Source organism: Aurantimonas sp. C2-5-R2 (assembly GCF_036549495.1).
Lineage (GTDB): Bacteria > Pseudomonadota > Alphaproteobacteria > Rhizobiales > Rhizobiaceae > Aurantimonas > Aurantimonas coralicida_A.
Genome location: NZ_JAZHLJ010000018.1, coordinates 1 through 56,963 on the forward strand (window position 1 = coordinate 1; position 56,963 = coordinate 56,963).

At 62.4% G+C, this 56,963-nt stretch carries 59 protein-coding genes (1 of these 59 running past the window's edge); 11 read left to right on the top strand and 48 right to left on the bottom strand.

Translation table 11 applies throughout. From position 1 onward, the window contains the following. Window positions 1–57: 57 nt before the first annotated feature. The gene (locus tag VQ044_RS10400; protein ID WP_327650918.1) at window positions 58–462 is read right to left on the bottom strand and encodes a hypothetical protein; all 405 of its coding nucleotides are present in this window, start codon (window positions 460–462) and stop codon (window positions 58–60) included. Between the two features lie 508 nt (window positions 463–970). On the opposite strand from VQ044_RS10400, the gene VQ044_RS10405 reads away from it, so the two are divergent. From VQ044_RS10405 to VQ044_RS10420, 4 genes are all read left to right on the top strand, one after another. Further along, window positions 971–2,794 (top strand): ABC-F family ATP-binding cassette domain-containing protein, encoded by a 1,824-nt coding sequence (locus tag VQ044_RS10405; RefSeq protein ID WP_327647098.1) that lies wholly within the window; start codon window positions 971–973, stop codon window positions 2,792–2,794. Window positions 2,795–2,982: 188 nt separating this feature from the next. Continuing rightward, on the top strand, window positions 2,983–4,230 hold the full coding sequence (locus VQ044_RS10410) for a D-alanyl-D-alanine carboxypeptidase family protein (RefSeq protein ID WP_327647099.1): 1,248 nt from the start codon (window positions 2,983–2,985) through the stop codon (window positions 4,228–4,230). 228 nt (window positions 4,231–4,458) lie between these two features. Beyond that, window positions 4,459–5,796: a DEAD/DEAH box helicase gene (locus VQ044_RS10415; RefSeq protein ID WP_327647100.1), complete on the top strand. Its 1,338-nt coding sequence runs from the start codon at window positions 4,459–4,461 to the stop codon at window positions 5,794–5,796. Window positions 5,797–5,941: 145 nt separating this feature from the next. Beyond that, the gene (locus VQ044_RS10420) at window positions 5,942–6,253 is read left to right on the top strand and encodes a polyhydroxyalkanoic acid system family protein (protein WP_327623874.1); all 312 of its coding nucleotides are present in this window, start codon (window positions 5,942–5,944) and stop codon (window positions 6,251–6,253) included. A gap of 47 nt (window positions 6,254–6,300) precedes the next feature. On the opposite strand, the gene VQ044_RS10425 is transcribed toward VQ044_RS10420, so the two are convergent. Continuing rightward, complete coding sequence (locus tag VQ044_RS10425) at window positions 6,301–6,771, bottom strand: hypothetical protein (protein ID WP_327623875.1); 471 nt, start codon at window positions 6,769–6,771, stop codon at window positions 6,301–6,303. Between the two features lie 315 nt (window positions 6,772–7,086). Between VQ044_RS10425 and VQ044_RS10430 the strand changes: the two genes are divergently transcribed. Continuing rightward, window positions 7,087–7,428 (top strand): hypothetical protein, encoded by a 342-nt coding sequence (locus VQ044_RS10430; RefSeq protein WP_327623876.1) that lies wholly within the window; start codon window positions 7,087–7,089, stop codon window positions 7,426–7,428. A gap of 108 nt (window positions 7,429–7,536) precedes the next feature. On the opposite strand, the gene VQ044_RS10435 is transcribed toward VQ044_RS10430, so the two are convergent. The 38 genes from VQ044_RS10435 to motA form a co-directional block, all read right to left on the bottom strand. Continuing rightward, window positions 7,537–8,007 (bottom strand): hypothetical protein, encoded by a 471-nt coding sequence (locus VQ044_RS10435; RefSeq protein WP_327623877.1) that lies wholly within the window; start codon window positions 8,005–8,007, stop codon window positions 7,537–7,539. Then, the gene (locus VQ044_RS10440) at window positions 8,004–8,357 is read right to left on the bottom strand and encodes a hypothetical protein (RefSeq protein WP_327623878.1); all 354 of its coding nucleotides are present in this window, start codon (window positions 8,355–8,357) and stop codon (window positions 8,004–8,006) included. Before VQ044_RS10440 ends, VQ044_RS10435 begins: the two co-directional genes overlap by 4 nt. Window positions 8,358–8,367: 10 nt before the next feature. Then, complete coding sequence (locus tag VQ044_RS10445; protein ID WP_327647103.1) at window positions 8,368–8,892, bottom strand: rod-binding protein; 525 nt, start codon at window positions 8,890–8,892, stop codon at window positions 8,368–8,370. 35 nt (window positions 8,893–8,927) lie between these two features. Further along, a complete protein-coding gene (locus VQ044_RS10450) occupies window positions 8,928–9,335 on the bottom strand; it encodes a hypothetical protein (protein WP_327647105.1) in 408 nt (135 codons plus the stop codon). Then, entirely contained in the window at window positions 9,332–10,087 is a 756-nt protein-coding gene (locus VQ044_RS10455) for a flagellar biosynthetic protein FliR (protein ID WP_327647107.1), read from the bottom strand. The genes VQ044_RS10450 and VQ044_RS10455 overlap by 4 nt, the downstream gene beginning before the upstream one ends. Beyond that, a complete protein-coding gene (flhA, locus tag VQ044_RS10460; protein WP_327623882.1) occupies window positions 10,084–12,171 on the bottom strand; it encodes a flagellar biosynthesis protein FlhA in 2,088 nt (695 codons plus the stop codon). The genes VQ044_RS10455 and flhA overlap by 4 nt, the downstream gene beginning before the upstream one ends. Before the next feature lie 152 nt (window positions 12,172–12,323). Further along, window positions 12,324–12,593 carry a flagellar biosynthesis protein FliQ gene (gene fliQ, locus VQ044_RS10465; RefSeq protein WP_327623883.1) on the bottom strand — a complete coding sequence of 90 codons (270 nt, stop codon included), beginning with the start codon at window positions 12,591–12,593 and terminating at the stop codon, window positions 12,324–12,326. A 5-nt stretch (window positions 12,594–12,598) separates the two neighbouring features. After that, window positions 12,599–13,003 carry a flagellar hook assembly protein FlgD gene (flgD, locus tag VQ044_RS10470; protein WP_327623884.1) on the bottom strand — a complete coding sequence of 135 codons (405 nt, stop codon included), beginning with the start codon at window positions 13,001–13,003 and terminating at the stop codon, window positions 12,599–12,601. Continuing rightward, complete coding sequence (flbT, locus tag VQ044_RS10475) at window positions 13,003–13,458, bottom strand: flagellar biosynthesis repressor FlbT (protein ID WP_327623885.1); 456 nt, start codon at window positions 13,456–13,458, stop codon at window positions 13,003–13,005. The genes flgD and flbT overlap by 1 nt, the downstream gene beginning before the upstream one ends. Before the next feature lie 2 nt (window positions 13,459–13,460). Continuing rightward, a complete protein-coding gene (gene flaF, locus VQ044_RS10480) occupies window positions 13,461–13,808 on the bottom strand; it encodes a flagellar biosynthesis regulator FlaF (protein ID WP_327623886.1) in 348 nt (115 codons plus the stop codon). 152 nt (window positions 13,809–13,960) lie between these two features. Continuing rightward, window positions 13,961–15,046 carry a flagellar hook-associated family protein gene (locus tag VQ044_RS10485; protein ID WP_327623887.1) on the bottom strand — a complete coding sequence of 362 codons (1,086 nt, stop codon included), beginning with the start codon at window positions 15,044–15,046 and terminating at the stop codon, window positions 13,961–13,963. Between the two features lie 11 nt (window positions 15,047–15,057). Next, window positions 15,058–16,557 (bottom strand): flagellar hook-associated protein FlgK, encoded by a 1,500-nt coding sequence (gene flgK / locus VQ044_RS10490; protein WP_327647108.1) that lies wholly within the window; start codon window positions 16,555–16,557, stop codon window positions 15,058–15,060. 40 nt (window positions 16,558–16,597) lie between these two features. Then, window positions 16,598–17,857 carry a flagellar hook protein FlgE gene (locus tag VQ044_RS10495; protein WP_327623889.1) on the bottom strand — a complete coding sequence of 420 codons (1,260 nt, stop codon included), beginning with the start codon at window positions 17,855–17,857 and terminating at the stop codon, window positions 16,598–16,600. 165 nt (window positions 17,858–18,022) lie between these two features. Continuing rightward, entirely contained in the window at window positions 18,023–18,694 is a 672-nt protein-coding gene (locus VQ044_RS10500) for a response regulator transcription factor (protein WP_327623890.1), read from the bottom strand. Window positions 18,695–18,997: 303 nt separating this feature from the next. Further along, window positions 18,998–20,401 (bottom strand): flagellar hook-length control protein FliK, encoded by a 1,404-nt coding sequence (gene fliK, locus VQ044_RS10505; RefSeq protein WP_327647109.1) that lies wholly within the window; start codon window positions 20,399–20,401, stop codon window positions 18,998–19,000. A 152-nt stretch (window positions 20,402–20,553) separates the two neighbouring features. Continuing rightward, window positions 20,554–21,828: a hypothetical protein gene (locus VQ044_RS10510; RefSeq protein ID WP_327647111.1), complete on the bottom strand. Its 1,275-nt coding sequence runs from the start codon at window positions 21,826–21,828 to the stop codon at window positions 20,554–20,556. 44 nt (window positions 21,829–21,872) lie between these two features. Further along, complete coding sequence (locus tag VQ044_RS10515; RefSeq protein ID WP_327647113.1) at window positions 21,873–23,078, bottom strand: MotB family protein; 1,206 nt, start codon at window positions 23,076–23,078, stop codon at window positions 21,873–21,875. Next, complete coding sequence (locus VQ044_RS10520) at window positions 23,075–23,914, bottom strand: hypothetical protein (protein WP_327650919.1); 840 nt, start codon at window positions 23,912–23,914, stop codon at window positions 23,075–23,077. The genes VQ044_RS10515 and VQ044_RS10520 overlap by 4 nt, the downstream gene beginning before the upstream one ends. 3 nt (window positions 23,915–23,917) lie before the next feature. After that, the gene (gene fliF / locus VQ044_RS10525) at window positions 23,918–25,591 is read right to left on the bottom strand and encodes a flagellar basal-body MS-ring/collar protein FliF (protein ID WP_327647116.1); all 1,674 of its coding nucleotides are present in this window, start codon (window positions 25,589–25,591) and stop codon (window positions 23,918–23,920) included. A 211-nt stretch (window positions 25,592–25,802) separates the two neighbouring features. Next, window positions 25,803–27,071 (bottom strand): flagellin N-terminal helical domain-containing protein, encoded by a 1,269-nt coding sequence (locus VQ044_RS10530; RefSeq protein WP_327647118.1) that lies wholly within the window; start codon window positions 27,069–27,071, stop codon window positions 25,803–25,805. Window positions 27,072–27,443: 372 nt separating this feature from the next. Further along, window positions 27,444–28,718, bottom strand: coding sequence for a flagellin N-terminal helical domain-containing protein (locus tag VQ044_RS10535; RefSeq protein WP_327647119.1), 1,275 nt, complete (start codon window positions 28,716–28,718; stop codon window positions 27,444–27,446). Between the two features lie 150 nt (window positions 28,719–28,868). Continuing rightward, a complete protein-coding gene (gene fliP / locus VQ044_RS10540) occupies window positions 28,869–29,633 on the bottom strand; it encodes a flagellar type III secretion system pore protein FliP (RefSeq protein ID WP_327623898.1) in 765 nt (254 codons plus the stop codon). Beyond that, on the bottom strand, window positions 29,630–30,130 hold the full coding sequence (locus VQ044_RS10545; protein WP_327623899.1) for a flagellar basal body-associated FliL family protein: 501 nt from the start codon (window positions 30,128–30,130) through the stop codon (window positions 29,630–29,632). The genes fliP and VQ044_RS10545 overlap by 4 nt, the downstream gene beginning before the upstream one ends. Window positions 30,131–30,331: 201 nt before the next feature. Further along, window positions 30,332–31,036, bottom strand: a complete 705-nt coding sequence (flgH, locus tag VQ044_RS10550; protein ID WP_327647121.1) for a flagellar basal body L-ring protein FlgH — start codon at window positions 31,034–31,036, stop codon at window positions 30,332–30,334. After that, complete coding sequence (locus tag VQ044_RS10555) at window positions 31,033–31,626, bottom strand: MotE family protein (RefSeq protein ID WP_327623901.1); 594 nt, start codon at window positions 31,624–31,626, stop codon at window positions 31,033–31,035. The genes flgH and VQ044_RS10555 overlap by 4 nt, the downstream gene beginning before the upstream one ends. After that, window positions 31,626–32,807, bottom strand: a complete 1,182-nt coding sequence (gene flgI / locus VQ044_RS10560) for a flagellar basal body P-ring protein FlgI (RefSeq protein WP_327647124.1) — start codon at window positions 32,805–32,807, stop codon at window positions 31,626–31,628. The genes VQ044_RS10555 and flgI overlap by 1 nt, the downstream gene beginning before the upstream one ends. Then, window positions 32,804–33,289 (bottom strand): flagellar basal body P-ring formation chaperone FlgA, encoded by a 486-nt coding sequence (gene flgA / locus VQ044_RS10565; RefSeq protein ID WP_327647125.1) that lies wholly within the window; start codon window positions 33,287–33,289, stop codon window positions 32,804–32,806. Before flgA ends, flgI begins: the two co-directional genes overlap by 4 nt. A 12-nt stretch (window positions 33,290–33,301) precedes the next feature. Continuing rightward, window positions 33,302–34,090 (bottom strand): flagellar basal-body rod protein FlgG, encoded by a 789-nt coding sequence (gene flgG / locus VQ044_RS10570; RefSeq protein WP_327623904.1) that lies wholly within the window; start codon window positions 34,088–34,090, stop codon window positions 33,302–33,304. A gap of 95 nt (window positions 34,091–34,185) precedes the next feature. Next, window positions 34,186–34,497: a flagellar hook-basal body complex protein FliE gene (locus VQ044_RS10575; RefSeq protein WP_327623905.1), complete on the bottom strand. Its 312-nt coding sequence runs from the start codon at window positions 34,495–34,497 to the stop codon at window positions 34,186–34,188. Between the two features lie 2 nt (window positions 34,498–34,499). Beyond that, on the bottom strand, window positions 34,500–34,916 hold the full coding sequence (flgC, locus tag VQ044_RS10580; RefSeq protein ID WP_327623906.1) for a flagellar basal body rod protein FlgC: 417 nt from the start codon (window positions 34,914–34,916) through the stop codon (window positions 34,500–34,502). A gap of 5 nt (window positions 34,917–34,921) precedes the next feature. Next, a complete protein-coding gene (gene flgB, locus VQ044_RS10585; RefSeq protein WP_327623907.1) occupies window positions 34,922–35,302 on the bottom strand; it encodes a flagellar basal body rod protein FlgB in 381 nt (126 codons plus the stop codon). A 209-nt stretch (window positions 35,303–35,511) separates the two neighbouring features. Continuing rightward, window positions 35,512–35,955, bottom strand: coding sequence for a hypothetical protein (locus tag VQ044_RS10590; protein WP_327647127.1), 444 nt, complete (start codon window positions 35,953–35,955; stop codon window positions 35,512–35,514). 2 nt (window positions 35,956–35,957) lie between these two features. Next, on the bottom strand, window positions 35,958–37,046 hold the full coding sequence (gene flhB / locus VQ044_RS10595; protein ID WP_327623909.1) for a flagellar biosynthesis protein FlhB: 1,089 nt from the start codon (window positions 37,044–37,046) through the stop codon (window positions 35,958–35,960). Window positions 37,047–37,148: 102 nt separating this feature from the next. Next, window positions 37,149–38,186 carry a FliG C-terminal domain-containing protein gene (locus tag VQ044_RS10600; RefSeq protein ID WP_327647129.1) on the bottom strand — a complete coding sequence of 346 codons (1,038 nt, stop codon included), beginning with the start codon at window positions 38,184–38,186 and terminating at the stop codon, window positions 37,149–37,151. A 12-nt stretch (window positions 38,187–38,198) separates the two neighbouring features. Beyond that, window positions 38,199–38,549 (bottom strand): flagellar motor switch protein FliN, encoded by a 351-nt coding sequence (gene fliN, locus VQ044_RS10605; protein WP_327623911.1) that lies wholly within the window; start codon window positions 38,547–38,549, stop codon window positions 38,199–38,201. Window positions 38,550–38,622: 73 nt separating this feature from the next. Continuing rightward, window positions 38,623–39,009, bottom strand: a complete 387-nt coding sequence (locus VQ044_RS10610; protein ID WP_327623912.1) for a DUF6468 domain-containing protein — start codon at window positions 39,007–39,009, stop codon at window positions 38,623–38,625. Beyond that, a complete protein-coding gene (locus VQ044_RS10615) occupies window positions 38,990–39,928 on the bottom strand; it encodes a FliM/FliN family flagellar motor switch protein (protein WP_327623913.1) in 939 nt (312 codons plus the stop codon). Before VQ044_RS10615 ends, VQ044_RS10610 begins: the two co-directional genes overlap by 20 nt. Window positions 39,929–39,931: 3 nt before the next feature. After that, window positions 39,932–40,795, bottom strand: coding sequence for a flagellar motor stator protein MotA (motA, locus tag VQ044_RS10620; protein ID WP_327623914.1), 864 nt, complete (start codon window positions 40,793–40,795; stop codon window positions 39,932–39,934). Window positions 40,796–40,971: 176 nt separating this feature from the next. Between motA and VQ044_RS10625 the strand changes: the two genes are divergently transcribed. From VQ044_RS10625 to VQ044_RS10650, 6 genes are all read left to right on the top strand, one after another. Continuing rightward, on the top strand, window positions 40,972–41,754 hold the full coding sequence (locus VQ044_RS10625) for a DUF1217 domain-containing protein (RefSeq protein WP_327623915.1): 783 nt from the start codon (window positions 40,972–40,974) through the stop codon (window positions 41,752–41,754). Window positions 41,755–41,756: 2 nt separating this feature from the next. Continuing rightward, entirely contained in the window at window positions 41,757–42,482 is a 726-nt protein-coding gene (flgF, locus tag VQ044_RS10630) for a flagellar basal-body rod protein FlgF (protein ID WP_327623916.1), read from the top strand. Then, a complete protein-coding gene (gene fliI, locus VQ044_RS10635) occupies window positions 42,479–43,828 on the top strand; it encodes a flagellar protein export ATPase FliI (protein ID WP_327623917.1) in 1,350 nt (449 codons plus the stop codon). Before flgF ends, fliI begins: the two co-directional genes overlap by 4 nt. 72 nt (window positions 43,829–43,900) lie before the next feature. Then, window positions 43,901–44,413: a GbsR/MarR family transcriptional regulator gene (locus VQ044_RS10640; RefSeq protein ID WP_327647131.1), complete on the top strand. Its 513-nt coding sequence runs from the start codon at window positions 43,901–43,903 to the stop codon at window positions 44,411–44,413. Then, complete coding sequence (locus VQ044_RS10645) at window positions 44,410–45,960, top strand: efflux RND transporter periplasmic adaptor subunit (RefSeq protein ID WP_327647132.1); 1,551 nt, start codon at window positions 44,410–44,412, stop codon at window positions 45,958–45,960. Before VQ044_RS10640 ends, VQ044_RS10645 begins: the two co-directional genes overlap by 4 nt. Further along, entirely contained in the window at window positions 45,960–49,172 is a 3,213-nt protein-coding gene (locus tag VQ044_RS10650) for an efflux RND transporter permease subunit (RefSeq protein ID WP_327623920.1), read from the top strand. The genes VQ044_RS10645 and VQ044_RS10650 overlap by 1 nt, the downstream gene beginning before the upstream one ends. Here VQ044_RS10650 and VQ044_RS10655 read toward each other — a convergent pair whose 3' ends face one another. The 8 genes from VQ044_RS10655 to VQ044_RS10690 form a co-directional block, all read right to left on the bottom strand. Then, window positions 49,173–50,495 carry a TRAP transporter large permease gene (locus tag VQ044_RS10655; protein ID WP_327623921.1) on the bottom strand — a complete coding sequence of 441 codons (1,323 nt, stop codon included), beginning with the start codon at window positions 50,493–50,495 and terminating at the stop codon, window positions 49,173–49,175. Window positions 50,496–50,499: 4 nt separating this feature from the next. Next, window positions 50,500–51,051 (bottom strand): TRAP transporter small permease, encoded by a 552-nt coding sequence (locus VQ044_RS10660; RefSeq protein ID WP_327647134.1) that lies wholly within the window; start codon window positions 51,049–51,051, stop codon window positions 50,500–50,502. A gap of 84 nt (window positions 51,052–51,135) precedes the next feature. Then, window positions 51,136–52,233 carry a TRAP transporter substrate-binding protein gene (locus VQ044_RS10665; protein WP_327647135.1) on the bottom strand — a complete coding sequence of 366 codons (1,098 nt, stop codon included), beginning with the start codon at window positions 52,231–52,233 and terminating at the stop codon, window positions 51,136–51,138. A gap of 206 nt (window positions 52,234–52,439) precedes the next feature. Then, a complete protein-coding gene (locus tag VQ044_RS10670) occupies window positions 52,440–53,438 on the bottom strand; it encodes an ABC transporter substrate-binding protein (RefSeq protein ID WP_327647137.1) in 999 nt (332 codons plus the stop codon). Between the two features lie 32 nt (window positions 53,439–53,470). Continuing rightward, window positions 53,471–54,394: an ABC transporter permease gene (locus VQ044_RS10675; RefSeq protein WP_442872900.1), complete on the bottom strand. Its 924-nt coding sequence runs from the start codon at window positions 54,392–54,394 to the stop codon at window positions 53,471–53,473. Window positions 54,395–54,441: 47 nt separating this feature from the next. Next, window positions 54,442–55,386: an ABC transporter permease gene (locus VQ044_RS10680; RefSeq protein WP_327647140.1), complete on the bottom strand. Its 945-nt coding sequence runs from the start codon at window positions 55,384–55,386 to the stop codon at window positions 54,442–54,444. Further along, window positions 55,383–56,159 carry a cell wall hydrolase gene (locus tag VQ044_RS10685; RefSeq protein ID WP_327647142.1) on the bottom strand — a complete coding sequence of 259 codons (777 nt, stop codon included), beginning with the start codon at window positions 56,157–56,159 and terminating at the stop codon, window positions 55,383–55,385. Before VQ044_RS10685 ends, VQ044_RS10680 begins: the two co-directional genes overlap by 4 nt. Further along, window positions 56,146–56,963, bottom strand: partial view of an ABC transporter ATP-binding protein gene (locus VQ044_RS10690; protein WP_327647143.1) — the 3' portion only. The gene runs 1 nt beyond the window's last position; 818 of the gene's 819 nt are visible here — the last part of the coding sequence; its start codon straddles the right edge of the window (only 2 of its three bases are visible, at window positions 56,962–56,963); it ends in the stop codon at window positions 56,146–56,148. The genes VQ044_RS10685 and VQ044_RS10690 overlap by 14 nt, the downstream gene beginning before the upstream one ends.

Below are 56,963 nucleotides of genomic sequence, written 5' to 3' on the forward strand. Positions count from 1 at the left end.
CCTCAGTGGAATCGGCACCCCGAGCCTAACGGCTCGAGGCGGGCAACGCCGCCCACTTCAGAGTTTCAACAGAGACCGGGACATTCCCCGATCCAGTCCACCGCCCTGCAAGGAATATCCGCCGGACATCAGCGATTGGAGCCGCCGCGTCGCCCGATCGCCCATGCTTTTTTCGGCCGCACAGCCGGGCTTCGAGACCTCCGGCGCGTCGATGCTCGTCATCCGCCATTTCGTGCCAGCCTCCCAGCCCGTGTCGCCATCGACGACACAGGTCACGCGGACCGAACCAGAGCAAAGCGGAATATGACGTGCGGCAGAGCGCGGCCCGGTCGATTGCGACTGTGTGGGAAGCAAGCGGTCGAGATGGTCGAGCCATCCCTGCTCCCTGGCAACACCGACACCCACCATGACCGCGAAAACCGTGGCAACCGACACGGCATCCCGGATCATGCGATACGGCAACCACGTACGCCGTTTCCGCCGGAACCGGTTGGGCTGGCGAGCGAAACGTTTGCGCGGCGATGACGAGGTCCAGGGACTCAGAGGCCGTTTCGAAACCCTGCCAAGACCAGCCTCCATGGTTCACCCGGGACGCCCAAACCCGCGGAAATCGGGTATCATGTCATTGCGGAGCGACCATCCGAGGGGCCTTTGAACCCGCCGCAGTGAGTTTCGAAACGGACTCTCANCATGGTTCACCCGGGACGCCCAAACCCGCGGAAATCGGGTATCATGTCATTGCGGAGCGACCATCCGAGGGGCCTTTGAACCCGCCGCAGTGAGTTTCGAAACGGACTCTCATCCCTTGAGACTAGCCCTCGCCCGTAAACGAAAATTTACCGTGATCGCGAATCTTTCAAGCAACTTATACTGAAGTGTTGCACCGGTCTTGGAAGGCCGTGCCAAGGGGAGCAGCGATCCCGGCCGCGCCGCTCTTCCCCCTTCCCGCCATCCCGGCTAGAACGCCGCCATGGCACCCCCTCCCCTTTTGCGCCTCGACGGCGTTCGCCTCACCTTCGGCGGCACGCCGCTTCTGACCGGCGTCGAACTCAACGTCCTGCCCGGCGAGCGCACCGCGCTGGTCGGGCGTAACGGCTCCGGCAAATCGACGCTGTTGAAGATCGCCGCCGGACAGGTCGAGCCGGATTCCGGCGAGGTCTTCCTGAAGCCCGGCACGACCCTGCGCTATCTGCCGCAGGAGCCCGACTTCGGCAGCTTCACGAGCGTCGGCGCCTATGTCACCTCGGGTCTCGGCCCGGCCGACGACCCGCACCGGGTGACGCGGTGCCTCGACGCGCTGGGGCTGACCGAGGAGATGAAGCCGGAGAACCTGTCCGGCGGCGAGGCCCGACGCGCGGCACTCGCCCGAACGCTGGCGCCTGAGCCGGACATCGTCCTCCTCGACGAGCCGACCAATCATCTCGACCTGCCGACCATCGAATGGCTGGAGGACGAGGTGCGTCAGATGAAGAGCGCCGTCGTCGTGATCAGCCACGACCGACGGTTCCTGGAACGCGTCACCCGGGCCACCGTCTGGATCGACCGCGGCGCTGCCAAACGCTTGGACGAGGGCTTTTCCGGCTTCGAGGCGTGGCGCGACAAGGTGCTGGAAGAGGAAGAACGCGATCTGCAGAAGCTCGACCGCAAGATCGTGCGCGAGGAGCACTGGCTGCGCTACGGCGTCACCGCGCGGCGCACCCGCAACATGCGCCGGCTTGGCGCCCTTCACGATCTGCGCCAGCAGCGCCGCGATACCCGCCGCGCCGTCGGCCAGGTGTCGATGGAGGCCAGCGCGACCCGCGAGAGCGGCAAGCTCGTCATCGAGGCCGTCGGTATCTCGAAGGCTTACGATGGACGCACGCTGATCGACGATTTCTCCACCCGAATCGCCAGGGGCGACCGGGTCGGTTTCGTCGGTCCGAACGGTATCGGCAAAACCACCTTGTTGAAGATGCTGATCGGCGAGCTCAAACCCGATTCCGGCAAGGTCAAGCTCGGCACCAATCTCGATCTCGCCTTCCTCGATCAGAAGCGCGCGGCACTCGACGACAATCTGTCGGTGCAGAATGCGATCACCGACGGGCGCGGCGACCAGGTGATGGTCAATGGCGAGCCGCGCCACGTCGTGGGCTATCTCAAGGACTTCCTGTTCACCCCGGAGCAGATCCGCACCCCCACAGGCAAGCTCTCCGGCGGCGAACGGGCACGCCTGCTGTTGGCCAAGACTCTGGCGACGCCGGCTAACTTTTTGGTTCTCGACGAGCCGACCAACGACCTCGACATGGAGACGCTGGACCTTTTGGAGGAGTTGATCGCCAACTATCCTGGCACCGTCCTTCTCGTCTCCCACGACCGCGATTTTCTCGATCGCACGGTGACCAGCGTGATTTCGCCGGACGGCGATGGCCGTTGGCTGGAATATGCCGGCGGCTATACGGACATGCTCACCCAGAAGCGCGAGGCTCGAAAGACCGAAGCCACCGGCGGCACCGCGGCGGCCAAACCCCTACGCCGTTCCGGTGGCTCGGGTGCCCAGCAGAGCGCGACGAAGTCCGGCCCCAAGCTCTCCTTCAAGCAGAAATTCGCACTCGAGAACCTGCCGAAGGAAATCGCCAGACTGGAAGCGGCGATCACCAAGGCCGAGACCGAAATGGCGGACCCGGCACTCTTTGCCAAGAACGCCAAGCGCTTTGCCGAACTGGCGAGCGCGGTCGACACGAACCGGGCCGCGCTGTCGAAGGCCGAGGACGATTGGCTGCAACTGGAAATGCAGCGGGCTGAGATCGAGGGGTGAAGCTGTTTCCAGATCTGCGCCTGGCACTGATCGTCTCGCAATCGACATACGTACGGTCGCATCCGGACGCAGGGATGGCCGCGGGATAGCTTTCACGCTCTTCTTAATCGAAACTGCGTATGATCGGGTGCATCCTTCATCTCACGACGCCGGTGCGCGGTCGCAGACGAAGTGAAACGGAGACGCCAATGATCGAAGCCCCGAAGAGACCGGTGTCGACGCCGGGTGCGCTAGCGATAGCAACCGGCCGGACCCGAACGGAGCGGATAGCGCATCGGGCCAGATATTTCCCGGCGCTGCTCGTCATGCTTGCCTTCGCCCTCGTCACCCTACTGCCCCTGCCCGCCTTCGCCTTCGAAACCACCGCCCCGACGGCCCTCCTCGTCGATTTTTCCACCGACCGGGTGCTCTACGAGAAAAACGTCGACGAGAGGATCGCGCCGGCGAGCCTCGCCAAGCTGATGACGCTGGCCGTGATCTTCGACGCATTGCGCCAAGGCACCGTGGAGCGCAACGACCGCTTCACCGTCTCGGAAAAAGCATGGCGGGAGGGCGGCGCGGAATCCGGTGGCTCGACGATGTTCTTGCCGCTCAAATCCGAGGTCAGCCTCGACGACCTGATCAAAGGCATCATCATCCAGTCGGGCAACGATGCCACGATCGTCGCGGCGGAAGGCATCGCGGGCTCGGTCGAGGCCTTCGCCGCGACGATGAACGCCGAAGCCAAAAGGATCGGCCTGACGAACTCCCACTTCACCAATCCGCACGGCCTGCCCGACCCGGAGCAATATGTGACGGCGCGCGATCTGGTGCTTCTGGCCGCCTATCTGATCCGTGAGTTTCCAGACGAATATCCGCTCTTCGCCGAGGAGAGTTTCACCTTCAACGGCATCAAGCAGCAGAATCGCAACCCTTTGCTGCGCGTTGGCGCCGACGGGCTAAAGACAGGCCACACGGCCAAGGCCGGCTTTGGCCTCGTCGCTTCGGCCGAACGCGATGGCCGGCGCGTCGTGCTGGCGATGAGCGGAATGCGATCGGCCGACGAGCGCGCGAGCGAGACGCGGCGGCTGATGGAATACGGATTGCAGGATTTCGAGGAGGTAGTGCTGATCAAGGCGGGCGAGCCGGTCGGAGAAATGCCGGTCAGCGACGGTGTTGTCGACAGGGTGTCCCTCGTCGCCGATTCCGAACTCCGCTTGCTGGTGCCACGGGGCAGTCTCGCCGACATGACGCGGACGATCATCGACAATGGTCCGGTCGTGGCGCCGGTCGCGGAAGGCCAGCGGCTCGGCTGGATCCGGTTCTCGCGCGGCGACGAAACCGTACGAGACGTGCCGCTGCACGCCGCCAAACCGGTCGCGCGGAAGAGCTTTTTGCGGCGGATCGGCGAGACGATCGCCGGCCATTTGACATGGCGCAGTGCGAAAGAGCCTTGACGCGCCGCACATTAAAGCCGATATGCGTTGGCATCACGCCGTGATCGCGCAGCGCCTGCTTGTTTCCCGAAACCTCCCAGGTTTTGAGATTTTTGCCAGCGCCAATCGAATCGGCCCACGGCTTCGGTCGAGGGTTTCGCATTTCGACACGGCCCGTCGATCCGTCCGCATGCGCGAAGACGATCGACTTTTTCGCGGACGCATCGTCCGCATCCCGTAAGGCATCCATTGACCCATACCGATTTCAAGGCGTTCGGCCTCGCCGACACGCTTCTCGACGCGCTTGCGCGTCTCGACATCACGCAACCCACACCGATCCAATCGCAGGCGATCCCCGCCGTGATGCAGGGTCGCGACGTCCTCGGCGTCGCTCAGACCGGAACCGGCAAGACTGCGGCGTTCTCGCTGCCAGTCATCCATGCGCTTCTGGAAAAGGGCGGGCGCCCTGCTCCCAAGACGCCGAAGATGCTCATCCTGACGCCGACCCGTGAGCTCGCCTCGCAGATCGCCGGCAACGTCAAGGCCTACACGGCCGGCACGAAGCTATCGCACCACGTCATCTTCGGCGGCGTGTCGATTCGTCCGCAGATCGAGGCCATGCGCCGCGGCGTCGATATCGTCATCGCGACGCCAGGCCGTTTGCTCGACCTCGTCAACCAGCGCGCCATCATCCTGGGCGAGGTCCGCCACGTCGTTCTCGACGAGGCCGACCGGATGCTCGACATGGGCTTCGTGCGCGACGTCATGAAGATCGTCGGGCAATTGCCGAAGGAGCGCCAGTCGCTGCTGTTCTCGGCGACCATGCCGCGCTCGATCGAGGACCTCGCGGCCAAGATCCTGACCAAGCCGGTCCGGGTGGAGGTGACGCCCGAAGTCATTACCGTCGAAAAGATCGATCAGAGCGTCTATCTCGTGCCGCAGAAGGCCAAGAAGCTCTGGCTGATCGAAAAGCTCGCCCAGCCCGAATTCGCCAAGGTGGTGATCTTCACCCGTACCAAGCACGGCGCCAACCGGCTGTCCGCCGATCTGGAAAAGGCCGGCATCGAGTCCGGCGCGATCCACGGCAACAAGAGCCAGGCGGCGCGGCAGAAGGCGCTCGCCGCCTTCCAGTCCGGAAATATCAACGTGCTGGTCGCCACGGACATCGTCGCCCGCGGCATCCATGTGGACGACATCAGCCACGTGGTGAATTTCGACCTGCCGGAAGAGCCGGAGAGCTACGTCCATCGCATCGGCCGCACCGCGCGGGCCGGCAAATCCGGCATCGCCGTGGCGCTGGTCGATCCCTCCGAACGCTCGAAGCTGCGCCAGATCGAAAAGCTCACGGGCCTGACATTCGATTTGCAGAAGACCGATTACGCGGCTCATGTCGATCTGAACGCTCCCGAGGAGAAGCGCCCGCCGCGTGGCGCCAAACCCCAGGGTCGACGCCCTGGCGGTGGTGGCCAACGCTTCGGCGAGGGTCGCGGCGCGCGTCCGGCGGCCGGCAACAAGGCCAAGCCCAGTGGCGGCAACAGGCGCCGGCGGTCCGGCGGCGGTCAGACCCGTTCGGCGACGGTCGGCTGAGTCAGCGGCGCGCTTCTTGCAAATGCGAAGGGGCGGCCGCGAGGTCGCCCTTTTTTCGTCGTCAGCGACATCCATCGGCGAACCGTGAGTTGCGGAGCCAAAGCGCCGTCGCCATATGCCGGGCTGTTGCAACAAGGAGCCCCTGATGGCCGAAACGATCAAGGTCGACATTCCCCACAAGCTGAGCCGCGAGGCGGCCCGCACGCGGATCGAGGAGAGTTTCGGCAAGCTGCGCCAAGACATGCTCGGCGGCATGGTCAAGTTCGAAGATGTCTGGACGGGCGAGCATCTCGACTTCCGGGCACGGGTAATGGGCCAGTCGGTAACCGGACGCCTCGACGTTCTCGACGATGCGGTCCACGTCGAGGTGGATCTGCCAGTGTTCCTTGCAGCGATCGCCGAGAAGCTCAAAGGCCGCCTCCGCAAAGAGGGTCAGGTGCTGCTGGAGAAAAAGTAGCGCAACGGGTCAGCCGACAGCAGGCTGGATGCTGCGAGGCATACCCCTCAGTTGCGAACGCCGGTCAAGGTCGCGTTCTGGGCGCGCACGGTCCCGCCGTTCTCTCCCGGCTCGATCGCGAGAATCTCCCCGAGCCCAGGAACCAATGATCCGACCCTCACGCGCCAGAGCTCTCCGGGCGAGGCCAGATGCGCTTCCGAACCGAAAACCATGACGATCTGGAAATCCCGCGGCGTCAGCGCGACAGCCCGAACCAACTTGGGCACCGGTATTGCCCCCTCGACCAAGTCACCTGGCTTGTCCGTCGACCCGGTGATCATCTGGTCGAGCAGCGGGCGGGTGAAATAACTGGGGTCCAGCGCGGATATGATGGTGACGGCTGAGAAGAAGCTAATCGATAGAATTCCCAGCCCTACCAAGCCCAGATTCACGATCCGGTCAGAGCGCGGGGGAGGCGGATACAAGTCGGCCGGTGGCCACGCTTTGACGGTCGGTTGATGGGGAATGGATGTGGACAAGAGAACCTCGAACCCTTGATATTCGACGAAAGCCGGTCGAAGGCCTCCACCAGGGAACATCGCATTCACAGGTTAAGGTTTTATAGATCACGACCAAACGGGATCGATTTTAGTCAGCCGGCGCGGAATGCGAGCGGACACCGGCTCAGCGCTTTATCCTCATTCCGCCCTAGCGCTTGAAGAGGGATCGAGCGCGGCGCCGATGTTCCACCCCTGTGATGACGTCGATCTCGGACAAATCCCACGAAGGGCAGAGCCACCCGACCCGGCAGGCGTTGAGGATTTGTTCGCCATCGCCGCGATAGGATGCGTGCCATGACGATGCATTCGACCCCACCGCGCTCCGATAGCCGCATGGTGCCCCGTCGGCGCACCCGTATCCAGCCGGTCAAGATCGTGTCCCTGGATCGGACATTCCTGGAGGACGGCACGGCGATCGACCGTTCCTCGAAGGGCGCGCGTATCGGACGATATGCCGCCCGCCGCTTGCCGAGCCAGATCGCGCTCTATGACGAGGTGGATTGTACGTTTCAGCCGGCCACACTGGTGTGGACCCGCGGACTCCAGATCGGCTTGCGTTTTACCGGTCCCGTTGTCGCCGCGAACCGGGCGGAAATCCTGCGCCTGACCGGCCGCTACTACGCGATCACCGAGTAGCGGGGAATGAGGTAAACGGGGACCGATTTTCCGTCGGCATTTCGCACCGACTGACCACGATCCAGGGCCCCTCGTCTGCGTCCAGAGATGGCGGCGCGGCGGGCGACTCTATTGGGACTCAGGCCGTCCGTTGCGGATGTCCTTCTTGGCGATGTAGTCGAACTGCTCCACCAGAAGTTCGTGCACGAGCACCTGCCCATAGCGGGCATTGACCGCGTCGCGGATCGAAGTGGTCAATGAGGTGAGATCGAAGCGCTGCGGCTCCTCGAAGTTGAAGCCGTCCGTCGAGTAAAGCCGTCGAAATGCTTCGTCGAGGATAAACGGGTCGGGCGGAACCTGAAGCTTTTGGGCCACCTTGCCGTCGATGGTGAAGACGAATTGCGCGAGAATATAGCCCTGGATCGCGTTGTCCGCGATCATCGGAATGGTGATATTGCCGGTCTTGCGGTAGTCGAGCCCTTCGAAATAGGTCGACTCGGTGCCTTCGGTGGCGGCATCAGCGTTCATCGAGGCCATGACATAGCTGGATCCGAGGGCGACAATGCAGACCCAGAGACCGACAGCCACCAGTTTGATCACGACCGAACGGCCTTGCGCCCGAGCTGCAAGCTATAGGTGCCGTCGGATTCGGCGTCGGTAATCGAACGGGCGATCAGCGCCGAAATCTCGTGACTGGCGCGGACATGCAGTTCAAGCGCGCGGCGGTTCTGCTCGATAACCTTGGCAAGGCCCGTCAAACGCTCTCGCGCGTCCGGGTCTTCCTGCAAGGCCTCGGCTCGGCGCGCCAGACGGCTGAGCTCGAGCAGGCTCTGGTTCTTGCGGGCGGTGATCTCCATGAGATCGAGCGCCTTGCCGGCGCTGAGCGCGTCGGTCTCGGTGGCAAGGGCGGTTTCGAGCCGATCAACGGCCTTTGCGAGCATGGTATCCAAGTCGACGTTCCTATTCTGCACTGTCTTTGCGGATGGCCCCGGCCCGCGCGATGTCGTTTTGCCGAAGCATGCGGTTCAGGCTGTCGCTGGCGGCCTCGCGGCCATCGACCGCGCCGAAGCCACCACCGGGCTCGTTGGCGATCGAAGCGGCGATACCGATGCCGCCGCCCTTGGCGAGTTCGTTGCCGATCTCCTCGGCCATCATCGAACGCCAGATCGCGCCGGCGGTGCCGGATCCGAAATAGCTGGAGGCTTCGGATGGCAACATCGATTCGACGAAGCTGCGCAGGACGAAGCCCTCGAACTGCTCGAGAGGCGGCACAGCCCGCGCTTCATGGGCGACAAGCGGGATGATCGGTGCCGGCGGCGATTCCGACGTGACATCGGGGGCCGCCGCGTCGAGAATCGTCGCGAAATCGGTCGAGGCCGCATCCTTGACCATACGAGAATCAGTAACGCGCGGCGCGATCTGCGTCGGCTCGGTCTTCGCGGCGGATAGGATGGGGGAAACGGTCATCGGCGACAGTCGGCTCATGAATCGGCAGGTTCGCCTCTTGTATCGCGCCGGCCTTATTCGAAGCTTGTCCGCTTCCGAGCCAGAAATCCGTCGACGCCGACTTCCAGATCTTTCGCCTCGTCCTCGACGACCGTCGATCGACGCGTTTCGTCGCGCAACTTCTCGACGCCCTTCTCGGATCGACGGGTCGACTGGATTTTCTTCTCGGTCTCGGTCTGGCGCTCGAGATTGACCCGGCGGGCCGCCTCGTTGCGCCGCAGATTGCGGACCTTGGCCTCGACGAAGAGGCCGTGCAGCTCCGACGTCGTGCCGAGACTGCCGAGCAGCTCGGAGTCGGATCGGTCGATCTCGTTGCGTTCCTTGCGAAGATGTCCCAGGCGCCATTCCTCGAGCAGACGCTTCTGGCCCTGCACCTTCATCAGTCGCTCCAAGCGGTGGAGTTTGGATCGGTTTTCGCTCATCCGGTCAGTATCCACTGCTCGAAGTCCTGCATGAACAGAACCAGGAAATCGCTGATCACATAGCCGAACAGAACCAACCCGCCGGCGAGCACGAATGGCAGCGAGATGAAGTAGATCGGGATCGTCGGCGTCAGCTTGTTGGCCAGCCCGATCGCAAAATTGACGATGACGCCATACAGGACGAATGGACTCGAAATCCGAAGAGTCAAGAGGAAGGCCTCGTCGAGATTGTCAGTGATGTTGACGAGGGAGCCGCGCACGGAAAAACCCGCGGCGGCGGGCATCGCGCTGTAGGAGGCGACGAGAGCCCTGGCGATTTCGGCATGTAGGTTCAGGACGAAGATCAGCGTGGTGGCAGTCAGCGTCACCAGCGAAGCCACGGCGGGAGCCGGGCTTTGGTCATCGATCGGCACGCCCATCGACTGGCCCATGCCAATGGAATTGGCGATGACATATCCACCAAATTGCAGCGCGATCATGAAGCTGCGCCCCAGTAGTCCGATGAACAAGCCGTTGAGGATTTCGGTCACCATCAGCGACAGCCGGGCATTGTCTCCCGACCCAGCCACAAGCGGCTGCAGAACCGGCAGCAAGGCCGGGGACAGCGCCAGCGATATCGCGAAGGCCAGGAACAGCCGGACCTGCAACGGAACGCGGGAGGACGAAAAACCTGGCATGAGCAGCAGGCAGGTGCCGATCCGACAGAAGATCAGAAACAGCGAGAAGACGATGTCGGAGAGTTCCGCCGTCACGAGATCGAACCGATAGCCCGGATGTCGACGCCGCGGGCGATCTCGAGATGGGAGAGGACCGGCAGATTGACGAAAATCCGCTCGATCATCATGCGGACATAGGGCCGCGCGTCGGGGGCGGAGACAAGCACGAAGATCTCGCCCTGATCCATCTTCTCGCGAATGACCTTTGTGGCTTCCGTGGCAAACTGCTCGACAAGGCGCGGGTCGATATCGAACTCCGTGACTTCGCCCTTCGCGTCACGCTTCAACGCCTGATGGAAGGCAAGATCCCACTGGTTGCCGAGGCGAAGGACACCGAGCTTGCCATCGTGCAAAAGGTCACCGCAAATCTGCTGCGCCATGCGCATGCGGACATGCTCGACGATCTGCTCCGAACGGCGCACATGCGGCGCGATCTCGGCTATCGCTTCCAAGATGAGACTGAGGTTTCGGATCGACACCCGCTCCGCCAGCAGCAGCTTCATGACGGCCTGCAGGCCGGAATACGACATGTGAGTGGGTATGATCTCCTCAATCAAACGCTTGTATTCGGGCTCCAGACGGTCCAGCAGGGAGCGCATGTCCTTATAGGACAGAAGCTGGGCGAGGTTGTTGCGGATCGTCTCCGACAGATGCGTCAACATGATCGACAGCGTGTCGATCGGCTCGAAGCCCTGGCGCCGAACTTCGGCGGAAAAACTCTCCGGGACCCAGGCTGCGCGCATGCCGAATGCCGGCTCCTTGGTCAGATCGTGGGGCACGTCCGGCACCGAAGCGTCGCCGAGGACCACCATATGTTCGCCGAGGCGCAATTGCTGCGATGCGACCGTCGTTCCGTGAACCTTGATCTCGTAGGATTTCGCTTCGATGGCAAGATCGTCGGATAGTTTGATTTCCGGCACGACGAAGCCATAACGCCCGGCAAACCGCCGGCGCATCTTCTGGACGCGATGGGCGAGTTCGTCCCGCTGCAGCATAAGATGCGCCGACGTCTGCTTGCCGAGCACGAGCTCGATCTCGACGATCTTCAGCGATTCCTTCACCGAGGTGCGTTCCGCCTCCCGAGCCACTTCCTGCTCTTGGTTGCGGTCGGCGTCCGCCTTGCGGACCACCTCCCTGCGGCGTTTCGGGACGAGATAGGCGACCGAAGCGAGCAGCCCGGCGAGGATGATGAATGGCAGGAATGGCAGACCCGGCATGAAGCCGAGCAAGGCCATCAACATCGCCGATACAGCGAGCGCCCGGGGATAGAAGCCGAGCTGGCCGATGACGGCGGTCTGGGCCGCGCCGCGCGTCCCTCCCTTGGACACGAGAAGACCGGCGGCGAGCGAAACGATCAGCGCGGGAATCTGCGAGACCAGTCCGTCGCCCACCGACAGCTTGGTAAAGACTTCGGCGGCGCTGGCCGCGTCCATATCGTGCCGGCTGATGCCGATGACGATACCGCCGAAAATATTGACGGCGGTGATGATGAGACCGGCGATGGCATCACCGCGCACGAATTTCGACGCGCCGTCCATGGAGCCGAAGAAGGCGCTCTCCTCCTCGAGCTCCTTGCGGCGCCAATGCGCCTGCTTGTCGTCGATCAGGCCCGACGACAGATCCGCATCGATCGCCATCTGCTTGCCGGGGATCGCGTCGAGGGTAAAGCGCGCACCGACCTCGGCGATACGCGACGCGCCCTTGGTGATGACGAGGAAATTGACAGTGATCAGAATGAGGAAGACGACGATACCGATGAAGAAATCGCCGCCCATCACGAATTGCGAAAATCCGCCGATCACATGGCCGGCCGCGTTCACGCCCTCGTGGCCCTGAGACAGAATGACGCGCGTGGTCGCGATGTTGAGCGACAGGCGCAGCATGGTGGCAAGCAGCAGAACGGTCGGGAAAGCGGAGAATTCAAGGGGTTTATGAATCCACAGCGACACCATCAGGATCAGCACCGACAGGGCGATCGACAGCGCCAGGCCCAGATCGATGAGGAAAGCCGGAATCGGGACGAAGAGGACTGCGAGGACGAAAACGACCGCGATCGCGAAACCGATATCGCGACCGCCCTTGGTTTCGGCGGATACGGGGTCCAGCGTGTCGACGGCCATGATGCTACTCTCTACGGCAAGCGTTCAGCCGGGAGATGCGTGGCGATCGTCACGACCACCTTACACCGTTGCCCGGCTTTCCGTTCGTCGCAGACGAAGATTGCTCAAGGCTGGCGTCCGCCACCGGGGCGCGTGCCCAGCCGGCGAATTGGTCAGTTGAAGCCGTTTTCGATACGGGAATAGGATTCCTGCGTGAATGCGTAGACCTGCGCTCCGGTGAAGGAAGCCGTCAGCGCAATCACGACGAAGATCGCCAGGATCTTGGGAACGAAGGTGAGCGTCACTTCCTGGATCTGGGTCAGCGCCTGGAACAAGGCGATCACCACGCCGACGCCCATGGCGGCGGCCACCGCCGGGCCAGAGGCGGTAACGATAGTCCAGACGGCGGATTGGACGATGTCGAGAGCGTCAGCTTGGTTCATTTGGTCTACTCCACCGTCAGGCCGGGAGCGAGAGGCAATGTCCGGCCATCTTCGAGTAGGGCCTCGACGCCGCCCTCGACGACGCGCACAGCGGCAACCGTGCCCGAGATCGTCCCGTCGGCCGATGTCGCGGTCCGTCCGATCAGCGAATTCGCCTGTGTTAGCGCCGACACCATCATTAGCGAATCCAGCTTCTTGTTGGTCTTGATCGACTGCTCGACACCGGCGAAACTCGCGAACTGCGCGATGTATTCGGTCGAATCCGTGGGATTGAGCGGGTCCTGGTTCGACATCTCGGCAACCAGCAGCTTCAGGAACGCGTCGTAATCCATGCCGTTCTTGCTGGACGCGGCGGTAAGGCTCGCGCTGGCGGATGCAGGTGGGGTCGAGGTGACGGCGCCAATACTCATCAAAAGCCTCCGGCGGCAAGCCGCAGTTCGGGTGTCTTGGTACGGGCTGGCCCAGGCGATGCCGTTATAACCCGCAGGATATCGTCCTCGATCGGGATAAGCGTGCGCAGGCGTTTCAACGCCTCGAACGCCCGTTCCCGTTCGATCAAACCCTCAATTTCGGCGAGACCATCGACAATGTCGCTGTTTTGATAGGTTCCTAGCATGCTCTCCAGGGTCTTGCCGAACAGTTGGCGCGCGGCGGCGGCGCTGTTCGGATCCATCAGCATCATCTGGACGATGAAATAGAGCTGGCGCAGCGGTGTCGTGGCCTGTTCGGCCTGCATTACATGGCTCTCGAGCAGAAAGGTGACGTCGTTGAGAAATTCCAGCGTGGTCTTGCGATCAACCTTCAGAACTGCGCCGTTGACAAAGATGCGTTCGCCAGCCCGCAGCGTGATGCGAAGCGTTGCCATCCTCAGTTCAACCCGTTGCGGATCAGCGTGGTGATCTCAATGATGCCCTTAAAATTCTGGGACTTCCCGATCCGGATGTCTTCGGCTTCGCGCATGATCCACAAACCGACCGAAATCAGTTCGGCTCGGAGTTCGTCCGGCAGGCCGTTCTCGGCACTCGCGAGATCCTCGACGAGGATCGCCCACAGGCTTCGGGTGGTGTAGATCGCCTCGATGGCATCGCGCGAACGCGGGCCGTTGGCCTCGGCGGTCTTGAGCAGCGCGATCGAATGATCGAGTGCCTGGCGCTCACGATCGCGGGCATCGACTTCGACGTCTTGAGCCACTTCCGCGTAAGAGAACTGATACATTCCAACCCCTTGTTGCCCACCCGGATGACGCATTCGCGCCGAACCGGGTCTTGCGATCTGTCTTTTCTTGCGAGCAGCGAGCCGGAACCCCTATCCCGCCGAATTTTCTTGTTGCATCCCGGGTCATCAGATCCGGGCGCCCGCCTCCGTCCCTACAGGTAGTTCAAGATGCTGAGGCGCGAGATCCGCGCGGTCAGCGCATAGGAAGACTCCAGCAAGTTCATTAAATTGGTTACCCGCGTCGAAGCTTCGTATGGGTCAACCTCCTCAATCGAAGTGATCGACATGTTCAGAACGGTGCTGCGGCCTTTCAGCGACTGGTCGGCTCGATCCAGGCGAGCTTGGCTGGCACCGATCTCGCTTTGCATCGTCTTCAACTGTGACAATCCCAGGCTCAGACTTTCGACCGCCCGGCTTGTGACAAGCTGACGTGCCTCCTCGTTCATTCCGAGAGCGCCAAGGTCGCCCAGCATCACGTAAGCTTTGGTAATGTTACGGAACGCGGCGGCATCGGCCGCGTAGCTGACATTGATCTGGCTTTCGCCATTGATGACGTTGTAGACGGGCGTGCCATCCGCGTTTGACCAATTGCCCCATCCCAGACCGGCGGTTGGAGCAAGCGCGAACAGATCCTCGAACTCGGTGTCGATGAAATCGCCCAGATCCGCGGCGCTGATCGTTTCCACCGCCGGATCATTTTGGTTGAACCCAAACTTCGTCAGGAACGCATCGGCCGTCGCCTGCTTTGCGGTCGAGTTGTCCTCATAGGTACGAGTGTCGCCGCCCCCGACCGCCTGAAAGGCAATGGGCGGCTTCTCCGTGGCCGCCCCCGAGAACAGGAAGCGCGATCCGGTCGAACTGTTCAATGCTGCCATCAACTGCTGGAGACCGGCGGCCGCTTGTTGAACCGTGGCTGAAACGCCCGGCGTACTGGTTCCGTTGCCGATCAACGAACTCATGAACGCGTCTGCGGTCGCGGCCATTGACGTCATGGCAGACTGCATGACGTCGAAACGTTGACTGATCAGGCCATTGGCCTCGCGCAAACGGTTCGTGCTCTGAAATTCGGCGCGCAGCGAGATCGCCTGGCTGGTCCGAACCCCAAGCGCCAGCCCGACATCGGCGAAGCGCCCCGTCGTGACCTCCTTCTGTGCGATCTGGAGGTCGGCCTGAATTCTGGAAACAGACGAGCGAGGGGCCGTGGAAAGCGAATAGCTGGATACGAGAAAATTCGACATCGTGTCTCCGATCAGGCAATCGCAAGGAGGGCATCGATCATCTGACCGACGGTGGAGATCAGCTTGCTCGATGCCTGGTAGGACCGTTCGAGATCGAGAAGTCGGGTCATTTCCTCATCGAGGTTGACCCCGGTCCGGTTCGACAGGGTCTCCCGGGTCTGGGCGAGAAGCACCTTGCCGTAATCGACATCCGCAGTCGCTTCGGCACGGCGGCTCTCGAGCCATCCCATGGAGGCGGCGGCGTAGTCGCCTAGCGTTCCGGTACCACCAGCTCCGAGCGTGATGTCGAAGCTTCGCGTCGTTGAAAACTGGGCGACGAGGTCGTTTATCCGGGAGGTGAACCCGCCCGCGCCCTTCGAGTTGTAGACGAACCGCGCTTCGTCGGGTTGGCCCGCGTGGGAAATTCCGCCGTCCCTGAGGCGCATCGGGTCACCGCCGACGGTATTGTCCACTCCGGCAGCGACCTTGATCAGTCCGGCAAGGCCAACGGTCGCCGCGGACGAGCCCGGCACGGTGGTCATGCCCGTGGCGGTGAACAGCCCGGCATAACGATTTGTGTCCGGCACGGCCGGGGGCGGAGCGGGATTTTGCTCGGTCTCGGCAAAGCTGTCGACGAGTGCGAATGCCAGCGCGTCGAGCTGTCCCTGGAACGTGATGGCGGTCTCGTCGCGCAGCTGCAACAGACCGAAGACGCTGCCGCCCTTGATCGGCATGGGCGCCAAGGGACCGAAGACGCTGACCCCGTCGATCTTGAACGCGCCACCGCTGACGGTCGCGCTATAGGCGGGGGATGGCGTGAAATCGATCGGACGCCCCGTCGTTTCGAACAAGGTGATGCCGGAGTCGGTCGTCAGGACAAGGTCGTTCCCAGCCCGCATCTGCACGTTGAGACCGACATATCCCGACAATTCGGAAACGATCTGGTCCCGTCGATCCACGAAATCGGTGATGTCGGCATTGGTAGCCGTGCCGACCGTCACCCGCTTGTTGACCGTTTCGAGCTCGGCAAGAAGCTTGGTCATGGCGGCCGCAGCTTGGGCAAGCTGCGTATCGGCATCCTTCCGCATGTTCTGGACCGCCGAACTTGCGCGGTTGAGGCTGCTGGCCATGTCCTTGGCGGCGGAGATCGCGGCCTCGGCGGAGGGCGGACTTTCCGGCGTGACGGCGAGTTGCGACAAGGCGTTCTGAAGCCCGACGAGCGATGCCGCCGGAGAATCGAACGCGTCGACATCCCCGATCACGTCCCGGATTCGGTCGAGCGCGTTCGCGGTCACCTCGACGGCGCCTTCCGTCGAATTCGAGGTGACCAACGAACGGAAAAGCGCCTGATCGCGGGATTGGGCGACCGAAAGGATCTGAACACCGCCCTGCCGGCCGGTGCCTAGAGTGGCGTATTTCCGCGTTGCCGATGGATTGTCGGCATTGGTAATGTTGCGTGAGACGAGCGCCGACTGCGCCGAGAGGCTTCCCAGCGAGGAGCGCGCGTTCGAGAATGCGGTAAGAAGCGACATGACGTGGAAAAGTCCTTGGGGGACGCCGGCCGGGTGTGGCTCAGCGCTTCAGATTGACGAGTACGTCGAGGATTTCCGAACCCGTCTGGAACACCTTCGAATTGGCGCTGTAACTTCGCTGAGCTTCGATCATATCCGTAAGTTCGGTAGCCAGATCGACGTTCGACTGCTCGATCGCCCCGGACAAAAGGCCGCCAAAGCCGTTGCCGCCCGGAGTTCCGATTTCGGCAGCTCCCGAATTCGACGTGGCGCTGTAGACATTGCCGGAAGCTGCGGCGAGTTGATCCGGACTCTGGAACCGCGCGAGGTTCAATTGGTAGAGTGGGATGACGCTGCCGGTGGACAGAACCCCGCTGATCTGTCCTTCGTCGGTAAACGCGAACTCGCTGATGACGCCGGGTGGGTTGCCGTTTGCATTCAGCTTTGCGCTAAAGTCAGTGGCATACTCGGTAATCTCGCCGAAATTGACCGCGACGACGGCCCCGTCCGACAGGGTCATGGTACCAGCCGCGGGGGCAGTGACGGGAAGACCGTTTGTCCTATCGAAAACGATATCCTGGGTCATCTTCGTCAAGGGCGTCCCGGCATAGGGAAAACCGCCACCGGTCGACTGGGCGCGATCGTAGATCGTGACTTCCCACGTGCTGTCGGTCGATGGGTCGCCCGCGGTCTTGGTGAAATACGCGTCGAGCGTTCTCTCCCGGCCGACATTATCGTAAACGACGAGCGACAGCTTCTTGCTGAAGACGCTGTCGGCGGCATTGTCAGCAGGTGTGTTGACAGCGCCGACGGCGGTTGCCGAAGCGGGGAACTGCAAAGAAAGGTCGGCCGCCGTCGTTGCCGAGGGCGCCATCAGCTTGCCGACCGGCAGCACGACCGGTTCGGTCTGGCCACTCGCCAGCGACGTTCCGGTCAGCCGAAAGCCCGCTGAATTCACGAGGTAAGTCTTGTTGGATTCGGCCTCGGTGCGCTGGACGAAAGAACCGGCGCGGGTATAAAAATCACGACCGGCCGCGTCTTGAACGACGAAGAAACCATCTCCCTGGATCGCCAGATCGCTAGCCGACGAACTCGCCGAGACGGCGCCCTGCTGGCTGATCAACTGACGAATCTGGGTTTTAACAGCGCCCGAGTTGTATTCGTTGCCGCTGTTCGCAACCAACAGCGAAGAAAACTCCGTGGAGCCGCGCTTATAGCCGTCGGTGCTGGCGTTGGCGATGTTTTCGGAGACGACCGACAGGCGGTTAGCCTGCGCGTTCATCCCCGAGACGCTCGTTCTGAAGACGCCGTTTATGCTCATCGTCCGTTACTCCATGTCCATGACTTGGCGGCCATGAATAGGGAGCGAAGCTTGCGTCGACCTGATTGTGAAACTTCCGTTTAAATAACATTCGAAAAAGAAAAAGCTCTGCCAAATATATTGGCAGAGCCTTTGTCCGTTAATACTTTTGAAACCAATTCGACCTTACTCAACCCCAATCCCGTAGCCGAGATAGCGCTTCGACGAGACGGGGTCATAACCAAGGCGCATTTTTAGCTTCTTGCGAAGCTTGGAAATATGGCTCTCGATGACGTTCTCCTCGACGTTCTCGTCAAAGATGCCATAGATCGCGCTGAACAATTGCTGCTTGGAGACGCGACGACCGCGGTTGGAGACCAGATATTCCAGGATGCGGCGCTCGCGCCGCGGCAGCGCCATGGGCTTACCGGCAACATCGGCGTCTCGCCCATCCTGGTAGACAGCGATTTCTCCGACCACCGTGCCCGTATCCTCGGCGCTTTCGCGGCGACGAATGGCGCCTACCCGGGCCAGAATTTCCCGCACATGAACCGGCTTGGCGACAACGTCGTCGACCCCGGCCGCGAACAGATCGAGCGTACCGTCCAGATTGCGGCTTTCGGACAGCGCGATCATCGGCGCATTGGAACGAGAGCGGATCAGACGCGGGCAGAATTTGCGCTCGTCGAAATCTCCGAGAAGGAAGGCTTCGACGCCGGAAATATCCGATTCAGGCGCCGTCTCCACCCACTCGCGGAATTCATCCGCATGGAAACCGGCCGCCGAAACGCCCTCGCGTCCAAACAAGGACTGGTAGCCACTCGTAACAAGCTCACGATTGTCGACTACAACGATCATATTTCCCTCCGGCCTCGACGTTATGTCTATGAACAAAGACCTAACCTGACCCGAGTCTTGCGCCTATCCTGAAATTTAGTAGTCCGTTAACCATCCTGCCCGATTTTCGGCTAAGTATCGAATCCGACTCAGGAATTTTTTTCGTAAACAAAACCTTAATGGTCGCCATTCGCGAAAAAAGCCTGCGATATCGAATACTTGGCCGACCACCTATCGCCGCCGATCGGAGAAATTGCTGATATATCCTCCCCGGCCGACCGATTCCCTCATGCGGGGATCGAGCCGAGGGGCCGATCTTTCGGACTAGAGGTAAGTCGAGGGGTCGAGATTGCGCCGAGCGATCGGGGATGCAGCCGGCGTCGACGCCGGTGACCCTGACTCCCGTCCGCCTTCTCGTCCTTCGCGCGAGGACTGACGATGTTCGAACCGCCCGTTTTCCGCGGAACCGTCACCTGCGCGTCCTTCACCGCCAGTCCCGGCATTGGCGGATGGCGATGCCGACGGCGAGCGCTGGGTCGCAGGATCACGAACCGCGATGCTGATCGCCGCCTCGTCGACCGTAAAGCCCGCCTTGGAAAGCAGTGTCTTCAGGCCCTCGGCGTCATCTTTCAAGCGAAGTGCCGTCTCGGCCTTGCTCGCAACCAGATGAATCGCCAATTGCCCGTTCACTAACCGCATGGTGACGTCGAGCTTGCCGAGTTGCTCCGGCTGCAGCTGAATCTGGATGGTCTTCAGCGCGGCACCTCCAGCTCGCAGATGCAGTCGCCCGTCATCGCCGGCGGTCCCCGGAGCCGGCCGAAGATCGGCCAAGGCGCTGGTGACGGCGGACGCGACCTGACGAGACGGCCGTCCGCCTGCCGCCGGATCATTGAAGACCGCCGTATCGGCGTTCGAATTGTCGACACCCCAGGCCCCGGTAGCGGTCGCCATCCCGCCATCCGGTGGGCCCTTGCCGCCTTTTCCAGAGACCCGGATGTTTCTATCGGCCGATCCCGTCTCGGAAACACCGCGCAACCGTGTCGCCTCGCCATCTTCCTGGCCGTCCGCATCGCCGGACGCCTCGGCTCCGTCGGTGCGATTCATCTCGACTGGCGCATCGGTGGACGCCAGAAGACGTCCGAAACCGGACGCCCTGAGGGCCGGGCCGACCGAGCGCACCTGACCGTCGAGCGCGACAGTATCCGCCGGTTGAAAATCGGTGCGCATGGAGACGAGGTCAACCCGAGCAGGATTCGGACGACCATCTACGCTGCCACCAAGCAGCCTGACCGCCACTTCGGCCTGATGGGGGACCGCGACGGTTTTCAACATCAGGTTCGACCGATCGAGGGCCGTTGTCGGCGCGCCGTCCGGTTTCGGCAGTGCGCGGGCGGCCCGGTCGAAGTCCGTGGCCGGAATGCCGTCCGGTTTCGCCAAGGCGTGGGCGGCTCGGTCGGGGGCCGTTGCCGGAACCCCGTCCGGTTTCGCTAGGGCGTGGGCCCGGCCGCTGTCGGAGCGGGTCCCCAGCGCATGGTTCACCAGAAGTGTGAGCGGCGAGACGTCTTCACTCTTTTGCTGGTCGGAGGGGGGCGTTTCAAGGCTGGTGCCGGCCCGTTTCGTCTGATCGAACTCGCCCAGAAGTTTGGCGAGGGCCGTTTCAACTTCCGTCTCGCTGGGATCACCGTGCCCATTCGCGTCGACATGCGGATCCTGACCATCCTTGCTCACGACATCCCGTGGGTCGCGGCCTCCCATTTTCCCCGCGGCGTCCACCGCCGACTGAAAACTTTCACCGGAACCGGCCTGGCTTCCCGCTCCCCTGCCGGCGGGTCGTTGTGCATTGAGCGACTGTGATTCGGTATGGGCGAGTATGGGGGCGGTCATGGTGCAGCCTTTTTCAAATCGTCGCGAACAGCGTCGAGGATCGCCGCGCCCCGCGCGAGAATCGGCGACAGCGTCGCGGCCTCCTGCGGAGCCTCAGTGCCGACGATGCCGGCAACCATAGGTTTGCGCATTTCGCTCAGCACATCCATAGCGGCGTTGCGAAGCTCGCGGTCTGCGGGGTGCAGAGCGTCCGGATCTATGGCCTCGAGGGTTGCCTTCACCTCGGCGAAGTCGCGTTCCGTCAATGTCGACGCGACCTCGTAGAGCAGCGCCCGCTGGCGCTCGCCCTCCCCGGCTTCGTCATAGGTCAGCGCCTTCGCCGCTGCCTTGTTCGCCAGCGTCAGATTGCCGGCCACCAGGGCCCGCCGTCCGACAGCCAGATAGATACCGAGTTGTTCCAAGCGCGGAATCGTCGCTGTCGCGTCGGCAATCGTCGCGATGACCGCATCCTCCGTTCCCGCCGGTCGGGCGGCATACACTGCGGCGAAGCGAGCGCGAAAATTACCCGCGTAAGCGGAGGCGGAAAAGCGATCGAAATATTGCCGAGCGTAGCGGTCCGCGGCTTCCGGGTCCCCGGTCTGCTCGGCGAGCAAAACGCCCATACGGAGCGCCGCCTCCTCCAGCAAGGTTCCTGGCGCGACCAACATGACCTGGGAAAGACGCCGCAGCGCTTCTGCCGGTTTGTCCGCCTGCTGCAATTGGGCAACTGCCAGATTGACCTGAGCCGCAAGGCCACTCTCCACGTGGGTCAAATCAACTACGGATAGTTTTTTCTCGGCATCCGCGCTGCGGTTCTCCACATAGGCCAGCGCCCCTTCAAGCAACGGGCGATCTTCTGGCGCAAGGGTCACCCGTGCCAGGATTCCCCGCAGCACGGACGGCGGTCCACCGCTGAGGACGAACAGCGCCGCGGCACGCCGATTGCGCGGATCCTCCCAGGTTTCCGGTTTCAGTCCGAGGAAGGTCGGACCGTAACGCCTCAGCAGCATCGACTGCACGCGGATCGCTGGCCCGTTGCCACGCGCCACTTGATCTTGGAGGAACTGAAGCGACCGGACGATCTCGTATGGCATCGGGGCGCGTTCGCGCGGCCATTTCGATGCCTCCGGATCGGCGGGTTCCTCGTCCTGAGCCGCAACCGCGATTTCCGCCGACTTGGCCGCCTCGCCCGCTGCACGGACCCGCGTTGCGGCCGCTTCAGCATCCGGCTGGACCACCGCGGTCGGCGACGCCGTCGGCTCGGCGACAGCGGCCGATGCCGCAGCGATCAAGACCGCCGCAACCGTCCTTCCAAGACATCGAGCAAACCGCCAGTTCACGCGACCGGCTCGATCAGCAGGATCTCGATCCGCCGATTGCCGGCAGCTTCCGGATCGTCGGGATATTTCGGATCGCGGTCCGCCACACCTTCGATCGATTTGATACGGGTTTCGTCGAAACCGCCGCGGGTCAGCATGTAATAGGCCATATGGGCCCGCGCGGTGGATAGGCGCCAATTATCGTATTCGGCGCTGTGGAACGGACGCGCGTCGGTGTGACCGCGAATGACGACGTCGCCGTCGCGCCGGGCAAGGACCGCTGCGATCTTCTCCATCATCGCCACGGCCTCCGGCGTCGGCTTGGCCGATCCGATCTGAAACATGCCGGTTGCGAGATCGTCGGCGAGGGAGACCGTCACGCCGCCCTCCCCGGCAGTTACTTCGATATTGGGCGGCAAAGCCTGCCCCGACTTGGCCAGTTCCGCCTCGATCTCCGACCTGATCGCAGTCGCGTGCTCGGACGCCGCATCGGCGCCGTCTGTCGGATCGGCCGGCTCACCGGGAGTGACCTGTTCGTCCGGTGCCGCATCGGCCACGTCCTCCACAGGAGCGATGTCCTGTTCGGCCAGATCGCCCGCCGCCGAATTTTCTGGCGGCAGAACCGCAGTCTGGAATTCGGCCGGTGGCTGCGCTTCGGTCTGCCCGCCGCTTTCCACGGTGTTGGGCGTGAGCTGCCACGACGCGGGGTCGAACGGATCGCGATAGGCATCGCCGCCATTGAGCCCGGGCAGGCCCGATCCATCGGGCTTGCCCTCGAGTTTGCCGGAATTGCTGGAGACGCTCTCCGCGGCAATCTCGGCCAAAACCGCGTAAGGATCGCGGAACAACGCCTGCTCTTCGCCGCCGGTTTGATCGCCCGCCAGCGGCATGCCGTTAGGGTCGCCATTGGTCTCGGCGCGGCTTTGCCCCTGGTCGTTGGCGTCCCGCGAGGCGCCGTCGTCCTTGCTCTCGACACCCCGGCTCGCCGGCGAGGCATCATTCAGCTTGATCGGGTTGAAATACTGCGCGACCTGCTTGCGTGTCGCGTCGTCCGAGGCGTTGGTCAGCCACATAACCAGGAAGAACGCCATCATCGCCGTCATGAAGTCGGCGAAGGCGATTTTCCAGACGCCACCGTGATGCGCCTCCTCGGTGTGGGCCCGGCGACGGACGATAATGATTTCCTGGCGCTCGAGATGCCCCGCCCCGGACTGATCGCTCACGCGAGGGCCTCTTCCAGCGCCGCGCGCCAGCCTTGCAGACGCGACTCGATGACGGTCTGGTCGCACTCGATCCGAACGTCGACCAGGGTCTCGTCGCTCTGCCACGTCACGAAGTCGCTACCGGCGCCCAAGGCTTCCTCAAGGGCCGTGAGGAGATCGGCGGGACCGGTCGCGCGAACCGACAACGCCTTGCCGTCTCCGATCAGCATGCGGGTGGCATCGGCAAGTTCCAGAACGCTTTGCCGCCGGCGGGTATTGACGGCGATTGGTCTCAATACGGAGGCCAAGGTGGTCCGCACGACCATCTCGATACGGTCGAGCCGACCTGAAAATAGTGTCGCAAGCCGCTCGCCTTCGGCCGTCGCCCACTCGGCGCGCGCCGCCTCGATCGCAGCGGATTGGGCCACTTCGGCCAACTCGCGTTCCTCGGCCCGGGCGGCCTCTATCGCTGCATCCATTTCCGCCTGCAACGCGAGGCGCCCGTCATCGGGCTCTTCGGCGCCGTCGACGTCCGCGTCCATGTCCGGCAAGGCGTCGGTTCCGTCGCCGGAGTCCAGCGACTCCGGCATGTCCGTCGCCGGCCAATGCGCCTCGCCCGTCAGGTCGGGCATCCCTGCTTCAGGCAGGACCAGCTCGTCGACCTCATCGACCTCGACGATCTCCGGAATAGGCGATGAAATGACTGGGACGGCAGTCCCCGTCTCGACATCGCGGCTGGCAACCAGGATCGGATGTTCGAAGGTCGGCTTGCTCTGGCGATCCACGGGCGCCAGACTCTCGAATGGCATTCCGTCGTCCGCGTCGAATTCCGGGAGGTAGTGCGCGAGAGGGAGCATGTATTACGCCGCCTGTGTTTGGTGTATCCACTGCTTGAGAACTTGCGCCGCGTGCTCCTCGTCGAAATCGACGAGCTTTTCGAGACGCGCCTTTGGCGACGTCGCCTGGTTGCGGGTCAAATCCTCAAGATAGGCCGGGTCCATCCCGACCATCTGAGCTATATCGTCGGAAACTGGTGCGGCGCCGACGTCGAAGTTCAGGCTGTTCAAAAGGTCGGTATTGGGCGAGTCGAAGGGATCGACCTCGTTCTCGTCCTTGGCCGGCGGAATCGCGACGATCGCTCGAATCGCGGGTTTCAAGCCGAACCAGATGAGCAGCACGGCGACGGCAAGGATCGTCAGCGCATTGATCAGCGTACCGGACTGCCGCATGAACATCTCGCCGAACCCTGGTGAGGGGATCGGCTCGAGCGCGCTGCCGGTGTCGAGGAAATCGACGGCGGTCACCTTGAGCTGGTCGCCGCGTTCGCTGGAAAAGCCCGAGGCCGAAGCGACGAGCGACTCGATCTCACCGATGCGCGCATCGACCTGATCATCCGTCGCGTTCTCGCCGATCGCTTCCAAGATACGCTGACGGTTGATGACAACGGCGATCGACAGGCGCTCGATCTCATAGCCGTCGCTGGTCGTGGAGATCGTCTTCTCGTTAATCTCGTAATTCGTGAGCTCCTCGCGCCGGTCCTTTTCGTCCACCGATTTTTCGCCCGTCCCCGTCGCCGTCTCGTCTGCGGCACGAACGTCCTGCTCGACCCCCACGGGGGCCTGGTTCGTCGAATCCTGGCTCTGCGCCGTCTCACGGATACTGCGCGTCGAGCGTTCCACTCGGCTCTCGGGATCGAAAATCCGCTCGCTCACCTGCCTGCGGTCGGTGTTGAGGCTTGTCGAGACGCTGCTCTGGAAATTGCCGATGCCAAGATAGGGCGCGAGCGTACGCCGGATCGATTCCTCGACGCTCTTCGACACCACGCTCTCGATGCCGAGCAGCTTGCCGGGCGCAGCGGACGCGGCATCGTCCCCCGATGCGAGCAGTGTGCCATCGGCGTTGAGCACCGTCACCTCGCCAGGCGTCATGCCGGGAATGGCCGATGCGACCAGCGAGCGAATCGCCTGAGCGGAGCCGAAATCCTGCGAGCTGTCGGTACGGATGACCACACTGGCCGACGGCTTGCGCTGCTCGCGTCGAAACGAACCCTCGTCCGACAGGACAATGTGGACACGCGCGGCGCGGACATCTCTCAGGGTCTGGATGGTGCGGGCGATCTCCCCCTCCAACGCCCTGACGCGGGTGATTTCCTGCATGAAGGAGGTCAGGCCGATCGACCCGAGATTGTCGAAGAGTTCGTAGCCGGCGTTTTCAGAGCGCGGCAATCCCTTCTCGGCCAACAGCATGCGCGCCGGAGCTGTCTGCGAGAAAGGCGTCAGAATGGCGTCTCCCTTGGCACTGACGTCGAAGGAAATGCCAGCCTCGGTCAGGGCCGCGCCGATCCGGGTCACATCAGTCCGATCGAGGCCGGAATACAGCGTCTCCATGTCGGGACGGGACAAATAGTAGCTGCCAAGGCCGACGAGCGCGATGACGAGAAACCCGACGAGGCCGAGAGCCGATAGTTTTCTCGGGCCGAGAGAGGAGAGACTGCTGAAAAGCTGCTGAGTTTGTCCGTTAATGGCGAGCGCCATGAAGTAACCCTACGATTTTCCGGTGGCACGAAATGCGATCGGCCGGACCATGCCGACCGAAGCTTGCGCGAGACCACGGTTAACGAAAGGTTAACGCCCTCTCCGCAGCGGTTACGTCCGGGCAGCCGCAGGGCTGCGGACAAACGAAAACGGGCCCGGCCTTGATGGCCGGACCCGTTCAGATGTCCTGCTGTCTATTTCCGGCGGAGGTTTACCGGAAGAGCGAGAGCAGCGACTGGCTGGAGGAGTTGGCGATCGACAGCGCCTGAACACCGAGCTGCTGCTGCGTCTGCAGCGCCTTGAGACGGGTCGACTCTTCGGTCATGTCCGCGTCAACGAGCGCACCGACGCCCTTGGAAATGGTATCCATGAGCTTGGAGACGAAGTTCGTCTGCATCTCGATGCGGTTCTGCACGGCGCCGAGGCTGGATGCCGCGGTGGTGACCTGCGACAGTGCCTCGTCGACAACCCGGATGTAGGCCTGGACCTGGCCGGACGTCACGCCACCCGTCGAAATGTCGATGGCGGTGACGCTGGTCGAGAACGAGCCGGTTGCGGCGGCAGCTGTATCGGCAGCGGCCAGACCAAGGGAGGCCACGGTGGGCGGAGTCGCGCCGGAAGCGGTCGCGGCGCTGACCGTGAAGTCCTCGAGCGAGTTGAAGCTCACTGCGCCTGCAGTGATCGTCACGTCGATGCCCTGGATGCCGGCGTCCTTCAGAGCCTGCGTGTAAACCGCTGTCAGGTCGCTGTCGGACTTGATCGTGCTGCTGGCAAGGCCGGCCGCCGTCAAAGTCGCCTGAGTGATCTCGACCGCACGACCGGCAGCGCCGTTCTGCGAGATGCTGAACGATATCTTGTTGTCGTTACCGAAGCTGACTGCCGTCGTCTCAACCGTCGAGGTGCCGGTTGCCGCGGCGAATTGATCGATATCGATGGTCTTGTCGAGAATGCCGGCATTGGCGGAGAAGAGCCGGATGTTGGCAATATCGACCTTGATCGAACCAACCGAAAGCATCCCGGAAGAGTCACGCGACAGCGAGGAAACGATTTCCTTCTGCGTGCCAGCGGCAGTGTTGCTGAGCCAATTCTGACCGGAGAACGACGCCGAATCGGAGATCGTCTTCAGCTGCTCCTGCAGCGCGGTGATTTCCGACTGAACCTTGGCCTTGTCGACGCCTTCGCCGGTTGCCGTGGTCAGCTTGGCCTTGATCTCGTTGAGCACATCCTTGGCGGCGGTGAGACCGGTATAGGCGGTGTCGACCGTGGCCGCGCCGATGCCGAGCGAGTCGGAGACCGCCGACATGGCCTGGTTGTCCGAACGCATGGTGGTGGCGATCGACCAGTAAGCCGCGTTGTCCTTTGCCTCACCGACGCGATAGCCGGTGGAGATGCGGGCCTGGGTCTGGTCGAGCGAGGAGTTGATCATCTGAAGGCTCTGGAGAGCCGTCATGGCGGAAGCGTTGGTGTTGATGCTGGTCATAGTAGGGTGTCTTCCCGTTACGCGAATACAAAATTGGGATGAGACAGTCCGGGTTGGCCGGGATAGCGAGTCGGCATCATGCCTGTGGTCTGATTTTCCCGTCCGACCACTTCGCTATGCCTCCGATATAACGGGCGATTTCCTTCCAGCTCCTTAAAGCAACGCGACCTCTTCCGCTTCGATCTAAACTCCTTCGACTTATGGTTAACCAACCGCAACCAAGTATGGTTAATGGAAAGTAACATCGACGCGCGTAGCATCCGGCATATGCGAACCCAGGGCGACGGAGGGATCGAACCATGCCCAACAACGAAAAAGGCCGCCCCTTGCGGAGCGGCCCTTTCATGCAGTGATATGGCTGTTGGGGGTGGGTTAGCCTTGGAACAGCTGCAGAATTGCCTGGGTAGAGGTGTTGGCGATCGACAGCGCCTGGACACCGAGCTGCTGTTGGGTCTGCAGCGCCTTGAGGCGGGTCGACTCCTCGGTCATGTCGGCATCGACAAGAGCACCGACGCCCTTGTCGATGGTGTCCATAAGCTTGGAGACGAAGTTCGTCTGCATCTCCACCCGGTTCTGGACGGCGCCGAGGCTGGATGCCGCGGTGGTAACCTGCGACAGCGCTTCGTCGACCACCCGGATATAGGCCTGTACCTGTCCCGACGTGACGCCAGCCACCGAGATGTCGATGTCTTTGACGGCCGTCGAGAAGGTGCCGGTGGCAGCGGCAGCGGTGTCCGTCGCCGCAAGACCGAGGTCAGCGACCGCGAGGCCACTCGCCCCGGAGGATGTCGCAGCGCTGACCGTAAAGCTCTCGAGCGACTTGAAGCTCAAGGCGCCCGCGGTAATCGACACATCGATACCCTGAATGCCGGCGTCCTGCAGCGCCTGCGCATAAACTGCCTTGAGATCGCCGTCGGACTTGATGGACGTACCGGCCAGACCCGCGGCGGTCAGGGTTGCCTGGGTAATTTCCACCGTGCGGCCAGCGGCGCCGTTCTGCGAGATGCTGAACGATATCTTGTCGTCGGTGTTGGCGAAATCGACTGCGGTGGTCTCGACCGTCGACGTGCCGGTCGCGGCCTCGAACTGGTCGATATCGATGGTCTTGTCGAGAATGCCGGCATTGGCGGCGAAGAGGCGGATACTGACGATGTCGACCTTGATCGACCCGACGGCGAGCTTGCCACTGGCATCGCGCGACAGCGACGAAACGATCTCCTTCTGCGTGGTCGCGGCCGTGTTGCTGAGCCAATTCTGACCGGAGAAGGACGCCGAATCGGAAATCGTCTTCAGCTGTTCCTGCAGCGCGGTGATTTCCGACTGCACCTTGGACCTATCGACGCCATCACTGGTCGCGGTCGTCAGCTTGGCCTTGATTTCGTTGAGCACGTCTTTAGCGGCGGCCAGGCCGGTATAGGCGGTGTCGACCGTGGCCGCGCCGATGCCGAGCGAGTCGGATACCGCCGACATGGCCTGGTTGTCCGAACGCATGCCGGTGGCAATCGACCAATACGCCGCGTTGTCCTTCGCCTCCGCGACACGAAGTCCAGTCGAGATCCGGTTCTGGGTATTGTCCATAGCCATGTTCGTCTGCTGCAGCGTCTGCAGAGCCGTCATCGCGGCGACGTTGGTGTTGATACTCGTCATTCTATTACCCTTAATGGCGCAGTCGCCCTTCATGGGCTTTTTGCTAAATCAAGGTCCGCGTCATCATGTTCGGTACCGTCGCGGGTTAACCTAGGTTCTTAACGTTAACCAATTGTGAAAATGTGTCCCGACCGGGTGTGTTCGGCGCGTTTAAAAAAACGAGCGAACCAACGATCCGACAAGCATGTTCCAACCGTCGATGAGGATGAAGAACAGGATCTTGAAGGGCAGCGAGATGATCGTGGGCGGCAGCATCATCATGCCCATCGACATGGTCAGCGTCGCGACGATCATGTCGATCACCAGGAACGGCAGCACGATGAGAAAGCCGATCTCGAAGCCGCGTCGCAGCTCGGAGATCATGAAGGCCGGAATCAGAACCCGCAATGCGACGTCGCGCTCGTCGGCGGCCCCCTGCTCGGCCGGCTCGACCCGCGTGCGGCTGGTCGCGTCGGCAATGTCTCCGAATAGCGCCAAATCCGCGGGTCGCACCTGGGTCAGCATGAAGTCCTTGAACGGATCCGTGATCCGATAGAACGCGTCCTCCTCGCTGATCGAGTTGTTCAACAACGGTTGCAGACCGTCGTTCCAGGCGCGGTCGAAGGTCGGTGCCATGACGAAAAAGGTCATGAACAGCGACAGGGATATCAGGATGAGGTTTGCCGGCGTCGTCTGCAAGCCAATTCCGGCGCGAAGGATCGACAGCGCGATGACGATACGCGTGAAGGAGGTGACCATCACCAGAAGCCCCGGCGCGACCGACAGAATCGTGACGATGCCGAACAATTGCACGATGCGGCCCGACGCGCTCGAATCCCCGGCAGGGATCAGAGCTGCCAGCCCGGATAGATCGGGGGTTTGCGCAAAGGCCGGCGTGGCGAAGAGAATGGCGAGAAGAAAGAGCAGCGGTCTCATTCGGCGACCATGGTCTGGATGAGATAGTCGATGACCGCCGGTGAGCGCAGGCGGGCCCGTTCGCGCAGGTCTTCGCGCAGATGAAGCAGTCCGCGCGTACCCTCGATCTGGGCAAGCTGGACCGAACGCAGGAATGCCAGCGTATCCGATTCGATCTCCGCGGCGAGGACATCGGCGTTGACGCTGCCATCGTCTTTCAGGACCAGCGAAGCCTCGATGCGAAGCCAGGTGCGCGGGGGCGCGTAGATGTTGGTGAGGATCGGCTTTAGCGGAATCAGGCGGAGCGGCGTCTCGTCATGCTCCGCCGTAGCCAGGTCGCTATCGCCCCTGTCGACCTCGTTTGCCGTTTCGACCGGCGGCGTGGCAGGCTCAGTTTTCTGCTCCGGCGATGCCCCGGACTTGCCGAGCATACTGCCGAGGAACGCTCCGCCGCCGCCCGCGACGAGAGTCAGAATCACCACCACCACGACGGTCGGAATCAGTCCGTCACCCTTCATGGCGCTGTCTTGTTTTTGCCGGAAGTGCCGATCTCGACCATGCGACGACCCCTCTCCACTCACGCGTCGGCGGCAGCGCCCTCATGGCGATGCCTTTGCCGACGACCGAGCGATATCGGGTCTGGCTGTCGCGAGACTTGCGGGGGTACAGTCGCCGGTTGCCCGGGCCGATCCGCGGCTTTTCCGGAAAGGCGGCAGGCCTCAGTAAGGCGCGACGATATCGTAGATCTGCTGGCCCCAACCGGGCTGTTGAACCTCGGTAATGCGGCCGCGGCCGCCATAGGAAATCCGCGCCTCGGCGATCTTGTCATATGCGATGGTGTTGTTCGCCAGGATGTCGCGGGGCCGGATGATGCCGGCGATCGACAGCACCCTGACCTCGAAATTGACCCGCATTTCCTGTTGGCCACTGATGAACAAATTGCCGTTCGGCAGCTTCTGGCCGACCACGGCCGCGACCGACAAATCGATGTCCTCGGACCGCTTGATCCTGCCCTTGCCGGCCATGTCGGACTTGCCGTTGGCGCCCAATGTCGCCCCAACGGTCGGCAGTGTGTATTGGCCGAAAGTTCCAGCCAGATCGAGCCCGGAGTCGATGCCGGACTTGCGCGAACGCTCGGAATTGTTGTCGAGCGATGCCTGGTCGCGGATCTGGATTTTCACCGTGACGATATCGCCAACGCCGAGGGCGCGCGGATCCTGGTAGAAGTCGGCACGCTCGTCGCTCCACAACGAATGCGGTGTGCGCGGTCCGGCGGCCGGGAACGCGGCCGGCTGGGCGACGATCGGCGGATTCTCATAGAGCCCGGCGCCAACCGGCGACAGGGCCGGCTCGCGAAACGCGTCCTCGCGCGTCGTCGAGCAGCCGGCCAGGGCGGCGAGCGCAATAACGGCCAAAGCTCTCACGATTTGCTCTCCGCGACCTGTTTCTCGTCCATCGAACCACCGGCGGAGGTCTTTTGAACGATCAAGTTGGTGATTTCGGCGGCGGTGGCTGGCGGCATCGCGCTGAGAATGTCGCTGGCCTGACGCGATTTCAGCCGGGCGATCAACGAGGCAGCGGAATCGCGGTCGATCTGAGCGAGTTGCGCGGCGGCAGCGTCAGCCTTCATCTTGGCATAGATGTCGACGATGATCGTGGATGCGCCGTCGAGGAAGCGGTTTCGCTCCGCCAGCCATTCCTGATAATCCTTCCGCTTGGCTTCGAGGGCGTCGATCTGCTTGCCGATCTCGGTTTCGAGTTCGGTCAATTGCTTCTGCTCCAAAGCGTAGCGAGCGTCCTGGGCCTTGTCAGCGATATTGAGACAGTACTTCTCGACCTCACTGGCGGGCTTTTTGCGTTTGGCGACGTCACCGCTCTCGCCGATGATTCGGACTTCCTGAGGTGGGATTTCGGGCGCTCCAGCCGCATGCGCGAAGCCGATCGGCGCCAGAGCAGGGGCGAAAACGACGAGCCAGGCAGCGCGCCATCCCGTTCGCGTGAAAGTCTGAATCATCATTGCACCACGAGTTCGGCCTGTAAGGCACCAGCCGTCTTGATCCCCTGCAGGATCGCGATGATCCCCGTCGGCTTCAGCCCCATACCGTTGAGGCCGCGAACCACGGATTCCAGATCGGCGCCGCCGACGAAGGCGAAGGACCCGCCACTCTGCTGGGCGTCGACGATGGTTTCGGAGGTCACCACGGTCTGCCCCTTCGAGAAGGGCTCAGGCTGCGAGACGGCCGGCAGTTCGCTGACCCGGACGGTCAGATTGCCATGGGTCAGGGCGACGGTGGAGATCTGCACATCCCTGCCAATGACGACCGTGCCGGTCCGCTCATCGATAACGACCCGCGCCACCTGGTCGGGCTCGATCCTGAGATCACCGATCTCGGCGATGAAACGGGTGCTCGACACCTTCGCGGGCCGCTTGAGATGGATCGTACGGAAGTCCTCTTCCTGCGCGACGGCCGCGCCCCAGCGATTGACGGAATAGTTGTTGACGATGTCGACGACGCGGATCGCGGTCTTGAAATCCGGATTGAAAAGCTCGATCGCCAATCGGCCGTCATCGTTGAAGGCACCAGGCACCTCCCGTTCGACAAGCGCGCCGTTCGCGACCCGGCCAGTGGTTGGTACGCCCTGGGTCAGGCGTTCGCTGTCGCCCTGGGTGGAAAAACCGCTCACCGCAAGCGGGCCTTGTGCGACCGCGTAGATCTCACCATCAGCGCCATACAGCGGCGTCATCACCAGCGTACCCCCCATCAGCGACGAGGCGTCGCCGAGCGAGGACACGGTGACATCGATGCGCGAGCCGGTGCCGATAAAGGCCGGCAGTTCTGCGGTCACGGTAACCGCCGCGACATTCTTGCTGCGCGAGGACTGGGACCGGATGTTGACACCCATCCGATCGAGCATCGACTGCATCGACTGCTCGGTGAATGGCGCGTTGCGCATGGAATCGCCGGTCCCTTGAAGACCGATCACGAGACCGTAACCGACGAGTTGGTTGGCCCGCACGCCGCGAATATTGACGATGTCCTTGATGCGGACGGTGCCGGCCGCATCGGCCGGGTTGCCACGGACATGCTGGAGCTTTGCCACAGCCTGACCGCCGGCGCCGCTATAGTCGGCGGCCGACGTGCCCTGAAGGCTCGCGGCGATGAGGAGGACCCCGAGGAGCAGCCGAACGATCATCCGTGGATCCGAACGCTGCCGTCGGCTTCGACGATACCGGAGACGACGAGACCGCTGTCGGCGTTGCGCACGCGCACGATCTCGCCTTCGGCGGCCGAGCGCAGCGCCGTGCCGAGGCCGGTGATGATCAGCCCGCCTTCGCGGAAGACCATCGTCACGGCCGCGCCGGCCCGCACCAGGTCCGGGGTTTTGAGATCCGACAGAAGGATCGGCTTGCCCGGCAGAAGAGTGCGCCGTGCCACCTGCCCCGCCAGCATGTCGTCTTCGATGACGTAGAGCGTGATCTTCTCGTCCTTGACGATATAGGCCTTGTAGGAAATGCCCCGGTCCACAACGCTTTGACCCGGATAGACGACGGCCGCAGGAACCGGAAGGTCGAGCTCGGCCGCAAATCCCTGGATTGGAACAAGCAGTGCCGCAAACGCGGCGAAACCCGTGGCCACCAAAAGGCCGGATGACAGGGCTCGAGGGGTGGTTGCCATGAAGCTCATGGACTAACGGAGTCCCTTGGTGACGACGCTTGCCATCTCGTCGGCCGCCGAAATTACCTTCGAATTCATTTCGTAAGCCCGCTGAGCGGAAATGAGCTGCGATATTTCCTTCACGGGATCGACGTTGGAATCCTCCAGATAGCCCTGATGAACCACCGCCATGCCCGGATCCCCCGGAACGCCCGCGGTCGGGCCGCCCGAAGCGAGGGTTTCCTTGAACAGGTTGCCGCCCTGTGCAGCCAATCCCGCGTCATTGGCAAAAGTCGCGATCGTCAACTGGCCTATCTCTTGCGCATCGGCCTGACCGTCCACCTGAGCGAAAACCTGTCCGCTCTCGTTGACGGTGATTTCGGTGGCGTTCTGCGGGACCGTGATGGCCGGTTCGACGCGATAACCGTCGAGCGTGACGAGTTGCCCCTCACCATTGGTGTTGAAGGCGCCGTCGCGGGTATAGAGAATCTCGCCGCCAGGCCCTTCCAATTGGAACCAGCCGGCCCCGTTCAGGGCGAGATCGAGCTTGTTACCAGTCTGATTGAGCGTGCCCTGGAGATTGATGTTGCGGATTGCCGCGAGACGCACGCCGAGGCCCAGCTGGGCGCCTTCCGGCACCACACCCTGCCCGCCCCGCGCGGGAACGCCCTGCATCCGTTCCACCTGGTAGAGCAGATCGGTGAACTCGGCGCGCGCGCGCTTGAATCCGGTCGTGTTGATGTTCGCGATGTTATTGGCGATGACCTCAACGTTGGTCTGCTGGGCGTTCATGCCGGTGGCGGCGATTGCAAGGGCTCGCATCGGGTGGCTCCTTCAGGATGATGGACCGGCATTCCAATGTTCCTGGAGCGCCGGAAAAGCAGTATTCGCGAGGCGAATGACAGGGCCGGATCGCCTCAGATCGCCATGCGGGACAGTTCGAGATAGGCGCTGACGGCCTTGTCGCGGATGGAAACAGCCGTCTGGAGCGTCCGTTCGGCGGCCATGACGGATTCGACAACGGACTGCGTCGTCGCATTGCCGTTGATCCCCTTGATCGACGTTGCCTCGGCGGTCTTGACCGTGTTGACGGCTTCGCTCGCGATCTGAGACAGAACCGTGCCGAAGTCGGCCCCAGCGGCTGCCTGAGCAGGTCCCGTTGGGGTGAATGTATTGCCGACCGCGCTGGTGCCGATGCTCGGAAAGGTTGCTCCGATGGATGGGATCATGGTCAGCTCCTCAGAAGGTCGATGGTCATGTTGATGATTTCGCGCGCCTGCTTCACCACCTGGATGTTGGCTTCGTAGGAGCGGTTCGCCTCGCGCATGTCCGCCATTTCGACGAGCATCCGTACATTCGGCATTTTCACGTAGCCCTCGGCGTTGGCCGCCGGGTTGCCCGGGTCATGCTCGAGGACGAAGGGGGTTTCGTCAGTCCCGATTCCGCCGACCCGGACCATTTCGGCACCGGTGACACGATCGAGCTCACCCTGGAAGGTGACCGTCTTGCGCTGATACGGATCGCTACCGGCTGTCGTCCCCGTGGTCTGGGCATTGGCGATGTTCTCGGAAACCACCCGCATGCGCGTGGACTGTGCCTGAAGGCCACTAGCGGCGATCCTGAGCGGGGCAAGAAGCGGATCGGACATCGGAGTTATCCCTTCACGGACATGACGAGCAGGCGGTGAAACGCCTTCACGACCGACGTATCGAGAGAATACGCCCGAGAAATCTCACCGGCCTTGAGCATCTCCTGCTCAAGGCTCACGGAATTGCCGGAATGGGTGACATCCCAAGGCGTTTCAGTGACGACATCCTGACTGTCGCTGGTACCGCCGAGCGAGGCCATATGCATGTTGCTGGAGCTCGCGAGATCGAGACGTGTCGAAGCCAGAACCTCGCTGAAGGACGCCAGGTCTTTGGCTTTGTAACCAGGCGTATTCGCATTGGCGACGTTTTCGGCCACCACCGTCTGGCGCGTGGCCAACCACGAGGTGCGCTGCGAAGCGATTCCAAAAAGATAGACCTGTTCCATGACATCTCGCGCCAATGCTCTTGAGACTCATGGTCTAGGAGGAAGCGCTTGTCCGAAGCTTGCCCTCACGGTGATAACCGGTTGAGAAGGAACGGACGCGACGGCGTAGAAAGGCTCAGGGGGCCAAGGCATCACCGTTGCGGAGCGCTTGCGTCCGATGAGCGCAAGACATCGTCAGACACGGCCGCGGCGGCCGACGAGCAGCGATGTCAGGCGTCGGGTGGGGAGATGGGCTCTTGCAAATGTGCGGCGAGGATCGCCCGACGCAGTTCCTCGGTGCCGCCGTCAGCCATCTCACCGGCATCGTCGAACGCGATGTAGGTGATATCCACCGCCGCCGCAGAGGCGCCCAGCTCAAGCTGGAAATGGGCGGTGACGCCGGCATGTTTGAACTCGAGGGCGAGCGAGACAATCGGCACGCCGCCCCAGTTCAGACGCACGTCGCCGGAATTGGCAAAGCGCAGCACACCAAGCTTGAGATACAACTCCGCCGAGGAGGTGACGATATCCGCAATATTGCCATAGCGTTCGAGACGGAGGAAGGCGATGTAGTCGACCACGTCCACGAGACGAAGTTCGGCGACGACTTCCTTGATGCCATCGGCAAGCGCCCGCTCGCGAGACAAGGTGTTGTGTTTGCGGATATCGAGCATGACTATGCGGTAGCGACTCCGACCTTCGAACCCGTCCGGGAGTGGAGGAAATAGATGAGTTCGGCAATTGCCTTGAAGAATTGCGGCGGAATCATCTGATCGATTTCGACATGATCATACATAGACCTTGCCAATAGCTTGTCTTCTATCACCGGCACGTCGTTGGCCTCGGCGATTTCCCGGATCTTCAGGGCGACCAGATCGGTGCCCTTGGCAACTACCATCGGCGCGCCGCCGTCTTCGCGAACATATCGCAGCGCGATCGCGTAATGGGTGGGGTTGGCGATCACGAGCGTCGCGAAGGGCACGTCGGTCATCATGCGCCGGCGCACCCGGTCGCGGGCGATCTGGCGCTGCCGGCCCTTGACCATCGGATCGCCCTCGGCCTGTTTGTTTTCGTCCTTGATCTCCTGCTTCGACATCTTGAGGTCGCGCCGCCAGTGGATGCGGCTCATGGCGAGATCGGCTGCGACGAGCACGATCGTCGCGATCGAGACGCCGGAGAGAAGCTTCATTGCCAGTTCGAGAATCAGTTCGGGCACCAGCACCGGATCTGCGAACATGGTGCGCATCATCGTCGGGAAACCCGACATGAGGAGCGTGCCGACGACGACGCCTATGGTGAGAAACTTGAACACAGACTTGCCGAACTCCGTCAGCCCACGCAGACCAAAAATCCGCTTGAACCCGGCCGACAGCGAAATATGCGACGCCTTTGGCCGAATTCGTTCGAAATTGATCTGCGGCGCGTTTTGGAGAACCGACGAGACGACGCCTCCGATGACGAAGAAGACGGCCGCGGGCAGAACGAACCGGGCGCCTTCAAGAGCCAGCATATGGAGGACGTGTAGGGCATCGGCACTCGTATTCAGATCCCATTGCAGGGGGTTTTCGAACGTCGTCTTGAGCACGAGAAGCAAATGGCCCGCACCGTCGCGGATCTGAAACGCGATAAAGGCCATTGCAGCGAGAAGCGACGCCAGAATCGGCGCCTCGCGCGAAACCGGAAGGTTACCCTTCTCGATCGCATCGTTGATCTTCTTCTCGGTCGGTTCTTCCGTTTTGGAGGATTTGTCCTCGCTATCCGACACGGTGGATTATACCCTCGAACCCATTGACGTTCAGTGAAGACTTGGCGGCGCTTCCCCCATGTCGCAGAATTCCTACCGTCCCCGCCTGCACCGCGCCGGCTGTCATTCCTCGTCCTCGGCATGCAGATTGAGCTTGCCTTCCCCCCATAGAGTAAGTCCAGTGGCCGCGATCTGCCGACGGGCTTTGTCAACCTCGGCGGGAGGAGGCTCGTCACTCCGAGAAAGTTCGGCCTCTACCATTCGACGAGAACGCGAACTCATGCACGAGAGAATGGCCTCTTTGGTTTCTTCGTCGACACCGCCAAGGGCCAGGATGACAACCTCTGTTCCCGTCGCGTCCAGGAGAACCATGCGATCCCGCTTGGACAAGGTAACGACGTCTTCGAAGCTAAACAGAAGGTTCCGAAGCTTTTCAGCATCCTTCGGCTGCTTCACGACCAACATTTCGAGCAACTCATCGGCATGACCCTTGCTCATTCGGTTGACGATATCGGCAAGAACCGTGTGACTGCTGGCTTGGTCAGGACGATCGGAGGTGGCAAGATAGGAATGACGAAGGTGGTTCTCCAGCAGCCGTTGTACGGGCCGAGAAAGCGACTTCAGAGACAAAACCCGCCGCATTACCTCATTGCGGAACGCCGGCTCGAATTCTTGGGCGATCATCGCCGCGGTCTCTGCCCTGATCTTCGACAACAGGACGGCGACAACATGAGGGTGTTCCCTCGCCAGTTTCGGCGCCAGCATCTCGTGCTGCAGATTCGCCACTGCGTCCCAAACACTACGCGTCTCGCGATCGGGTTCTTTCCCCGAACCGTCGAAGTCGTCGACCGAGAAGATGGACTCGAACTCCTCCGCCGACAGCGCGTTCTGGAGAAGTTCTGTCATTTGCTCGCCCGGACCATTTAAACCCGGCGATTTCTTGAAGGCCTCTTGGAAGTGATCGACCAATTCGTCGATTTGGTCCGGTGTAATCGAAGCCAGACCAGCCGCACTTTCCTTTAACAGTTTGATCTCGTCGGTCGTGAAGTGCTTCAAAACCCGGGAGGCCCCAGCGCTGCCCAAGGCAATCAACACGATAGCCGCACGAGCGCGGCTACTCGCTGGCAGCTCCGAGTTTTCGTCCTGATAGGTGGCAACCATCGACATCGTGGATCAAGCGGCCCGCGGTTTTTTCGACGGAAGGCGAGCACCTGGCTTCGCAACTTCGGTCAAGGTCACTCCGAAACGCTGGTCCTCGTTGTCGAGTACGACAATCTCACCGCGAGCTACAACGCGACCGTTCACGATCACATCAACCGGATCGCCGACTTTCGTATCGAGTTTAACGATTGCGCCACGGCCAAGATTAAGGATGTCGGCGACGGTCATCGTTGTTGAACCGAGAACGACATGCATCGTCACCGGTACGTCCATGACAAGATCAAGATCGAGCCGATCATCCTGGCCCGTCGGCCCTACTGCTGAGTCTTCATTCTCGGTTGCAGTATCGTTGTCTTCAGTCATGGTGCGATCCATCTTACGCTTTGACGGGCCGCTTCATGCGGCGCGAATTCGCCTAGCCCAACCCATCAACGGGTTAGCGGGCCAGACTGGCGTGAAGCCTGTGTATCGTCGTTTCAAGACCTTCTGCATCCGAGGCCGCCGAGACTGCACGATCATGACAAGATTCACACCGGGCCCTGTTATGGTCTGCCCTTGAAATCAGCAATTCGAGGCGGTGGATCGTCTCTTTCGCTTCGACAACTTGCGCCTCCAGCGAGCGCAGTGTCTGGACACCCTCATGTTTCAGCACGACGACGGCATCCGCGGCTCTCGTGATAGCGTGATTGGCTTCTGTCAGCGCGGCGCCGAGGCCGCTTTCCGATGCCCGCAATGCTCGGAGCTCCTGATACATGCGGCCGCTTCTAAGTGCGGTGACGACGAGCGCCACCATTAGCACGATGTCAGTCAGAAAGGATGTCATCGATAAACTCCTCGGCAGGGTCCACCCGCTCTTCTATCCGCAGGACGTAGTCTACCCCTGAACGCCCCATCCGGGCGCGCAAGAGGGCCCTACCCTCACATTCCACAGCGATTAGGCTGGCGGCGTTGATTTCCAATTCGATCGTTTCTCCCACTTTGAATCCCGCAATCCTTCTCAGCGGAATCTTCTTCTTAGCGAGAACCGCGTCCAGACGAAGATCGCTTTGGGCGAAGCTGGCCTTGATGCCTGCGGACCAATTTTCGTCGCGATCGAGTTTGACGACGTCAGGCAGTTCGCGGAGGAAGCGTCGGTGTGGAGCGAAGAAGCTGCTCGGCAGCCCAAAGGTGATGGTCGTCGTAAGAGTGCCAACGCGCAACTCGAACCGGAACAGGACAAACCGGTCGCCGGGGTCGCCAAGCTGCTCGGCAAGTTCGGACGGATCGATCAGATTGCTCGCCGAAAGGCGGAATTCGGCAATATCATTGAAGACCGGGTCGGCAGCTTCCGCAATCGTCGTTAAGGCCAGTTTGACAACGCCGCGGTCGAGGTCAGTCGGTTTTCGGGGCTGATCATCCGAGGTCGAAGGCTCTGCCGCGAAGAGGGCGGCGATCAGGGCTTCGACACCGGAATTGTTGAGAGTGACGTAGCCGGGGTGCCGAAAGCGCGAGGAGCTCAATACCGCATAGAGCGAATTGCTTGCGGTATCGGCATCCAAGTCAGGTGCGAAGTCTGCTTCGATATCGTGCAAGGTGAAATCGAAAGAAGTACCCGCGAGCGCCGTCATCCGAGCGGTGGCCGCGGTTGCCCATGCCTCGGCCAAGTGCCTGAGACGCGGCAGTTGTCCCGGTTCGAACTCGGCGGCAGCGCGAAGCCGGTCCCCTACGTCTTCAGCATCGGATAATAAACGGGGCTCACTCATGGACTACGCCGCCGATCCGCCGCCGATGGTTTCATTTTCGACCTGGTCGATGGTCGGACGGTCATATGAAGAGATCGTTTTGCGTCCATATTCGAGGGCTACCTGCGGCATCGCTCCGTTCATATAGGCGATAAGCGTCGATTTCACGATGGTGAACATCCGACACTTCTTGTCGCGCACCCCTTTTACCTTGTTGGCGATCGGGCCGACCACACCGTAGGAAAAGAAGATGCCGGCAAAGGTTCCGACCAATGCCGCGCCAATCAGGCCGCCGAGAATTTCAGGGGACTGGTCCAGAGCGCCCATGGCCTTGATCACGCCCAAGACAGCGGCGACGATCCCGAGCGCGGGTAGTCCGTCCGCCATGTCCTGCAGCGCGTGCTTGGGCTTCATCTCATCGTAGGTGATGGTCTGGATTTCCTCCTCCATCAACGATTCGATCTCGTGCGGCCGGGCATTGCCGATGATGATCAGCCGGCAATAGTCGCAAATGAAGCTGGTCATGGGATCGTCTTTCAGGACATCCGGATAGGCTTGGAAAATCGTCGATTCCTTCGGATCGTCAATGTGCGCCTCGACCTCGCTGCGCGATTTCGAGCGCATCTCGCGCATCAGCTGATGCAAGAGCCCGAGGACGTTCAAATAGTCATTCGGCTTCGGAACCTTGTTCTTGAAAGCCTCCATGACCGCCTTGCCGGTATCCTTCACGACCTTGGTCGGATTGGCGACGAGGAAGGTCCCGATCGATGAGCCCAGAATGATGACGTATTCGAATGGCTGGACGAGAACCATCAATTTTCCGCCCATCGCGACGAAGCCACCGAACAGGGCTCCAAACGTCACGACCAGCCCAAGCAGAATACCCATGCGGGCCCCCGATTTCTTAATTTTCGAGTGTCACCGGTAGGTAGGCCCGCTTGTGCGAGCCTTGCCGAAGGGTCTGCGCGGTCGCGAAAACCCGTTCGGTTCTGCCGAACAGGCTGGCGCAAGCAAGCTGCCCGATTTTCGAACCACTTGAAATAAGTTTACCGGAGGACGCGACCATGCTGGGCGCAACGACCAGTTTCGAACTCATACGTCGCGACCTTCCGGCCGCTCTCGATCGCACGGCGAAGCAACCGACGGTCGAACGCGCTACCGAACGCTATCTGGAGGCCATCTCCTCGATCAAGACGGTCGAGGACTTCCTCTCCAACGATCGCGTCTACAATTATGCCATGAAGGCCTTTGGGCTCGAAGACATGACCTACGCCAAGGCGTTCATGCGAAAGGTCCTGGTCGAAGGCATCGACGACAAGGAGAGCTTTGCCAACAAGCTGACCGACAATCGCTACAAGGACTTCGCCGAAACCTTCAATTTCGCGCGCTACGACAAGACCGCCATGGCCTTCGACCGAGCCCAGCAGGGCGTCGTCGACAAATATGTTCGCCAGACGCTTGAGGAAGACACCGGAACCCAGAGCGAAGGCGCGCGGCTCGCTCTGTATTTCGAACGCGCCGCCCCGACGATCACCACGACGTTTTCCATCCTCGCCGACAGCGCTTTGATGAAGGTCGTCCAGGTCGCCTTCGGCATTCCCCCCGAGATCGGCGCGCTCGATATCGACAAACAGGCGGCGATCTATGAACAGCGGCTGGACATCGAGGATTTGAAGGATCCCGAGAAACTGCAGAAGCTGCTGACGCGCTTCACCGCGATCTACGACACGACAGAAACCTCGGCACAAGCGACCAATCCTGCCCTTGCGCTATTCGGATCGCCGAGCGCCGGCATCGACGGCAACCTGCTGCTCACACTCCAGTCGTACCGCAGCGGAGGCTTCTGACCTTGCAGACCGCACTTCCCGTAGCCCTGTCCGCGCAACTCGCCCTCGAGAAGCGGCTGGACACGATCGCGCACAATGTCGCCAATGCCCGCACCGCCGGCTTTCGGGCCGAAGAAATCAAGTTCGAGGCGCTGATCTCCCGGGCCGGACCGGACCCTGTCGCCTTCGCCTCCGAGGGCACGACGTATCTGTCGACCCGTGCAGGGGAAATGACCCAAACCGGCAATACGCTCGACATGGCGGTCTCCGGCGATGCGTTCTTCGCCATCCAGGGCCCCAACGGCCCGGTCTATACGCGCGACGGACGAATGCGGATCAGCGCCGAAGGGACGGTCGAAACACTCAACGGCTACCCGATCCTCGACGTTGGTGCCGCACCGTTACAGGTCGATCCGAACGCCGGACCGATCGCGATCGCGCGCGATGGCATGATCACGCAGAACGGCGGCCAGATCGGCGCGGTCGGGCTGTTCGCCATGCCGCGGAACGCCAACCTGACGCGGTTCGAGAACTCCGGCGTCATCCCTGACCAGGCCGCGGTTCCCCTTGTCGACTTCGGCGATGTCGGCGTCATGCAGGGCTTCGTCGAAGGCTCCAACGTCAATCCGGTCCTGGAGATCAGTCGCCTCATCGCCCTGCAGCGCGCTTTCGAAAGTGCCTCCAATCTCGTCCAGACCTCCGAGCGCACGCTCGACGATGCGGTCAAGAATCTCGGTAACATGTCGTGACGGCATTCGCGGAAAGCAGCTACAAGATCCCGCCACTCGAGGAGGAGCGCCTCGCGATCTCGGGACACATCGTCGACGTGTCGCCCCAGGCCTTCAAGGTGGCGGGTCTGTCGCCCTTCGTGCGACTCGGCGACTGCGTCGCCTGTCCCGGCCCGAACGGCGAGGAAATCGGCGAGGTAGTCCGCATCGAGGCGGACAGCCTGACCATCAAGCCCTTCGGCAGCCGCTTCAACCGTGGAGTCAAGGCGCCCGCAAGGCGGATCGGTCCGCTGACGGTCGCGCCGTCGGAGCGCTGGAAGGGGCGGGTCGTGAACGCGTTCGGCATGCCCTGCGACGGGGCGGGGCCGCTGGCCGCCGGCGACGAGGATCGCCTGGCCGATGCCGCGCCGCCACCGGCGCTGCGACGCGGCCGTGTCGGCGGCTCGGTGCCAACCGGGGTGCATGCGATTGATATCTTTACCCCGCTGGTCAAAGGGCAGCGCATCGGCATCTTCGCCGGCTCCGGCGTCGGCAAGTCGACGCTGATGGGTATGCTGGCGCGCGCGCAAGGCTTCGACACCGTGGTCGTCGCTCTCGTCGGCGAGCGCGGCCGCGAAGTGCGCGAATTTCTCGAAGAGACGATGGGCGGCGACTTGCAAAAGCTCGTCACTGTGGTCGCGACGGGAGACGAGAGCCCGATGATGCGGCGGCTCGCGCCACGCACAGCGACATCGGTCGCCGAGTATTTTCGTGACCGTGGCGAAAACGTCCTGCTCATCGTCGATAGCGTAACCCGCCTCGCCCATGCCGCCCGCGACGTGGCGCTCGCGGCCGGCGAACCACCGGTCGCGCGCGGCTATCCGCCCAGCGTCTTTTCCGAGTTGCCGCGGCTTCTCGAGCGCGCCGGCCCCGGCCTCGATGGCTCCGGGACGATCACCGGCATTTTCTCCGTTCTGGTCGACGGCGACGATCACAATGATCCGATCGCCGACGCCATCCGGGGCACGCTCGACGGCCATATCGTTCTCGACAGGGCGATCGCCGAGCAGGGCCGGTTTCCAGCGGTGGACGTGCTGAAATCGATCTCGCGCCTCGCCGACCGGGTCTGGGACGAGCAGCAGCGCGAGCTCGTCACGCGCCTGCGCAGCATGATCTCGCGATACGAGGACACGCGCGATCTGCGTTTGCTCGGGGGCTATCAGCGCGGCAACGACGAGACCCTGGATCAGGCCGTCGACCTCGTTCCGCATGTTTACGACTATATGATCCAGCACCCCGGAGCCGTCACGAACGTCGAGCCCTTTGCCGAGCTCAGCGCACGGCTGAAGAAGAGCTTTGCCGCCGCGCGGGGGCCGGCCAAGGCGTGACGTTCAGTCGCAACTGAACAATTTCTTCTGTTCAGTCTTGACTGAACGACGGGCCACTCGTATTTGCGATCGATGAATATCGCTATCGATCAAGATCTGGTCTGCGCCTGCCCGCAGGACCTTTGCCGCGCCCGCTTCATCGACCGGATGGGCGATCACCTGGAAGCGGAGGGCATGCCGCGCATCGCCGGACGGCTATTCGGGCTGATGATCCTGGAGCCGGGCGTTGTCAGCTTCAGCGACCTTGCGGCGCGACTTTGCGTTAGCCGGGCCTCAATCTCGACCAATGCCCGCCTGCTCGAAAGCCAGGGGCTCATCGTCAAGGTTCAGGTCGAGGGGGAGCGGCAGGATTTCTTCCGTCTCGCCGACCGGCCCTACGTCAACATGATTCGCGGCGTGGCCCACCGGATGGAAGAGACGCAAGCCAGCATCATCACGGCGGAGACGGACCTGTCGCCCGACGCGACCGACGAGCGCCAGCGCCTCGAGCAGGCCCGCGCGTTTTTCGAAACCGCTGTCGCCTCGCTCAATGACCTCGCGGCCAAGCTGTGCCAGCTCGATGAAGAAGGGCGGGGCAAGCAATGAATCCGCACGAGCACACAGGTCCCTCCCCCGTCGCTGAATCGGAGCCGGCGCCGAAGGAGCGCAAGTCACGCGCCGGCTGGCTGGCGGCTTTATTTGTCCTCGCCCTCGTCGGCTGGATGGGCTCGGGCTATTATTATCCCGACCAGGATCAAGCTGTCGAAGCGACGAAATCCAAGACCCGCGAACCCTTCAAGGTCGAGGCATTCGCCTCCCGCGCCAAGCCGGTGGTGGAGTTCGTCGCAGCGGAGGGTCAGGTTCTACCTGACCGCACGACGCCGGTTCGCGCTAAAGTGGGCGGCACGGTCGAGGCCATCGCCGTCAAGAAAGGCGACTTTCTCGAGGAAGGCGCGCTGATCGCCAAGATCGCCCTCGCCGACCGCGAGGCGCAGCGCATACAGGCCGAGGCCGAACTTGCCCGCCGCCAGGGCGAATTCGACCGCGTGTCGGGGTTGGCCAATCGCGGCTATACGACGGCGGCCCAGGTGGAAGAAGCGCAGGCCGAGTTGGCCAAGGCGCGAGCGTCGCTGGCCGCGATCGAAAAGACCACCGGCGACACCGAGATCCGCGCACCGATCACCGGCACCCTCGACCGGTTCGATCTGGATCTCGGCGAGTTCGTTGCCGCGAGCGCGGAGGTCGGCATCCAGATCGACAACGATCCGCTGACTGTCGATGTCGAGATCGCCCAGCAAAATGTCGCGCGCGTGCGTACCGGACAGTCCGCCTCGGTGACCTTCATTACCGGGGAAACCCGTCAGGGCACCGTCCGCTATATCGCTGCGAACGCCAGTTCCGCTACCCGAACCTTCCCGGTCGAGATCACCGTGCCCAATCCCAAACGCGACATTCCCGCCGGTATCTCGGCGCAGGTGCGCATTCCCGTCGGGGAGGTCCCCGCGCATTTCCTGTCCGCGGCCGTTCTGGCACTCGGGTCGGACGGCACGCTCGGCGTCAAGGCCGTCAATGCCGAGAACAAGGTCACCTTCCACCCGATCGAACTCGTTCGCGCGGAAACGACCGGGCTATGGGTCGCCGGACTTCCCGAGACTCTGCGGATCATTACCGTCGGCCAGGGTTTTGTTTCCGAAGGTGAAGACGTCCGCGTGATCGAGGCAAACCCCGGTGACGCGCGCGGTGAGCCGTCGAATCCGGCGATCACGCCTCCCGAAGCCGAGCCTGTGGCGGCGGGCGACGGCATTCTGGACAATGTGCCGACAGCCGAGGGTCCGGAGACAGCGACTGGAAGCGTGCGCACGGCCACTTCTCCTTCGACGCAAAACACAGTTGAGACAGCGGCACTGACCGAGCCGTCCGATCCGAGCGACCCAAAAGCCAAGAGCCCCGGCGAAGAACCGTCGATCCAGCTCTTGCAAAGACGGCTTCGCAGCTTGGGCTACGAACCGGGACCGATCGACGGCCTGCTGGGGGACGCGACCCGCGAGGCGATCAAGAAGTTCCAGCGCGACAATGATCTCGACGTCACCGGCGAGATCACGGCGACACTGGCGAACGCCCTGTTTGCGACGGACACGGCCGGGGGGCGCTGATGAACGCCCTCATCGAAGCGGGCTTCGACCGCTCGCGCACCGTTCTGCTCATCCTCGCACTGATCCTCGTCGCCGGCGTTATCGGCTACCAGGCCATTCCGAAGGAATCCTCGCCCGACATCCCGATCCCGGTGATGTACGTGACTGCGACCTTGGAGGGCATCTCGCCGGAGGACAGCGAGCGGCTTCTGGTCAGGCCCCTGGAGACTGAGCTGTCGTCACTGTCGGGCCTCGACGAAATGGAATCCCACGCCGCGGAAGGCTACGCTTCCGTGCAGCTGAAATTCGAGGCGGGCTTCGACGCGGACGAAGCCCTGACCGACGTCAAGGACGCCGTCGATCGGGCGAAGCCGAACCTTCCCGCCGAGGTCGATGAGCCGAAGGTCAACGAGGTCAACACCTCGCTTTTTCCGATCCTGACCGTGGTTCTGTCCGGACCGATCCCCGAGCGCTCGCTGGTCAATATCGCCAATGCCCTCAGCGACGACCTCGAAGCGCTGTCGGGCGTCCTCGAAGTCGATATCGGCGGCGACCGCGACGAGCTGATGGAAGTGCTTATCGAGCCGACGGTCTTCGAGACCTACAATCTGTCCTTCGACGAGTTGGTCAGCCAAATCAGCCGCAACAACCGCCTGATCGCGGCCGGAGCCCTCGACACCGGCGCAGGCCGGATCGTCCTCAAGGTGCCCGGTCTGATCGAGGACATTCGCGACGTCCTGGACATGCCGGTCAAGGTCGACGGCTCCACCGTGCTGACCTTCAAGGATGTCGCCATCGCGCGGCGGACCTTCGAGGATCCCGACGGCTTCGCGCGGATCGACGGCGAACCTTCGCTCGCGCTCGAAATCAAGAAGCGGTCCGGAGCCAACATCATCGAAACGGTCGACGCCGTCCGCGCGGTCGTCGACCGGCACAAGGCGACTTGGCCGGACACGGTCGGCGTCGAGTATCTGCAGGACGAGTCCGCGCAGGTGAAAACGATGCTCGGCGATCTCGAGAACAACGTTATCTCGGCGATCATTCTCGTCATGATCGTGATTGTGGCGACGCTGGGCCTTCGCAGCTCCATTCTCGTCGGGCTGTCGATTCCCGGCTCGTTCCTTGCCGGGATCACGATCCTGTGGGCGTTCGGCTTCACGATGAACATCGTCGTCCTGTTTTCGTTGATCCTGGTGGTCGGCATGCTCGTCGATGGCGCGATCGTGACGACGGAACTTGCCGACCGCAGGCTTCTGGAAGGAGCCTCGCCGCGCGATGCCTATCGACATGCGGCGCAACGGATGGCGTGGCCGATCATCGCCTCGACCGTAACGACCCTCGTCGTGTTCACGCCGCTGCTGTTTTGGCCGGGACTTGTCGGCGAGTTCATGAAGTTCCTTCCGCTCACCGTGCTGATCACGCTGACGGCGTCGCTGTTCATGGCGCTTGTGTTCATTCCGGTTCTCGGCGGGCTGATCGGCAAGGCGCAGCCGATGCCGGCAAAGCAGCGGCGCGCATTGGAGGCGGCGGAGAACGGCGACCTGTCGCTCATCGGCGGGCTCACCGGCGTCTATCTGCGCATCCTGCGGAGCGCCGTCAAAGGTCCATTCGCCACCTTGGTCATCGCTTTGTCGCTGCTCGTCGGCGCGATTTACGGCTTTTCCCAATACGGCAAGGGCGTCGAATTCTTCCCCGCGATCGAGCCGGAATTCGCGCAGGTCCAGATCCGCGCCCGGGACAATTTCTCGATTTTCGAAAAGGACGCGCTCGTGCGCCGGGTCGAGGAGCGCCTGCTTGGCATGGACGAGGTCGAGACCGTCTATGCCCGCACACTTGGCGAAAGCGGCTCGCGTCAGCTCGGAGCCGACGTCATCGGCACGATACAGCTGGAACTGGATGAATGGGACACCCGGCGCAAGGCGGTGCTGATCTTCGACGACATTCGAGCGCGCGTGGCCGACATTCCCGGCATCACCATCCAGGTTCAGCAGGAGCAGAACGGGCCGGCCGGTGGCAAGCCGATCAACGTCAAGCTGCGCGGATCCGATCTGAATTCCCTGGCCAACGGCGTCGTCACCCTCAGGGGCCTGATGGAGGACATCGGCGGATTCGAGAACGTCACCGATACGCGTTCGCCGCCGGGCGTCGAATGGCAGTTGCAGGTGAACCGCGAGGAAGCCGCGCGCTACGGCGCCGACGTGTCGCTTCTCGGCCAGGCGGTGCGGCTTCTGACCGCCGGCATCGAGGTCTCGGACTACAGGCCCGACGATGCGGGCGGCGACGGCGAAGTGCCGATCCGCGTCCGCTTTCCGGCCGGCGACCGGACCCTGGAACGGCTGGAGGGGCTGCGTATTCCGACGGCGCGCGGGCTGGTGCCGATCCGCAATTTCGTCTCCTTCCAGCCGGCGCCGAAGGTCGGCACGATCATCCGGATCGACCAACGCCGCGTCATGGCGGTGGAAGCGGATGTCGCGAAGGGCGTTCTTGCCAACGACCAGATCGTCAAACTGCGTGCCGCGCTCGACAGGGCCGAGCTTCCCCCCGGGGTCGACTACAGTTTCGGCGGCGAGGCCAAGGATCAGGCCGAAGCGGCCACTTTCCTCACGGGAGCGGCCTCGGCGGCGATCTTCCTGATGTTCGTCGTCCTGGTCACCCAGTTCAACTCGATCTACCAGGCGTTCCTGGTGATGAGCGCGATCGTGTTCTCGACGGCGGGCGTCTTCTACGGCCTGCTGATCACTGGCCGGCCCTTTGGCATCGTCATGGGCGGCATCGGCGTGATCGCGCTCGCCGGCATCGTCGTCAATAACAACATCGTCCTGATCGACACCTACAACGTCTTGCGCAGATCGGGTCAGCCGCCGCTGGAGGCGATCCTGCGCACTGGCGCGCAACGCCTGCGCCCGGTGTTTCTCACCTCGGTCACCACCGTTCTCGGGCTCGTGCCGATGGTTGTCGGCGCCAATATCGACTTCATCCGCCGCGAGATCCAGTTCGGTGCCCCCTCCACGCAATGGTGGACGGAACTGTCGAGCGCCATCGCCGGCGGCCTCACCTTCGCGACCATCCTCACGCTGGTGCTGACGCCCGCCCTTTTGATGCTCGGCGAAAGCATTGCCGCGTGGGTAAAGCGGCGGCGCGGCCTCAATGCGCCGAGCCCGCTGCGCGGTGATCCGCTCGCAGGCCCCGGATCTTTCGAGCCGCGACCGAACGCCACGGTTCCGGCGGAGTGATCAGTAGAGCCAGCGCACCATCACCAGCGTGATCGTCGGAAACATCGTCAGGATGATCGTCCTGACGATGTCGGCGGCGACGAAGGGCGCAGCCCCCTGAAACGTCCGGATCATCGGCACGTCCTTGGCCATCGAATTGATGACGAACAGATTGAGCCCGACGGGCGGCGTGATCAGCCCCACCTCGACGACGATCAGGATGAGGATGCCGAACCAGATGGCGAATTCGTCCGGCGGCAGGCCGAAGTCGAGACCAGTGACGATCGGGAAGAAGATCGGCACGGTGAGGAGGATCATCGACAGCGAATCCATGACGCAGCCGAAAACCAGATAGGTCAAAAGGATGATCGTCATCACCAGCCAGGGCGAGAGGCCCTGTCCCACCACCCAGGCAGCCGATTCCTGCGGCAACTGGCTGAGGGCGAGGAACGAATTGTAGACGCCGGCACCCAGAATGATGAAAAAAATCATCGCAGTAGAGACGGCTGTTTCCACAAAACTTTCAGATAAGGCTTGCCGCGTCAGGCCGCCATTGAGGAAGGCGATGAGGCCGGTTCCGGCCGCACCGACCGCCGCGCCCTCGGTCGGCGTGAACCAGCCGAAATAGATGCCGAAGACGACCAGTAAAAAGACGATGAGCACCGGCCAGACGTCCCGGGTCAGGCGCAGCCGCTCACCCCAGGACGCCTTCGCTCGCGTGCCGCCGGAATTGGGCTTCAGCCGGACATAGATCGCGATGGTGAACATGTAGCCGAGCATCGCCAGCAAGCCGGGGATGAAGGCCGCCAGAAACAGCTTGGCGATATTCTGCTCGGTCAGGATCGCATAGATCACCAGAATGACCGAGGGCGGGATCAGGATGCCGAGGGTGCCGCCGGCGGCGAGCGTCCCGGTGGCCAGGCCGCCATCGTAGCCGTAGCGCTTGAGTTCGGGTAGCGCGACCTTGCCCATGGTCGCAGCCGTCGCGATCGATGAGCCGCAGATCGCGCCGAACCCGGCGCATGCGCCGATCGCCGCCATGGCGACGCCGCCCTTGCGATGACCCAGCCAGGCATTGGCGGCGCCGAACAGCGATTGCGACATGCCGCCCTTGGCGGCGAACTGGCCCATCAGCAGGAACAGCGGAATGATCGACAGCGAGTAGCTCGAAAAAGTGGTGAAGGTCAGCGATTTCAGCTGCGCCAGGATCGGCGTCGGCCGGCCGAGGACGAGCCAGTTGCCGACGAAGCCGCAGACCAGCATGGCCAGCCCGATCGGCATCCGCAGGAAGATGAGCACCAGAAGAACCGGGAAGGACAGCAGCGCGAGTTCGAGATTGGACAAGGGGTTACGCTCGGGACTTCGGGAGAAGAATCAAGCATGCGCGCGCCGAGCGCCACACGGTCACGAGGCAAGCGAGCAAGAAGACCGCGGCGCCGACAAGCGAGAGCGCATAGCCCCACCAGACCGGAATCGCCAGAATAAAGCTCTCCTCTCCGGTCCCCATCTTGTCCTGAAGCCCTGCCAGAAGTCGCCAGAGAATGATGGAGGACGCGACCGTCATCAGCGCATTGCCCGCGAGATTGGTGATCGCGACGCCGCGCCGCCCCATCGCTCCGGCGAAGAGATCCACCGTCACGTGGCCGCGCTTCAGCTGGCACAGCGGCAGGAAGAGGAACACCGCGACGCCGGAGGCGATCTCGACCATTTCGAAATCGCCGGGCACGGGTCCGAAGCCGAAACCGAGAGTGAGAAGCGCTCGCCCCGCGATCGAAACGCAGGTCAAAACGATGATGAAGACGAGGCAGAAGCCGCCGGCATAGGCGAGCAGCGTCGCCGCCGCGTCGACGCCGCGGCCAAGGGGGCCGGACCCGTCGTCAAATCCTGCGGCATCGCTCAAAACCGGTTCACCATTGCATGCGGGATAAATCGTCCAGGCGAGGCGCGGCGGCGCATACTCTGTCGCACCGCCGACCCAATGGTCCTATTTCTTTTCGGGCTCAGCGGCAGTATCCGGCTCAGCGGCCGCCGGGGTGGCCGTAGCCGCGCCCGCGCCCGCCGCACCTTCTCCGGTGTATTGGTCGATCAGCGCCTCGGCGTCGTCGAGAAGCTGCTGACGCCCCTCCCCTTGCGCCACCCACTCCGCGATAACCGCCTGCGAGGCGTCCTTGAAGCGCGCGGTCTCGGCCTCGTCGAGGGTAACGACGGTATTGCCGGCATCGCGCGCCTTTGCCTCGCCAACCTTATCGCTGGCCTGCATCGCCTTGCCGGCCATTTCCGCCAACTTCATCCCGGAATTGTCGTCGATGATGGCCTTCAAATCGTCGGGCAGGTTTTCGTAGCTGTCCTTGTTCATGACGATGGCGAAGGTCTGGGTGTACATGCCGTTGTCGCCGGAAAAGCCGGTGTGGTTTTTCACCAGTTCGGCGATCCGCAACGGCAGCGTCACCTCCCAGGGGATCGTCGCGCCGTCGATCACGCCCTTGGAGAGCGATTCAGGAACCGCGGGCACCGGCATGCCGACCGGCGTCGCGCCGAGTTTTTCCAGAAGCTGGTTGATGATCCGCGAGCCTCCGCGAATCTTCATGCTGTTCAGGTCCTCCAGCTTGTTGATCGTCTCCTTGGTGTGAAACAGCCCCGGCCCATGGGTATGAACGGCGAGAAGGTGGACGTCCTCGAATTCGTCCATCGCGTTCTTTTCCACGAACGCTTGGAACGCCTTCGAGGTCGAGACCGCATCGGTCATGATGAAGGGCAGTTCGAAGGTCTCGGACTTCGGAAAGCGGCCCGGCGTATAGCCCAGCACCGTCCAGATGACGTCGGCGACGCCGTCCCGCGCTTGATCGAAGAGTTCGGGCGGCGAGCCGCCGAGCTGCATCGAGGGATAGAACTCGACCTTGATTCGCCCGTCGGATTCTGCCTCTACCTTTTCGGCCCACGGCTTCAGCACCTTGTCCGGAATGGTCGCCTGCGCCGGCAGGAACTGATGCACCCGCAGGGTCACCTCTTGCGCGAGCGTGGCACCCATCATGGCGGCAAGCGCGGCACCCGCGAGCGACAGCCTGGTCAATGGTTTCAGCATGCGATCCTCCCAGGTCGGGCCTTGGGACCCCAACCAATTCCTGCGGCGGACATAGCAGCCGTAAGGTCGGCACTCGTCAACCCCGACCGAGAGGTCGTGCGGCGCTGACCGTGCCCTTGAGCTTTCAAAGCGCATTGCCCGCACGCCATGAAAAAAGGCCGGAGCAACGCCCCGGCCTTCGTTAAATAAAGGGAGCTGCTGCGCCCTTACTGCAAGTCCTTCATCTTGTCGGTCACGACGCTCGACCAGGCGCCTTCCGGTTGCTTGGTGATGACCGGGTCCGAGCCGCCGCCCATCAGCACCTCGACCGTCGTGTCGGCGGAGGCGGTGTCGAGCGTGCCGTCCGAGCCGTCGACCAGCTTGTTGATCTCGCCGACCATGCGCTTCTGGTGCTCTTCGGTCTGGGCGCCGGTCATGTCGTTGTCGAGCACGATCCCCGCCGCTTCGTCAGTGTTCTCGGCGGCGTATTCCCAGCCCTTCATCGAGGCTTTGACGAAACGCGCGAGCTTGTCGACCATCGCCGGATCGTTCAGCGATTCCTCGAGCACGTAGAGTCCATCCTCCAGTGTCGCGACGCCCTGGTCCTCGTATTTGAACACCGTCAGCTCGCCTTCCGGGATGCCGGCGTCGATCACCTGCCAATATTCGTTGTAGGTCATCGTTGAGATGCAGTCGGCCTGCTTCTGGATCAGCGGGTCGACGTTGAAGCCCTGCTTGATGACGGTGACGCCGTCCGCGCCGCCCTCGGTGGACAGGCCGAGCTTCGACATCCAGGACAGGAACGGATATTCGTTGCCGGAGAACCAGACGCCGAGGGTCTTGCCCTTGAAATCCTCCGGCTTTTCGATGCCGGTCTCCTTGCGGCAGGTCAGCTCCATGCCCGACTTCTTGAACGGCTGGGCGATATTGACGAGCGGCAGCCCCTTCTCGCGGGCCGCCAGCGCCGCCGGCATCCAGTCGACGATGACGTCGGCGCCGCCGCCGGCGATCACCTGCTCGGGCGCGATATCCGGGCCGCCGGGCTTGATCGTCACGTCGAGACCGGCCTCTTCGTAGAAGCCCTTTTCCTTGGCGACGTAATAGCCGGCGAACTGGCCCTGCGTCACCCATTTGAGCTGTAGCGTCAGCGCGTCCTGCGCCATCGTCGGTCCGGTGAAACCGAGACCCGCGAGCGCGACCACCGCGCCTGCCAGAAGCTTCCTCATCTGCTTTCTCCCTTTGTTGCTTATGTTGCCGCCTACCCCTTGCGGTAGGACGGATGCCAGAAGGTCGCGGCCCGCTCGGCGACGGAGAGCAGGCCGTAGGTCAGCGAGCCAGCGAGCGCGGCGACCGCGATCTCGGCCCAGACCATGTCGGTGTTCATGCGGCCGATCTCGGCCGAAATGCGAAAGCCCATGCCGACGATCGGCGTGCCGAAGAATTCCGCCACGATCGCGCCGATCAGCGCCAGCGTCGAGTTGATCTTCAGGGCATTGAAGATGAAAGGCAACGCCGCCGGCAGGCGCAGCTTGACGAGGCTCTGAGACGAACTCGCCCCGTAGGTGCGCATCAGGTCGCGCTCCATGGCGCCTGCGGCATTAAGGCCGGCGACGGTGTTCACCAGCATCGGGAAGAAGGTCATGATGACGACCACGGCGGCCTTCGACGGCCAGTCGAAGCCGAACCACATCACCATGATCGGCGCGACGCCGACGATCGGCAGCGCCGAGACCAGATTGCCGATCGGTAGCAGGCCGCGCTTGAGGAAGGGGGAGCGGTCGATCAGCACCGCGACGAGAAAGCCCGAACCACAGCCGAGCACATAGCCGGCGACCACCGCCTTCAAATAGGTCTGGGCGAAGTCCGCCCACAGGATCGACAAGGAATTCGCGATCCTGATGCCGATGCCCGACGGCGCCGGCAACAGCACGCTCGGCACGGCGAGCCCACGCACGATGAACTCCCACAGGAACAACAGCGTCACGCCGAATATCAGCGGAATGAGGATGCCGAGAACCGCACGCCCGGCGCGGCCCGCCGGCTCCAGCGCGGCGAGGTTGACGGTCAAGCGCCAGGAAAACAGCCAGAATGCCGCGATGACGGCGGCCAGCGTCAGCCCGCGCTGACCCGATTCCAGCAACGCCAGCGCGGCGAGTGCCGAGGCGCAGGAAAACACCGCCATCAGGGCTGCCGCGGCCGGCCCGGAACTGCCGAGGAGCCGTGCCCCGCTCACGACTGCACCCCCATACGCTTGAGCGAAATGCGCTCGCCGAGTCCCACCAGCCACACCAGGACGCCCGCCATCACCGCGGCGGCGACCAGCGCCGACCAGATCTGGATGGTCTGGCCGTAATAGGAGCCGGCCAGGAGCCGCGCGCCGAGGCCGGCGACCGCCCCCGTCGGCAATTCGCCAACGATGGCGCCGACCAGAGCGGCGGCGACGGCAACCTTCATCGATGTGAACAGGAACGGCATCGACGCCGGCCAGCGGAGCTTCGCCAATATCTGCGGCCGGCTCGCCGAATAGGTGTGCATCAGGTCGAGCAGCATCGCGTCGGGCGAGCGCAGCCCCTTCACCATGCCGACCGCGACCGGGAAGAACGACAGATAGGTGGAGATGATCGCCTTCGGCAAAAGGCCCTGAACGCCGACAGCATTGAGCACCACAATGATCATCGGCGCGATGGCGAGGATCGGGATCGTCTGCGAGGTGATGATCCACGGCATCAGGCTCTTGTCGAGCGTGCGCGAATGGAGGATGCCGACGGCGAGAGCCACGCCCAGCGCCGTGCCGATGACGAAGCCGAGGAGGGTCGAGGACAGCGTCACCCAGGCATGAAACAGCAGCGAGCGCGGCGAAGTCGGCTTGACGAGCACCGTCGACTTCCAGATTTCCGCGACGATCTGGTGCGGCGCCGGCAGGATCGGCCGCTCGGCGCTCCACGTCGCCGCAATCGTGTCGGCGATACCGTAGGCCTCGCCGGCACGAACCAGCTTGTCGGTCTCAGTCTGCCAGTTCATCCCGATCGCGGCGAGATACCAGATCGCCAGAATCGCCGCGATAACGGTGAGAATCGGCACGGTACGGCCCTCGGCCATGCGCTTTCCGATGCGCCGCAAGGGGCCTTGATAACCGATGCCGGCGCCTGGTTCGGCCAGCGGGGAGGGACTCATGGCTGCGGCTTCCGCTTATAGAACAGCCAGCGCCCGATCGTATTCGTATATTCCAAGCTCCGGCGCCACTTTGGGCGAACATAATCACTATGGTAATAGAGCGCACCACTTGTCGGGTCAGTCAAATTATCGTCAAGAGCTCTTATCGCAATTGATTTTGCCCGACCGTAGGCCGGAGAGCGGCGAGCATCGCTAATTTTTTGTGGGTTTTTTAAATTACTGGCCCACACAGAAAAAACTCCATCCTGTAATATAACATCATATATATTATTAGGAAAAGCACTATCTTCCCTTCGATTGAAAATCACTGAAGCAATAGCGATTATTTCGTTTTCCGTTCCTGCTAGACCGGCCTCTCCAGTCAACGTCAACGCAATAAAATCGTCTTCTGGTAGAGCTCTAACAAGTTCTTCAAATTCAGGAATATCCGATCTAAGCTCTCCGCTGTATTGAAAGCTGCCCTGTGGAAGCACTCCGGATTTAGACCATTTCAAAAACTCTTCCTGAGGAATATCTACGTTCGAATATTTCGAAAGTGCCCGAAGAGCGAATTTTCGAGCTTCCTCAGATTGCTCAGTATCATGTTTTCCGCTCAATATAGTTAGTGCGATATTCACGAGTTGAATATCTAATTCTTTATCTTTGTTGAAAAATCCGAAAGCACCTATCGCAATGGTTGCAACTGCGCCAATGAACGCTGACAATAGACCAATAGTAAATTCTCTATACACTGAAGATGCCTCAAGGCGCCCTTGGTTCTCAATCATAGCCATGCCCCGCCCTGAGGCCCTCGCGCACGCGGTGGGCGATTTCCAGAAACTCCGGCGTGTCGCGGATTTCCAGCGGCCGGTCGAGGCCGAGATCGCAGTCGATCACCTCGTGGATGCGGCCGGGCCGCGGGCTCATCACCACGATACGGGTCGACAGAAACACCGCCTCGGGGATCGAGTGGGTGACGAAGACGACGGTCTTTTTGGTCTTCGCCCAGAGTTTCAACAGCTCCTCGTTGAGATGGTCGCGAACGATCTCGTCGAGCGCGCCGAAGGGCTCGTCCATCAACAAGAGATCCGGGTCGAAGGACAAGGCCCGCGCGATCGAGGCGCGCTGCTGCATGCCGCCCGACAATTGCCACGGAAATTTCCCGCCGAAGCCGGACAGCCCGACAAGCTCGAGATTGCTCTCGATCCGCCGCTTCCGCTCGGCCTTGTCGAAGCCCATGATCTCCAGCGGTAGGGCGATGTTCTTTTCGATGGTGCGCCAGGGATAGAGCGCCGCCGCCTGGAACACATAGCCATAGGCGCGCGCCTGCCGGGCCTGATCCGGCGTCATGCCGTTGACCGAGATCGTGCCCCCGGTCGGCTGTTCCAGATCGGCGATGACCCTGAGCAGCGTGGTCTTGCCGCAGCCGGACGGGCCGATGAAGGAGACGAACTCGCCCTTGAAAATATCGAGGTCGATCGACGACAGGGCATGGACGGGCGTGTCAGCCGTCTCGAAGACGAGGTCGAGATTGCGGGCGGAGATGACCGCGCCCAGGCCCTGCCGTTCCGCGCTGTCATCCTTGATCGACTGATCCA

Coding starts and splice junctions, on each gene's coding strand:
- VQ044_RS10675 (WP_442872900.1), bottom strand. CDS start 54,394: ATGGCGGTGTTTTCCTGCGCCTCGGCACTCGCCGCGCTGGCGTTGCTG.
- motA (WP_327623914.1), bottom strand. CDS start 40,795: ATGGGTATTCTGCTTGGGCTGGTCGTGACGTTTGGAGCCCTGTTCGGT.
- flaF (WP_327623886.1), bottom strand. CDS start 13,808: ATGTATCAGTTCTCTTACGCGGAAGTGGCTCAAGACGTCGAAGTCGAT.
- VQ044_RS10530 (WP_327647118.1), bottom strand. CDS start 27,071: ATGACCAGCATCAACACCAACGCTTCCGCCATGACGGCTCTCCAGAGC.
- VQ044_RS10615 (WP_327623913.1), bottom strand. CDS start 39,928: ATGAGTGAGCCCCGTTTATTATCCGATGCTGAAGACGTAGGGGACCGG.
- VQ044_RS10420 (WP_327623874.1), top strand. CDS start 5,942: ATGGCCGAAACGATCAAGGTCGACATTCCCCACAAGCTGAGCCGCGAG.
- flbT (WP_327623885.1), bottom strand. CDS start 13,458: ATGGCAACGCTTCGCATCACGCTGCGGGCTGGCGAACGCATCTTTGTC.
- fliN (WP_327623911.1), bottom strand. CDS start 38,549: ATGACTGAAGACAACGATACTGCAACCGAGAATGAAGACTCAGCAGTA.
- VQ044_RS10495 (WP_327623889.1), bottom strand. CDS start 17,857: ATGAGCATAAACGGCGTCTTCAGAACGAGCGTCTCGGGGATGAACGCG.
- VQ044_RS10500 (WP_327623890.1), bottom strand. CDS start 18,694: ATGATCGTTGTAGTCGACAATCGTGAGCTTGTTACGAGTGGCTACCAG.
- VQ044_RS10680 (WP_327647140.1), bottom strand. CDS start 55,386: ATGAGTCCCTCCCCGCTGGCCGAACCAGGCGCCGGCATCGGTTATCAA.
- VQ044_RS10640 (WP_327647131.1), top strand. CDS start 43,901: ATGAATATCGCTATCGATCAAGATCTGGTCTGCGCCTGCCCGCAGGAC.
- VQ044_RS10590 (WP_327647127.1), bottom strand. CDS start 35,955: ATGCTCGATATCCGCAAACACAACACCTTGTCTCGCGAGCGGGCGCTT.
- VQ044_RS10405 (WP_327647098.1), top strand. CDS start 971: ATGGCACCCCCTCCCCTTTTGCGCCTCGACGGCGTTCGCCTCACCTTC.
- VQ044_RS10670 (WP_327647137.1), bottom strand. CDS start 53,438: ATGAGGAAGCTTCTGGCAGGCGCGGTGGTCGCGCTCGCGGGTCTCGGT.
- flhA (WP_327623882.1), bottom strand. CDS start 12,171: ATGGCCGTCGACACGCTGGACCCCGTATCCGCCGAAACCAAGGGCGGT.
- VQ044_RS10600 (WP_327647129.1), bottom strand. CDS start 38,186: ATGGTTGCCACCTATCAGGACGAAAACTCGGAGCTGCCAGCGAGTAGC.
- flgK (WP_327647108.1), bottom strand. CDS start 16,557: ATGTCGCTTCTTACCGCATTCTCGAACGCGCGCTCCTCGCTGGGAAGC.
- flgB (WP_327623907.1), bottom strand. CDS start 35,302: ATGGAACAGGTCTATCTTTTTGGAATCGCTTCGCAGCGCACCTCGTGG.
- flgA (WP_327647125.1), bottom strand. CDS start 33,289: ATGGCAACCACCCCTCGAGCCCTGTCATCCGGCCTTTTGGTGGCCACG.
- VQ044_RS10650 (WP_327623920.1), top strand. CDS start 45,960: ATGAACGCCCTCATCGAAGCGGGCTTCGACCGCTCGCGCACCGTTCTG.
- fliQ (WP_327623883.1), bottom strand. CDS start 12,593: ATGAACCAAGCTGACGCTCTCGACATCGTCCAATCCGCCGTCTGGACT.
- flgD (WP_327623884.1), bottom strand. CDS start 13,003: ATGAGTATTGGCGCCGTCACCTCGACCCCACCTGCATCCGCCAGCGCG.
- VQ044_RS10450 (WP_327647105.1), bottom strand. CDS start 9,335: ATGAGCGAAAACCGATCCAAACTCCACCGCTTGGAGCGACTGATGAAG.
- VQ044_RS10535 (WP_327647119.1), bottom strand. CDS start 28,718: ATGACGAGTATCAACACCAACGTCGCCGCGATGACGGCTCTGCAGACG.
- VQ044_RS10485 (WP_327623887.1), bottom strand. CDS start 15,046: ATGTCGAATTTTCTCGTATCCAGCTATTCGCTTTCCACGGCCCCTCGC.
- VQ044_RS10685 (WP_327647142.1), bottom strand. CDS start 56,159: ATGGCTATGATTGAGAACCAAGGGCGCCTTGAGGCATCTTCAGTGTAT.
- VQ044_RS10410 (WP_327647099.1), top strand. CDS start 2,983: ATGATCGAAGCCCCGAAGAGACCGGTGTCGACGCCGGGTGCGCTAGCG.
- VQ044_RS10610 (WP_327623912.1), bottom strand. CDS start 39,009: ATGACATCCTTTCTGACTGACATCGTGCTAATGGTGGCGCTCGTCGTC.
- VQ044_RS10645 (WP_327647132.1), top strand. CDS start 44,410: ATGAATCCGCACGAGCACACAGGTCCCTCCCCCGTCGCTGAATCGGAG.
- VQ044_RS10520 (WP_327650919.1), bottom strand. CDS start 23,914: ATGCTCCCTCTCGCGCACTACCTCCCGGAATTCGACGCGGACGACGGA.
- VQ044_RS10445 (WP_327647103.1), bottom strand. CDS start 8,892: ATGAGCCGACTGTCGCCGATGACCGTTTCCCCCATCCTATCCGCCGCG.
- flgI (WP_327647124.1), bottom strand. CDS start 32,807: ATGATCGTTCGGCTGCTCCTCGGGGTCCTCCTCATCGCCGCGAGCCTT.
- VQ044_RS10545 (WP_327623899.1), bottom strand. CDS start 30,130: ATGAAGGGTGACGGACTGATTCCGACCGTCGTGGTGGTGGTGATTCTG.
- VQ044_RS10575 (WP_327623905.1), bottom strand. CDS start 34,497: ATGATCCCATCCATCGGAGCAACCTTTCCGAGCATCGGCACCAGCGCG.
- VQ044_RS10430 (WP_327623876.1), top strand. CDS start 7,087: ATGACGATGCATTCGACCCCACCGCGCTCCGATAGCCGCATGGTGCCC.
- flgC (WP_327623906.1), bottom strand. CDS start 34,916: ATGTCCGATCCGCTTCTTGCCCCGCTCAGGATCGCCGCTAGTGGCCTT.
- VQ044_RS10555 (WP_327623901.1), bottom strand. CDS start 31,626: ATGATTCAGACTTTCACGCGAACGGGATGGCGCGCTGCCTGGCTCGTC.
- flgG (WP_327623904.1), bottom strand. CDS start 34,090: ATGCGAGCCCTTGCAATCGCCGCCACCGGCATGAACGCCCAGCAGACC.
- VQ044_RS10665 (WP_327647135.1), bottom strand. CDS start 52,233: ATGCTGAAACCATTGACCAGGCTGTCGCTCGCGGGTGCCGCGCTTGCC.
- VQ044_RS10625 (WP_327623915.1), top strand. CDS start 40,972: ATGCTGGGCGCAACGACCAGTTTCGAACTCATACGTCGCGACCTTCCG.
- fliP (WP_327623898.1), bottom strand. CDS start 29,633: ATGAGACCGCTGCTCTTTCTTCTCGCCATTCTCTTCGCCACGCCGGCC.
- fliF (WP_327647116.1), bottom strand. CDS start 25,591: ATGGCGCTCGCCATTAACGGACAAACTCAGCAGCTTTTCAGCAGTCTC.